Source organism: Allobosea sp. BE125, from assembly GCF_031456075.1.
In the GTDB taxonomy this organism is placed as follows: Bacteria; Pseudomonadota; Alphaproteobacteria; order Rhizobiales; family Beijerinckiaceae; genus Allobosea.
In genome coordinates this window covers 279834-336669 of sequence record NZ_JAVDTY010000002.1, presented here as the reverse complement: position 1 = coordinate 336669, position 56836 = coordinate 279834, and the positions used below count along the sequence as shown (strand labels likewise).

Annotated in this window: 49 protein-coding genes and 1 pseudogene (2 of these 50 only partly in view); 22 read left to right on the top strand and 28 right to left on the bottom strand. The window is 64.2% G+C overall.

Annotation, left to right across the window (positions count from 1 at the left end):
• The 4 genes from J2Y55_RS06915 to J2Y55_RS06900 form a co-directional block, all read right to left on the bottom strand.
• Nucleotides 1-692: the 5' portion of an ABC transporter substrate-binding protein gene (locus tag J2Y55_RS06915; RefSeq protein ID WP_310149682.1), read on the bottom strand. Its footprint begins 385 nt before the window's first position; 692 of the gene's 1077 nt are visible here — the first part of the coding sequence; it begins with the start codon at nucleotides 690-692; the stop codon falls past the left edge of the window.
• The gene (locus J2Y55_RS06910; protein ID WP_310149677.1) at nucleotides 692-2821 is read right to left on the bottom strand and encodes a TonB-dependent siderophore receptor; all 2130 of its coding nucleotides are present in this window, start codon (nucleotides 2819-2821) and stop codon (nucleotides 692-694) included. Before J2Y55_RS06910 ends, J2Y55_RS06915 begins: the two co-directional genes overlap by 1 nt.
• Nucleotides 2822-3158: 337 nt before the next feature.
• Entirely contained in the window at nucleotides 3159-3371 is a 213-nt protein-coding gene (locus tag J2Y55_RS06905; RefSeq protein WP_310149674.1) for a hypothetical protein, read from the bottom strand.
• A 140-nt stretch (nucleotides 3372-3511) separates the two neighbouring features.
• The gene (locus tag J2Y55_RS06900) at nucleotides 3512-3796 is read right to left on the bottom strand and encodes a hypothetical protein (protein WP_310149671.1); all 285 of its coding nucleotides are present in this window, start codon (nucleotides 3794-3796) and stop codon (nucleotides 3512-3514) included.
• Nucleotides 3797-4277: 481 nt separating this feature from the next.
• On the opposite strand from J2Y55_RS06900, the gene J2Y55_RS06895 reads away from it, so the two are divergent.
• Together J2Y55_RS06895 and J2Y55_RS06890 are read left to right on the top strand one after the other, a co-directional pair.
• Nucleotides 4278-5138, top strand: coding sequence for an ATP-binding cassette domain-containing protein (locus J2Y55_RS06895; RefSeq protein WP_310149668.1), 861 nt, complete (start codon nucleotides 4278-4280; stop codon nucleotides 5136-5138).
• A 19-nt stretch (nucleotides 5139-5157) separates the two neighbouring features.
• Nucleotides 5158-5913 carry an invasion associated locus B family protein gene (locus J2Y55_RS06890; protein WP_310149666.1) on the top strand — a complete coding sequence of 252 codons (756 nt, stop codon included), beginning with the start codon at nucleotides 5158-5160 and terminating at the stop codon, nucleotides 5911-5913.
• A 43-nt stretch (nucleotides 5914-5956) separates the two neighbouring features.
• Here the strand turns inward: J2Y55_RS06890 and J2Y55_RS06885 are convergent.
• Nucleotides 5957-6190, bottom strand: a pseudogene (locus J2Y55_RS06885) (ribonucleotide-diphosphate reductase subunit beta); the annotation flags it as partial.
• 73 nt (nucleotides 6191-6263) lie between these two features.
• Between J2Y55_RS06885 and cobF the strand changes: the two are divergent.
• The 4 genes from cobF to J2Y55_RS06865 all read left to right on the top strand — a co-directional run bounded on the left by cobF (nucleotide 6264) and on the right by J2Y55_RS06865 (nucleotide 10588).
• The gene (gene cobF, locus J2Y55_RS06880) at nucleotides 6264-7025 is read left to right on the top strand and encodes a precorrin-6A synthase (deacetylating) (protein WP_310149663.1); all 762 of its coding nucleotides are present in this window, start codon (nucleotides 6264-6266) and stop codon (nucleotides 7023-7025) included.
• 174 nt (nucleotides 7026-7199) lie between these two features.
• Entirely contained in the window at nucleotides 7200-9008 is a 1809-nt protein-coding gene (pabB, locus tag J2Y55_RS06875) for an aminodeoxychorismate synthase component I (RefSeq protein ID WP_310149661.1), read from the top strand.
• A 102-nt stretch (nucleotides 9009-9110) separates the two neighbouring features.
• Nucleotides 9111-9338, top strand: a complete 228-nt coding sequence (locus J2Y55_RS06870; RefSeq protein WP_310149658.1) for a hypothetical protein — start codon at nucleotides 9111-9113, stop codon at nucleotides 9336-9338.
• 185 nt (nucleotides 9339-9523) lie between these two features.
• Entirely contained in the window at nucleotides 9524-10588 is a 1065-nt protein-coding gene (locus tag J2Y55_RS06865) for an NAD(P)-dependent alcohol dehydrogenase (protein ID WP_310149655.1), read from the top strand.
• Between the two features lie 109 nt (nucleotides 10589-10697).
• On the opposite strand, the gene J2Y55_RS06860 is transcribed toward J2Y55_RS06865, so the two are convergent.
• The 3 genes from J2Y55_RS06860 to J2Y55_RS06850 all read right to left on the bottom strand — a co-directional run bounded on the left by J2Y55_RS06860 (nucleotide 10698) and on the right by J2Y55_RS06850 (nucleotide 14166).
• A complete protein-coding gene (locus J2Y55_RS06860; RefSeq protein ID WP_310149652.1) occupies nucleotides 10698-11444 on the bottom strand; it encodes a CBS domain-containing protein in 747 nt (248 codons plus the stop codon).
• A 128-nt stretch (nucleotides 11445-11572) separates the two neighbouring features.
• Nucleotides 11573-12466, bottom strand: coding sequence for a universal stress protein (locus tag J2Y55_RS06855; RefSeq protein WP_310149649.1), 894 nt, complete (start codon nucleotides 12464-12466; stop codon nucleotides 11573-11575).
• Nucleotides 12463-14166, bottom strand: coding sequence for a bifunctional aminoglycoside phosphotransferase/ATP-binding protein (locus J2Y55_RS06850; RefSeq protein ID WP_310149647.1), 1704 nt, complete (start codon nucleotides 14164-14166; stop codon nucleotides 12463-12465). The genes J2Y55_RS06855 and J2Y55_RS06850 overlap by 4 nt, the downstream gene beginning before the upstream one ends.
• 129 nt (nucleotides 14167-14295) lie before the next feature.
• Between J2Y55_RS06850 and J2Y55_RS06845 the strand changes: the two genes are divergently transcribed.
• Entirely contained in the window at nucleotides 14296-15129 is an 834-nt protein-coding gene (locus tag J2Y55_RS06845; RefSeq protein WP_310149643.1) for a hypothetical protein, read from the top strand.
• A 63-nt stretch (nucleotides 15130-15192) separates the two neighbouring features.
• Here the strand turns inward: J2Y55_RS06845 and J2Y55_RS06840 are convergent, their stop codons facing one another.
• Both J2Y55_RS06840 and J2Y55_RS06835 read right to left on the bottom strand, forming a co-directional pair.
• Complete coding sequence (locus J2Y55_RS06840; RefSeq protein ID WP_310149640.1) at nucleotides 15193-17061, bottom strand: heavy metal translocating P-type ATPase; 1869 nt, start codon at nucleotides 17059-17061, stop codon at nucleotides 15193-15195.
• 32 nt (nucleotides 17062-17093) lie between these two features.
• Nucleotides 17094-17423, bottom strand: a complete 330-nt coding sequence (locus J2Y55_RS06835) for a hypothetical protein (protein WP_310149637.1) — start codon at nucleotides 17421-17423, stop codon at nucleotides 17094-17096.
• Nucleotides 17424-17578: 155 nt separating this feature from the next.
• Here J2Y55_RS06835 and J2Y55_RS06830 point away from each other — a divergent pair, with 155 nt between their 5' ends.
• Complete coding sequence (locus tag J2Y55_RS06830; RefSeq protein WP_310149634.1) at nucleotides 17579-17854, top strand: hypothetical protein; 276 nt, start codon at nucleotides 17579-17581, stop codon at nucleotides 17852-17854.
• A gap of 9 nt (nucleotides 17855-17863) precedes the next feature.
• Here J2Y55_RS06830 and J2Y55_RS06825 read toward each other — a convergent pair whose 3' ends face one another.
• The 3 genes from J2Y55_RS06825 to J2Y55_RS06815 form a co-directional block, all read right to left on the bottom strand.
• Nucleotides 17864-19165, bottom strand: coding sequence for an NRAMP family divalent metal transporter (locus J2Y55_RS06825; RefSeq protein WP_310149629.1), 1302 nt, complete (start codon nucleotides 19163-19165; stop codon nucleotides 17864-17866).
• Nucleotides 19166-19255: 90 nt separating this feature from the next.
• Nucleotides 19256-20104 (bottom strand): universal stress protein, encoded by an 849-nt coding sequence (locus tag J2Y55_RS06820; protein WP_310149626.1) that lies wholly within the window; start codon nucleotides 20102-20104, stop codon nucleotides 19256-19258.
• 72 nt (nucleotides 20105-20176) lie between these two features.
• Nucleotides 20177-20587 (bottom strand): hypothetical protein, encoded by a 411-nt coding sequence (locus J2Y55_RS06815; protein ID WP_310149623.1) that lies wholly within the window; start codon nucleotides 20585-20587, stop codon nucleotides 20177-20179.
• Nucleotides 20588-20726: 139 nt separating this feature from the next.
• On the opposite strand from J2Y55_RS06815, the gene J2Y55_RS06810 reads away from it, so the two are divergent.
• Nucleotides 20727-23498: a bifunctional acetate--CoA ligase family protein/GNAT family N-acetyltransferase gene (locus J2Y55_RS06810; protein WP_310149620.1), complete on the top strand. Its 2772-nt coding sequence runs from the start codon at nucleotides 20727-20729 to the stop codon at nucleotides 23496-23498.
• Nucleotides 23499-23734: 236 nt separating this feature from the next.
• On the opposite strand, the gene ccoS is transcribed toward J2Y55_RS06810, so the two are convergent.
• The 9 genes from ccoS to J2Y55_RS06765 form a co-directional block, all read right to left on the bottom strand.
• A complete protein-coding gene (gene ccoS, locus J2Y55_RS06805) occupies nucleotides 23735-23929 on the bottom strand; it encodes a cbb3-type cytochrome oxidase assembly protein CcoS (RefSeq protein WP_310149617.1) in 195 nt (64 codons plus the stop codon).
• Complete coding sequence (locus J2Y55_RS06800; RefSeq protein WP_310149615.1) at nucleotides 23926-26133, bottom strand: heavy metal translocating P-type ATPase; 2208 nt, start codon at nucleotides 26131-26133, stop codon at nucleotides 23926-23928. The genes ccoS and J2Y55_RS06800 overlap by 4 nt, the downstream gene beginning before the upstream one ends.
• Nucleotides 26134-26137: 4 nt before the next feature.
• Nucleotides 26138-26659, bottom strand: a complete 522-nt coding sequence (locus tag J2Y55_RS06795; RefSeq protein ID WP_310149612.1) for a FixH family protein — start codon at nucleotides 26657-26659, stop codon at nucleotides 26138-26140.
• 32 nt (nucleotides 26660-26691) lie between these two features.
• The gene (gene ccoG, locus J2Y55_RS06790) at nucleotides 26692-28128 is read right to left on the bottom strand and encodes a cytochrome c oxidase accessory protein CcoG (protein WP_310149610.1); all 1437 of its coding nucleotides are present in this window, start codon (nucleotides 28126-28128) and stop codon (nucleotides 26692-26694) included.
• Between the two features lies 1 nt (nucleotide 28129).
• Nucleotides 28130-29017, bottom strand: coding sequence for a cytochrome-c oxidase, cbb3-type subunit III (gene ccoP / locus J2Y55_RS06785; RefSeq protein WP_310149606.1), 888 nt, complete (start codon nucleotides 29015-29017; stop codon nucleotides 28130-28132).
• A 3-nt stretch (nucleotides 29018-29020) separates the two neighbouring features.
• Entirely contained in the window at nucleotides 29021-29176 is a 156-nt protein-coding gene (locus J2Y55_RS06780) for a cbb3-type cytochrome oxidase subunit 3 (RefSeq protein ID WP_310149603.1), read from the bottom strand.
• An 11-nt stretch (nucleotides 29177-29187) separates the two neighbouring features.
• Nucleotides 29188-29958, bottom strand: coding sequence for a cytochrome-c oxidase, cbb3-type subunit II (gene ccoO, locus J2Y55_RS06775; protein ID WP_310149600.1), 771 nt, complete (start codon nucleotides 29956-29958; stop codon nucleotides 29188-29190).
• A gap of 11 nt (nucleotides 29959-29969) precedes the next feature.
• The gene (gene ccoN, locus J2Y55_RS06770; RefSeq protein ID WP_310150663.1) at nucleotides 29970-31583 is read right to left on the bottom strand and encodes a cytochrome-c oxidase, cbb3-type subunit I; all 1614 of its coding nucleotides are present in this window, start codon (nucleotides 31581-31583) and stop codon (nucleotides 29970-29972) included.
• A 188-nt stretch (nucleotides 31584-31771) separates the two neighbouring features.
• Nucleotides 31772-32437, bottom strand: a complete 666-nt coding sequence (locus J2Y55_RS06765) for a cyclic nucleotide-binding domain-containing protein (protein ID WP_310149597.1) — start codon at nucleotides 32435-32437, stop codon at nucleotides 31772-31774.
• A gap of 208 nt (nucleotides 32438-32645) precedes the next feature.
• Here J2Y55_RS06765 and J2Y55_RS06760 point away from each other — a divergent pair, with 208 nt between their 5' ends.
• From J2Y55_RS06760 to J2Y55_RS06735, 6 genes are all read left to right on the top strand, one after another.
• Nucleotides 32646-33125, top strand: coding sequence for a hypothetical protein (locus tag J2Y55_RS06760; RefSeq protein WP_310149594.1), 480 nt, complete (start codon nucleotides 32646-32648; stop codon nucleotides 33123-33125).
• Between the two features lie 51 nt (nucleotides 33126-33176).
• On the top strand, nucleotides 33177-34526 hold the full coding sequence (gene hemN, locus J2Y55_RS06755) for an oxygen-independent coproporphyrinogen III oxidase (RefSeq protein ID WP_310149592.1): 1350 nt from the start codon (nucleotides 33177-33179) through the stop codon (nucleotides 34524-34526).
• A gap of 249 nt (nucleotides 34527-34775) precedes the next feature.
• Nucleotides 34776-36317, top strand: a complete 1542-nt coding sequence (locus J2Y55_RS06750) for a PAS domain-containing sensor histidine kinase (protein WP_310149590.1) — start codon at nucleotides 34776-34778, stop codon at nucleotides 36315-36317.
• Nucleotides 36307-36939, top strand: a complete 633-nt coding sequence (fixJ, locus tag J2Y55_RS06745; RefSeq protein ID WP_310149586.1) for a response regulator FixJ — start codon at nucleotides 36307-36309, stop codon at nucleotides 36937-36939. The genes J2Y55_RS06750 and fixJ overlap by 11 nt, the downstream gene beginning before the upstream one ends.
• Before the next feature lie 97 nt (nucleotides 36940-37036).
• The gene (locus tag J2Y55_RS06740) at nucleotides 37037-37435 is read left to right on the top strand and encodes a response regulator transcription factor (protein WP_310149583.1); all 399 of its coding nucleotides are present in this window, start codon (nucleotides 37037-37039) and stop codon (nucleotides 37433-37435) included.
• Nucleotides 37436-37510: 75 nt separating this feature from the next.
• Complete coding sequence (locus J2Y55_RS06735; protein WP_310149580.1) at nucleotides 37511-38194, top strand: helix-turn-helix domain-containing protein; 684 nt, start codon at nucleotides 37511-37513, stop codon at nucleotides 38192-38194.
• A gap of 407 nt (nucleotides 38195-38601) precedes the next feature.
• On the opposite strand, the gene J2Y55_RS06730 is transcribed toward J2Y55_RS06735, so the two are convergent.
• Nucleotides 38602-41139, bottom strand: a complete 2538-nt coding sequence (locus tag J2Y55_RS06730; RefSeq protein WP_310149576.1) for a methyl-accepting chemotaxis protein — start codon at nucleotides 41137-41139, stop codon at nucleotides 38602-38604.
• Between the two features lie 724 nt (nucleotides 41140-41863).
• On the opposite strand from J2Y55_RS06730, the gene J2Y55_RS06725 reads away from it, so the two are divergent.
• The 7 genes from J2Y55_RS06725 (at nucleotide 41864) to J2Y55_RS06695 (ending at nucleotide 50421) form a co-directional block, all read left to right on the top strand.
• Nucleotides 41864-43690, top strand: a complete 1827-nt coding sequence (locus J2Y55_RS06725; RefSeq protein WP_310149572.1) for a methyl-accepting chemotaxis protein — start codon at nucleotides 41864-41866, stop codon at nucleotides 43688-43690.
• A gap of 120 nt (nucleotides 43691-43810) precedes the next feature.
• A complete protein-coding gene (locus tag J2Y55_RS06720; protein WP_310149569.1) occupies nucleotides 43811-44227 on the top strand; it encodes a chemotaxis protein CheW in 417 nt (138 codons plus the stop codon).
• The gene (locus J2Y55_RS06715) at nucleotides 44224-45285 is read left to right on the top strand and encodes a response regulator (RefSeq protein ID WP_310149565.1); all 1062 of its coding nucleotides are present in this window, start codon (nucleotides 44224-44226) and stop codon (nucleotides 45283-45285) included. Before J2Y55_RS06720 ends, J2Y55_RS06715 begins: the two co-directional genes overlap by 4 nt.
• A 36-nt stretch (nucleotides 45286-45321) precedes the next feature.
• Nucleotides 45322-45825, top strand: a complete 504-nt coding sequence (locus J2Y55_RS06710) for a putative pterin-binding protein (RefSeq protein WP_310149563.1) — start codon at nucleotides 45322-45324, stop codon at nucleotides 45823-45825.
• Between the two features lie 26 nt (nucleotides 45826-45851).
• Nucleotides 45852-48089, top strand: coding sequence for an ATP-binding protein (locus tag J2Y55_RS06705; protein WP_310149561.1), 2238 nt, complete (start codon nucleotides 45852-45854; stop codon nucleotides 48087-48089).
• Between the two features lie 591 nt (nucleotides 48090-48680).
• A complete protein-coding gene (locus tag J2Y55_RS06700; protein WP_310149558.1) occupies nucleotides 48681-48935 on the top strand; it encodes a DUF2171 domain-containing protein in 255 nt (84 codons plus the stop codon).
• A 205-nt stretch (nucleotides 48936-49140) separates the two neighbouring features.
• Nucleotides 49141-50421 carry an NAD(P)/FAD-dependent oxidoreductase gene (locus J2Y55_RS06695; protein ID WP_310149554.1) on the top strand — a complete coding sequence of 427 codons (1281 nt, stop codon included), beginning with the start codon at nucleotides 49141-49143 and terminating at the stop codon, nucleotides 50419-50421.
• 99 nt (nucleotides 50422-50520) lie between these two features.
• On the opposite strand, the gene J2Y55_RS06690 is transcribed toward J2Y55_RS06695, so the two are convergent.
• The 5 genes in view from J2Y55_RS06690 to J2Y55_RS06670 are tightly spaced (at most 29 nt apart) and all read right to left on the bottom strand, a layout consistent with a single transcriptional unit that may run on beyond the window.
• On the bottom strand, nucleotides 50521-51615 hold the full coding sequence (locus tag J2Y55_RS06690; protein WP_310149551.1) for a hypothetical protein: 1095 nt from the start codon (nucleotides 51613-51615) through the stop codon (nucleotides 50521-50523).
• 1 nt (nucleotide 51616) lies between these two features.
• Nucleotides 51617-53146 (bottom strand): AMP-binding protein, encoded by a 1530-nt coding sequence (locus J2Y55_RS06685; protein ID WP_310149549.1) that lies wholly within the window; start codon nucleotides 53144-53146, stop codon nucleotides 51617-51619.
• A gap of 29 nt (nucleotides 53147-53175) precedes the next feature.
• Nucleotides 53176-54933: an ABC transporter permease subunit gene (locus tag J2Y55_RS06680; RefSeq protein WP_310149546.1), complete on the bottom strand. Its 1758-nt coding sequence runs from the start codon at nucleotides 54931-54933 to the stop codon at nucleotides 53176-53178.
• On the bottom strand, nucleotides 54930-55997 hold the full coding sequence (locus J2Y55_RS06675) for an ABC transporter ATP-binding protein (RefSeq protein WP_310149543.1): 1068 nt from the start codon (nucleotides 55995-55997) through the stop codon (nucleotides 54930-54932). The genes J2Y55_RS06680 and J2Y55_RS06675 overlap by 4 nt, the downstream gene beginning before the upstream one ends.
• A gap of 14 nt (nucleotides 55998-56011) precedes the next feature.
• Nucleotides 56012-56836 carry the 3' portion of an ABC transporter substrate-binding protein gene (locus J2Y55_RS06670; protein WP_310149540.1) on the bottom strand. It continues 243 nt past the right edge of the window, so only the last 825 of its 1068 coding nucleotides appear in the window; its start codon lies beyond the right edge, outside the window; the stop codon is at nucleotides 56012-56014.

Genomic DNA, 56836 nt, shown 5'->3' with positions numbered 1-56836 from the left:
CCTGTCAGCCCATCGGCAGCATTGCGCCCGCCCGCGAGCGAGATCGCATATCCCATGATGCTCTCCTCGCCGGTGGCGACGAAGCGCCCGGCCGAGCGGGAGAGAAAGAGGATGCGCGGCGCCTTTGCGCGAAGTTCGGGCGTCCGCAAGGGCGCGAGCCGCTCTGCCACCGCCTTGCGCCAGCCGATGATGGCTTCTGCGCGCGCGTCGGCGCCGATCGCTGCGCCCAGCATCGCGATGTTGCGGCGGCTGATCTCCTCGTCGCCATAAATCACCAAGGCGGTGGTCAGGCCGGCATTGATCAAGGGGCCGATGATGTCGGCGCCGCGCTCGCCTCGTTGCAATACGAGGTCCGGCCGGGTTGCCGCGATGGCCTCGACATTCGGCATGAAGGCCGTCGCGCCCGGCATGACGAAGTTGGTCTCGACCTGGGCAATACCGGGGAAGATGCGCGCCAGCAGGCTCTCGCGCGCGATCGAGCGCACGATCGGATGCATGCCGAGCAGCCGCGCGGGCGAACGGTCCAGCGCCATCAGGGTCGGCGCGGCCGGGATCGGCAAGGCGATGATGCGCGAAGCCGGGGCCTTCAGCGAGACTGGCCGGCCGGCGAGATCATCAAACGCGACGGGCTGGGCCTCGGCCAGCCCCGCCCATAACCCGGCGAGCAGCGCCCCGAGGACGAGCCTGCGCATCAGAAGCCGAGCCTTGCCGTCAACACGGCCTGGAAGGGTTCGCCGACCGCGACGTTGAGATTATTGACCGCAGAGGGGTAGTAGACCTTGTCGAACAGGTTCTTGACGTTGAGCTGCAGATCGAGCGGGTGGCCGTTGAGCTTGGTCTCATAGGACACGAAGATATCGGCGACCGTGTATTCCGGCAGGTAGAACGAGTTTGCCGCGTCGCCCGGGCGACGGCCGACATAGCGTGCGCCGGCGCCGGCGCGCAGCCGCCCCGGCCCGATCTGGCCGAAATCATAGGTCAGGAACAGGGCGCCGCTGTTGCGTGCCACATTCGGCAGGCTGGAGCCCGGCGCCAGCGTCGGATCATCCGAGACCTTGAGATCCGTATAGGCGTAGTTGGCGGCGATCGAGAGCTGCTCGGTCAGATTGCCGGCGAGTTCGAACTCGACGCCGCGCGAGCGCACCCGCCCGGCAGTGCGGGCGATTGTCGTGCCTCCCACCGTCTCGGTGTAGAGCACGTTGCGCTTGTCGATGTCGAAGATTGCGGCGGTGGCGGTCAGGCCGAAGGGCAGCTCCGCCTTGGCGCCGACTTCGTAGGACTTGCCCTCCTCGGGCGGCAATGCGCCGATCGCCTGCGAGATCGAGGAGTTCGGCTTGAAGGATTCGGTGTAGCTCGCATAGACCGAGACTGCCGGGGTGAGCTTGTAGAGGATGCCGGCGCGCGGGATCACCTTGTTGCCGCTGATGTCGGTATTGACTAGGAACGGCCGGCCGCGCCCGGCATATTGGTCGAAGGCCTGGATGCGCGCGCCACCGACGAGGCTGAGCTGATCGGTCAGCCAGAGCGTGTCCTGGATATAGGCCGAGGCCGTCTCCAGTCGCTCGGTCTGGTCGCTGTCCGAGGCGGCGACGCTCCGGCTGGACGGCAGCAGCCCGTGTACGGGCCGGTAGATGTTGAAGCCGGTCGCGTTGGCGCTGCGGATCAGGTCGGTGCGAATGACCTTGCTGTAGTCGTAGGAGGCGCCGATCAGGAATTCATTGGTGAAGCCGAACAGCTTCTCGCGCCCGGTCAGATCGACGCGCAGGGCGTGGACGTCGAAATTGGAATCCTGGGTCGCGTCGGCGCGGCGGGTCACAGCCCCCGTCGCGGAATTATAGGCGATCACGCGCGCCTGATTGTCGTTGTACCAGTTGTGGCTGTAGGCGTAATGCGCCTTCAGGGACCAGTTCGTGTTGAAGCGGTGGTCGATCTCGATTCCGGCGAGCTGATTCTCGCCCGCGGTGACGTTATAGCGCTCATCGAAGCGGTGCCGCGACGAAACGCGTACCGGCCGCCCCGTAGCGGGATCGAAGATCGTGCCGCGGTCGAACGGCACCTTGTACTGCGAATATTGCGCATAGACGCGGATCGTCGTGTCGGGCCCGAAATAGGTCAGCGAGGGCGCCAGCATACGGGTGCGGTTCATGCCGTATTCGCGCCAATAGTCGCTGGTCTGCACATCGCCGATCAGGCGATAGGCGAAGCCGCTCTGGCCGATGGGCCCGGTCATGTCGACGGTCGTGCCGCCGCCATTCTTGCCGCCGCCGAAGCTGCTCATCCGCGTCTCGATGGTGTTGCGCGCGGTCAGTTCCGGTTTCTTGGTGATGATGTTGACGATGCCGCCGGGGTCGACGATGCCGAAGAGCAGCGTCGCGGGGCCTTTCAGCACCTCGACGCGCTCGGCCGTGGCGTCGAAGGCGCGCGGGGAGGCGACACGCAGACCGTCGCGCATGATCGAGCCGTCGCGATTATCGCCGAAGCCGCGCCTGGCGAAGGCGTCCTGCGTGCCGCCAAGTGTATTGGCCTGGACGACGCCCGCGACATTGGCGAGCGCGTCGTCGAGGCTGCGCGCCGCCTGATCGCGCAGCACCTGCGGCGACACCACCGTCACGGATTGCGGGATGTCGACGAGCGGCTTCTCTGCGCCACCCGCGACCGAGGAACGTAAGGGTTGGTAGCCGCGCGCTGCGGTCTCGCCCTGAACCCTGATCTCGTCGAGCACGACGGTATCGGCCGCGGCCTGCGTCTGCGCGCCTGCCGCCAGGGGCCAGGCGCAGGCGAGCGAGGTCATCGCAAGGAGGGGGCGACGCAGGCTGGTCATCGTAACACTCGCAGCAGGATTCCCGGCGCGGGCGCCAGTTCAGGCCGCGTGTTAGTCGCAGTGGATGTGCAGCGCAATATTGAGTCGGTAGATTATAATTATACTAATTTGAAGTGTCTGCGAGATACGAATGGAACTATACTCAAAGAGCTCAGTGTCTTTCTCGGAATCAAGGCGAGACAATGATCGATGTGTGCCTCGTCATATGCGCGGCCGAGCCGGGGTCGCTGCTGCTCTAGAGCAATTTCCGATCCAATAGGATCGTCCAATAGCTCTAGATCTTTATTTTAACGCGTTTTCTTCACGCGAACCGGTGTCCACTTCGCTCGAAAACGCTCTAATCGCCAGCCGGCTCCTCAGCCATCGCCTTGTCGAGAATGCTGACGGTTTCCTCCAGGCTTTCCTTCACGCCCAGCATGAAGTCCTTGCGGAACCCGATGATCGTGTCAGGCGGTTGGCCCTTGAAGGTGTAGACGACGCTGACTTGCGCGGGATTGACGTAGACGGGCTTTCCGTCGGTGGGCGAGGTGAACTTGCAGAGCTTTGGCATGGGCTTCTTCCCGGCGCGATTCGGTGGAGCGAGCTATACGACAGGCAGTCCTTGCTATGAAAACGTCCGGAGCTCGCCGGCGACAGGTGGATCTGAAAAGCGCCAGTCAGCCAGGCAGGGACCGACGGCCGCGTTGCCCGTCATGACAGCCGCCGATCGCGAATATCGAGGATGCGCTCACAGATTAGCAAGTGATCGGCGAGCAGCTGCTGGAGGGGGCCTATCGGCCGGAAGGCGCGCATGTCCTGATCTTCCTCCCCCGCCTCGGTCCAGTTCGCGATCGCCTCATCGGCAATTGTGATCTGATTCTCGGACGGATCGCCGCCAGTCTGTTCGCCGGCTTCCTCGGCGATCCGCAGAGCGATCTTTCGCCGCAGTTCCTGCTCCAGGGCCAGGAGCGGCTCGAGTTCGTCAGTGTATGCCATTACACCATCATCCTAACCTCAACGCCTCGTCGGCTGACATCCCATACAGCCGTTCGAAGGCATCGGTGGCGGTCTAGCGCGAGCCAGGCAGTCTCGCGAGCTCTAACAAGCGGCGGCATTCCACTATGTCTGCGACTGTCTGTTGAGGGGCGAAACCGGGCGGCGAGCGCCAGGATATGAAGGTCAGCTTACAGGCAGCAGCCCAAGTTTCGGTTGTGACTGATTCCGGCCGGTAGGAGAGGGCGGTCTTGGCCCGTTGGTGAAGAAACGGGGCAAGCGGAGGCTGAGATACCCAAAATCCGCCGCACGAACCTGCCTTCTCTAGAATCTATCTAAATCATTGTTGTTGTGATGGAATTCCGCATTGTCTAAGCGAAGCGGACTCGTCTCGTGCCATATGCGCGAGATCGTTGTCCAGCCGCCTCGGTGAGCGTAGAGGGGCCGTCGCGATCTCGCTCACCGTTCCGATCAGGTTCAGTCGATGAAGTCGTTGTTCAAGACCGCCTCCAGCCTTGCCGAGACAGCCTTTTCGGATCGCGCAGGGCCCTGGCCGGCCTCCGCCGGCGAGGAGGATCTGTTCGCACTCGATGCGGTCTCCTTCTCGATTCCCGGGCGAGTGCTTCTGGAGCCGCTGACCTTGACACTGCCGGCCCGGCGCGTGGTCGGGCTGATCGGCCATAACGGCTCGGGCAAATCGACCTTGGTCAAGATCCTTGCCCGCCAGCAGCCGGCGAGCAGCGGCACGGTCCGCTTCGAAGGCAAGGCGCTTGGCGACTGGGGCGATAGGTCCTTCGCCCGCAAGGTCGCCTACCTGCCGCAGCAGACGCCGCCGGCCTCCGGGATGCTGGTCAAGGAACTTGTCGCGCTCGGTCGCTATCCCTGGCACGGCGCGCTCGGGCGCTTCGGAGCCGTCGATCGCGAGAAGGTCACTGAGGCCATGGCGCTGACCGATGTCGAGGCTTTTGCCGACCGTCTCGTCGACACGCTGTCAGGCGGCGAGCGCCAGCGCGTCTGGCTTGCGATGCTGGTCGCGCAGGATGCCGAGTGCCTGCTGCTCGACGAGCCGATCTCGGCGCTCGACGTCTCCCATCAGGTCGAGGTGCTCTCGCTGGTGCATCGCCTGTCCAGCGAGCGTGGCCTTGGCGTTGTCGTCGTGCTGCACGACGTCAACATGGCCGCGCGTTTCTGCGACGAGATCATCGCCCTGCATTCGGGAAGGCTGATCGCGCGGGGCGCGCCCGACGACATCCTCACGCCTGGACAACTTGAGTCCATCTACGGCGTGCGCATGGGCGTGATGCCTCATCCCGAGACAGCGCGCCCGCTCGCCTTCGTCTGCTGAACTCAACCCAACGCCCATTTTGAAGAGCCAGACCATGTCCCGCGATCGCCGCCGCCTTCCGCTTCTCCTTTTTGTCGGCCTCGCCGCCATCGCGATCTGCGTCTCCCTGCCCCGTTGGGCATCCGCGCAGGATGCTCCGGTCGGCGACGTAACGGAGGAAGCCCCCGCGGCTAAGCCCGAAGCCGCCAAGCGAGTTGCGCCGCCGAAGCCTGCTCCCAAGCCGGCCGCGATCAAGCCGCCCGTGCGTCCGGCACCGGCAACGACGCAGGCCCAGGCTCAACCCCAAGTGCCGTCCGTGAGCCAGCCCGCGTCCGGGCCGACGACACTCCCGAACGGCGCCAGCGCCATCAATGAAAGCTATGGCGACTGGACGGTCGATTGCCGCATCACCGAGGGCCAGAAGCTCTGTGTGCTCGCCCAATCGCAGGGTAACAGTCAGAACAATCAGCGCCTCTTCGCGATCGAGCTTCGTACGCCGAAGGACGGTCGTGCCGACGGCACGATCCTGATGCCGTTCGGATTGAAGCTGGAAAACGGCGCGATCCTGCGGCTCGACGACAAGGATCTCGGCCAGGGCCTGCGCTTCTCGACCTGCATTCCCGCAGGCTGCCTGCTTCCGGTGTCGTTTCCGACAGTCGCTACGGATGCAATGAAAACCGGCAAGACCCTGACCGCCGCCGCGCTGAATCTCTCCAGCGGCGATCCCGTCGCCTTCAACATCTCACTCAATGGTTTTGCAGCGGCGCTCGCCCGCATCGGACAGCTCGGCGGATAGCCGCGCTGACCGTCCGGAGTTGTCGAGAGCGTTCATCTGCGCCTCACTCCCAGCTCAGCGCGCCGCCGTTCTGGTATTCGATCACGCGGGTCTCGAAGAAGTTTTTCTCCTTTTTGAGATCCATCGCCTCACTCATCCAGGGGAACGGGTTCTCGGTCTCGGCGAAAACTGGAGCGAGCCCGAGCTGGGCGCAGCGGCGGTTGGCGATGAAGTGCATGTACTGCTCGCAGGATGCGGCATTCAGCCCGAGGAAACCGCGCGGCGCGGTGTCCCTGTCGGTGATCGAGGGCACCTCGCATGCTATGGCGGAGAGCCCGGCTTGAGATGAGGGCATGGATCACGAGGACCGCATGCGCAAAATTCTGATCATCGGGATCGGGGCCGGCAATCCCGATTATGTCACGGTCCAGGCGATCAAGGCGCTCAACGAGGTCGATGTCTTCTTCATCCCGGACAAGGGGACGGACAAAACTGCGCTGCAGCAACTGCGCAAGGACATCTGTGAGCGCTTCATCGAGGGCTCGGCTTACCGCATGGTCCCGGTGCCGATTCCAACGCGTGCCGCTGCGGGCGAGAATTACCGCGGAAGCGTCGATCAGTGGCATGCGCAATTGGCGGAGGACTATGAGAGCCTCATCATGGAGGAGCTCGGGGAGGGCGAATGTGGAGGCTTTCTCGTCTGGGGCGACCCGGCGCTCTACGACAGCACGCTGCGGATCATCGACCATATCCAGGCCAAGGGATGTGTGCTGGAATACGATATCATCCCCGGCATCAGCAGCGTGCAGGCACTGGCGGCCCGGCATCGCGTCGCGCTCAATCGCATCGGACAACCGGTGCTGATTACGACCGGGCGCAAACTCTCTGAGGGATTTCCCGACAATCTCGACAGCGTGGTCGTCATGCTCGACGGCGACCAGGCCTTCAAGCGTATTGAGGCGGATGATCTCGATATCTATTGGGGCGCCTATCTCGGCACCGAGGACGAGATCCTGGTGGCTGGAAAGCTCTCTGAGGTGGCGGGCGATATCGAGCGGATTCGACGGCAGGCCCGCGAGGAGAAGGGCTGGATCATGGATACCTATCTACTCCGCAAGGGCGGCAGAACCTGATCGGGTCAGCCTCGTATGAATCCGATGTCGCTGCCGCGACATCGGATTGCCGGACACGGGGTGGAAGGGCCAGGCTCAGATGCCCCTCGGCATGTCGCACATTGCCTTCTATCTGGAACGCGCGGGCCCGATTCGGGCGTTGCGCCGCCTATCCAATCAGAAGCTACATTGCAGATGCCGCTTTCGATCCAGACCATGCTGAGCTCGCGGCAGCCATTCGTGCTGCTGGAGGACCGCCTTGCCGGATCGGTCCCGGCGCGGCTCTATCGCGATCCGGTCGAGATCGTCTCCTGTGTTCATGGCGACGATGTTCCGGCCGCGTTGCGCAGGATTGAAGACGGCCTGGCGCGTGGGCTGCATGCCGCCGGCTTCCTGGGTTACGAGCTGGGGTATGCCTTCGAGCCTCGGCTCGTGGCGTCGATGCCCTCGAAGCGCGCATTGCCCCTGCTGTGGTTCGGGCTGTTCCGGGAGCCGTTGGAGGTCGCGCCGGTTGAACTCGACCGGCATTTCGCAGCTCTGGCTCCGCCGCGGCCGCTCGGGCTGGTTCAGCCGCGGCTCGACGCTTCCGCGCATGCCGCCAAGGTTGGCCGCGTGCTCGACTATCTGCATGCCGGCGACGCCTATCAGATCAACCTGACCTTCCCGGTCGACTTCCGCTACGATGGCGATCCGCTCGCGCTCTATGCCGCATTACGGGCGAGCCAGCCGGTGTCGCATGGTGGGATCGTTGCCTTCGAGGACGCCACGATCCTGTCGGTCTCGCCGGAGCTCTTCCTCGAGGTCGAAGCCGGTCGGGCGACGACGCGCCCGATGAAGGGAACAGCGTCGCGTCTCGACGATCCCGAAGCCGATCGAACAGCCATGGCGGCGCTGCAGACCGACCCGAAACAGCGCGCCGAAAATCTCATGATCGTCGACCTGTTGCGCAACGATCTGGGGCGGATCAGCGTGCTGGGCTCGGTCGAGGTGCCGAGCCTCTTCAGGGTCGAGACCTATCCCACATTCCACACGCTGACATCGACCGTGACATCCAATTTGCAGCCCGGGCTTTCGCTCGAAGAGCTTCTGCAGGCGACCTTCCCATGTGGCTCGATCACCGGTGCGCCCAAGCTGCGGGCGATGCAGATCATCCGTGAGATCGAGGACGAGCCGCGGGATGTCTATACCGGAGCGATCGGCGCAATCGCTCCCAATGGCGACCTGCGTTTCAACGTTGCCATTCGCTCCGCGGCGATCTTTCCCGATGGGGCAGGGCGCTATGGTATCGGCGGTGGCATCGTGGCGGATTCAGAGGCCGCGAGCGAATACACTGAGGCCTTGCTCAAGGCCCGCGTTCTGACCGATCTCGCCGAGGATTACGGCTTGATCGAAACATTACGCTGGTCAGCGGAAACGGGCTTCGTGCACCTGCCACTGCATCTCGACCGCCTCGACCGCTCGGCAAGCGCGCTTGGCTTCAGTTTCTGCCGTCGCGATGCGCAAGCCAGACTCGACAGCCTGGCGGCAAGCTTCGACAGGCGAGACGACCGGCGCATCCGCCTCGAACTGCGCCGCGACGGGGCTCTCGATGTCGCCGCACCGGTGTTGGCGGAGGAGCCGGAGCGACGGCTCGGCGTCATCGTGGCAGCCGACAGGACCGATGCTGCCGATCCATTCCTGCGGCACAAGACGACGCGCCGCCGGCTCTATGAGACCGCCTATGCGGCGGCGCTCATGCAGGGCGCCGATGAGGCCATCTTCCTGAACCGCGCCGGTTTCGTGACGGAATCGGCGCGCAGCACCATCTTCGTCGAGCGGGACGGGATACTGCTGACGCCGCCGCTGAGCGATGGCGTCTTGCCGGGCGTGCTACGCCAAAGCCTGATCGGGAGCGGCGAAGCCATTGAGCGACAACTCGTGCTTGACGATGTCGCGCGCGCGGAGCGCTGGTTCCTGGGCAACAGCCTGCGCGGACTGAGACGTGCTCAGTTCGGAAACCTATAGCGATGCTTTGGGAATATTCCTGATTGATCCAGGTCAATCCCGATGGGCTCATTCCCAGTAAAGTTCGCAAGACCGGTTGGAAACTGGCCATGCGGTGATGCAATGACCATCAAATCAGTATCAGGATTGGCTGCTCGGGTTCGCCGTCTTTTCAAGGGGCGCCGTAGTTCCTGCCAAGACAGTTCATCGATCAGTGACGATCTTGACGAGCGTTCGCCCATTGCCGCCTGGCTCCGGTTTCGCGGCGGGCTTGCCCTGCTCCGCGAGATCGTCTTCGCGAAGGGCGGACAAGCAGGAAAAAGCCGCCTCGCCACGAAGAAGAAAGAATAGGCGGATTTTGTTTTTAACGTCTCGCCCGATTGCGCCAGATCAAGGAGTGAAGCCGGTTTCGAGCAAAGATGGCGCCTTGCCATACTCCCGTTCCGACACAAGGCGCAGATATGAGCCACATCGCAGTCGATCCTCGAGCAGCCCGATCCCCGATTGAAACGCGATCTCGGTCACGGCCAGCGAAAATGCGCGCTGCTGTCTTTGTTGAGCCCGGCAGGATTGTGCTTGAAGACAAGCCGGTGCCTGATATCGGTCCGCTCGACGCGCTGCTGCGCATTACGACGACGACGATCTGCGGTACTGACGTCCATATCCTCAAGGGCGAGTACCCGGTCGCGCGGGGCCTGACGATCGGCCATGAACCCGTCGGCATCATCGAGAAGCTGGGATCCTCTGTGAGGGGCTTCAAGGAGGGGCAGCGCGTCATCGCAGGCGCGATCACGCCGTCGGGCCACAGCATGGCCTGCCTCTGCGGCTGCCACTCGCAGGATGGGACAGACGAGCGGCACGGCTTCAAGGCCATGGGCGGCTGGCGCTTTGGCAACACGATCGACGGGGCTCAGGCCGATTTTCTGCTCGTGCCCGATGCGATGACCAATCTCGCGCCGGTGCCTTCGGGCCTGAGCGACGAGCAGGTTCTGATGTGTCCCGACATCATGTCGACAGGCTTCTCGGGCGCAGAGAAGGGTGGCGTCAGCATCGGCGACTGCGTCGCTGTGTTCGCGCAGGGGCCGATCGGACTCTGTGCGACTGCGGGCGCGCGACTGATGGGGGCGACGCGCATCATCGCCGTTGAAAGTATCCCCGCACGGCAGGATATGGCGCGCCGCCTTGGCGCCGACGAGGTCGTCGACTTTTCCAAAGGCGATCCCGTCGCTGAGATCATGCGCCTGACCGATGGGCGCGGCGTCGATGTCGCGATCGAGGCGCTCGGACGGCAGGAGACGTTCGAGGCCGCCTTGCGCGTGCTGCGCCCGGGCGGAACCCTGTCTTCGCTTGGTGTCTATTCGACCGATCTCACCATTCCTCTCGGAGCTTTCGCGGCCGGCCTCGGCGATCACCGGATCGTCACGACCCTGTGTCCGGGCGGTAAGGAACGGATGCGGCGCCTGATGGACGTGGTTGCCTCGGAACGGGTCGATCTCGGCGGGCTCGTAACCCACCGATTTCCGCTGGAGCGGATCGTCGAGGCCTATGAGCTCTTCGCCGGACAGCGCGATGGCGTCCTCAAGGTCGCGATCACGCCTTGAGGGGGGACTCCTGCCCCGACACGGATCAGTAATTCGCCCGCTCCCGGATAGGGATCGGGCCGTGTTTCGCAGGTCAGACGCTCGCCGATCCTGCGCAGCACAGTCGCTTTCACGCGGGAGGCCGTGGGGACGCGACAGTCTTAACTTCGTTCATCTCCGAAGGCGTGATCACGACGCCTGACATCGGCTCTATCCATGCCAGTTGATCCGATATGGATCGCACGCCGGAGACATTCTCCGCGACGACATGAGCGGCCTGGCGCTCGCGCTCGTCGAAGATCGCGCCGCTGAGCTCGACGGCGCCGTGGTCGACATGGACATGGATCATCCGGCCGCCCCAACTCTGCCTGGCGAGCTCGCTCAGGATGTCCGCGCGGATGCGTTCATCGTCGACGACGGCCGCATCGGCGGTGGGCAGCGCGTCGGCCATCGCGCGCAGCAGGTCGGAGCGCGTCACGATCCCGACCAGCTTGCCGTTCTCGACGACGGGGAGCCGCTTGATCCGGTGGCGGCTCATGGTCTCGACGACCTCGTCGAGCGTCGCATCCCGGCGGGTCGTCTCGACATTACTCGACATGACCTCGCCGACCTTGCGGCCATGCGCATGCACATAGTCGTCCGCGACCGTGCCGGGCCCGACCAGGAATTCGAGCCACCAGGAGCGCTTGCGCTGTGTTCCGAGCTCGCCGCGCCGCAGGAAATCTCCTTCGCTGACCATGCCGACCAGCGCCCCGTCGCCGGCGACGACGGGCAGGCCGCTGATCCGATGGGCCAGCATCAGGCGGGCGGCGTCACGGATCGGGGTTGAGGGGGCGACGCTGATCACGGGGGTGGTCATGATGGATTCGACGAGCATGGCGGCAATCTCCCGCAGGGTTGCGGCACGCGGACTCGCGCACCGGCGATGTCTTTATTGCCGGTGATTCTGGCACAGGAGCCGCGATGGCGATTTGATCGGAGTCAACCGCCGGCCACCGGCACGCTTCAATGCGCCATCAGGATCGGCAGGTTCGAACTCTGGAGCAGATCATAGGTCGCCCCGCCGAGGATCCATTCGCGCAGCCGCGTATGGCCGTAAGCTCCCGCGACGATCAGGTCGGCCGAAACCCGATGGGCCTCGGCGAGGAGCATCGCAGCTGCCGTATCATTGTCTGGCAGAAGACTTGCCGTCGTCGCGATGCCGTGCCGGGCGAGATGGCTCGCGATGTCGGCCAGTGCCTCGGCGCCGCCGAGCTTACCCTTGCCGGCCTCCTGGACGCTTGCGAGATGGACCTGCGTCGCCAGTCCGAGCAGGGGCAGGGCCTCGGAGACGGCGCGGGCGGCCTCGCGCGTATCGACCCAGCCGATCAGCACGGTGCGGATCGCCTGTCGCGGCTTGAAGCCGGGCGGTACGAGATAGAGCCCATGCCCGCTGTTGAACATGATCGTTTCGATCAGGTTGCCCCAGCGCTCGCAATCGAATGTTCCATGCGGGCAGGAGGCGACAATGAGATCAGCCCAGCGCGTTTCGGTGGCTACGCCCTTCTCCAATAGGCCGGGGAAGCTCTCCAACCGTCGCACCTCGTTTGCGACACCGAGACGGGCGAAACGTTGCGTCAGCCGAGCATGGTTTGCATCTCCCGCCCTGCGTGCGGCATCGCAGGCGTCGACGATGGCTGCAGTTCCGAATTCTCCGGCATAGAGGGCGGCATCGGGGAGTGCGTTTGTATAGAGGCCGGTCAGACGGGCCTCGAACTGGGCGGCGATCGCTTCGGCATGGGCGATGCGAAGCTCGTCCTCCACGGAGCCGTCGAGGTGGACCATCACATCCTTGTAGCCGGCCTTCAGAATCGGCTTGGCAATACCGATGGTCGAAGACGTCATTGCGATCTGGTTCATGGTTTCCTCCATGGGATGATTGTTTGAGAGCGTGGCGGGACGCGCGCAGCCGAAGTGGTGCAAATCGCGCGGGGCGGGTTGCGCGAGAGGAGTGCTGGCTGGTCGAGTGACCGGAGAGGCTCCGGCGAGGCGGACGCGATGCGTAGTCCCGAGCAAGCCGCCGCGTGACGTTCGATTGCCGATGGCGGGCGCACGGCGAGACGCGCCGCATTGCTGACGACCTCAATATCTCCGGCCGCGTCCAGCATCAGCCAGTCGGTCGGCGCGGACCGACGGACAAGCTGATCCATCACCACGGCGGGTGTCGCGTCGGAAGGGTCATTCTTGCGAGCCGCGACGCGACGCATCAGCAGGTCCGCTGGGGCATCGAGCCATAGTCCGTGAAACGGTACATTGCAGCCTGCGGCAGCCGCCGCCAGCCGATCGCGTCGGGAGGCAAGATCGAACACGGCGTCGGCCACCACGCCGTGGCCCGCCGCCACGAGCGCGCTCGCCCGGTCGGTGATCGCCGCGTAGACCTGTTCCGAGATCTCGTCAGCATAAGCCTCCGGGCCGAGCCGCGTTTGCGGCGCGACGCCGAACAGTTTCTTCCTGATGCGGTCGCTGGAGAGTATGCGCGCGCCAGGCGCAGGTCCGATCTCTGGCGCGATCCGGATCGCAACGGTCGATTTGCCCGAACCGGAATAGCCTCCCACTGCCACCAGAACGGCCGGACTCTCGGCAAGGAGATCCCGTGCCAGATCGAGATAGGATCTCGCCTCGGCCTCCTTCCAGGCGCAGGCCACCTCGGTCTCCGCGACTTCCATGGCGGTGACATGCGCGCGAATGACGGCGCGCACGGCCATGAACAGCGGCAGCAGCGCCACGCCATCCTCGTCATCCGTCAGATCGAGGTAGCGATTGAACAGGATGTTGGCGTGAAGCGGCAGCTTGCGATGCCAGAGATCCATCAGCACGAAGGCGAGATCGTAGAGGACATCCGTCGTGGCAAGCTCTTCGCTGAATTCCAGGCAATCGAACAGTGTCGGTTGTCCGTCGATCATGCAGATGTTGCGCAGGTGCAGGTCGCCATGACAGCGCCTCACGCGACCGGAGCGAGCCCGCTGATCGAGGAGTGCTGTCTTCTGCCGAAAATGGAGCTGGCAGGCGCCGGTCACATCGGCGACCTCTGAAGGCAGGAAGATCGGACAATCCGCCAGGGCGCGCTCGTTGCCACGGATGATGCGCTCGAACCGCGCGGCGCCTTCGCCCGAGACGACCTCGGCGGTTTCGTGAAGCCGGGCGATCTGCGCCGCCAACTGCTCCATCTGATCGACCGTCAGGCGGTCAGCGCACGCCAGCCTGTCGAAGAGCTGGTCGTCATCGAAACGCGTCATTTCGATTGCGGCGTCGACCAGCTGACCCGCTCCGTTCAGCGCGAGCCGGCCGTCGTCTTCGCGGGTGATGCGATGTACGGCCCGATAAATGGCCGGGGCAGTGCGCCGGTTCAATCGCAATTCGTCATAGCATGCGGCCAGGCGACGTTCGGGCGTCGAAAAGTCGAGATAGGGAAACTGGACGGCCTTCTTGAGTTTAACGGCTTTGTCGCCGAGCAGGAGGACGGTCGAGATATGGGTTGCGACGATTTGGCAGTCTTGGCTGTTATCTGCCAAGCCATCCGCGGAGGACAGGAACGCGACGGTCTCCGTCTGATTGTCCATGAACCCAATCCTCGGTCTCATTTCTGATGTGAGGTTAGGGGCGCCAGGATCGCGGGCATTGATCGACATCAATGGATCCCGCAGCGAGTTGCTCTTCATTGCCGCAGCGGTGGCCTCAAGGAGCGCGCGATGTCCTATGCCAGCATTTTGGTCGACGTTTCCGACGATCAGCCCGGAGCGGGGCGGATCGACCACGCGATCTGGTTGGCTGGGCAGCTGGATGCCCGCCTCGTAGGTTTGATGGCGCAGGAGCCGGCTACGCCTGAGGTTTCGCCGCATGACACGATTGGAATGGTCCGCGAACTGATACGCGAGCAGAGCACCGCGACACAGCATCAACTCGACGAGGCCAGGCGGCGGTTCATCGCCCTGGCCGGGCGGCAAGGGTGTCGAGGCGAGTGGGTCGCAGAGTGTGGGCAGCGCGTGCCCGCCTTGATCCGGCATGGCCGCGCTTCGGATCTTCTGGTCATCGGAAGAGACACAGTTTTCGACGGCGAGGGCGGAGGCTCCGATCTCGACAAATTGCTGCTCAACAGCGGGCGGCCGCTCCTGTTCGTGCCTCATTCTGCGGGGCAACCGTTCTTACGTCGGAATGCCATTGTGCTCTGGCATGATGATCGTGCCAGCAGGCGCGCGGTCCGTGATGCCTTGCCTGTGCTGCGGTTGATGAAGCAGGTGGTCGTGGTTCAGCTGCTGGACCGGGAGAACAGTGCCTCACAGCCTGTATCGGGGACCTCGGACGTCGCCGCGTTCCTGCAATGCCACGGCATTGCCGCGCGAGCGGTTGCCCTGGAAAAGATGGGAATGCCGACAATGGAGCGGCTTCGCATCTTCGCCTTGGATGAGGAGGCGGATTTGATCGTCGGCGGTGGCTATATGCACCGTGAACTGCTGCATTCTGACCTGGCGGCCGACATGGACGCAATGATCGAGCTGTCGATCCCCTGCCTCTTCAGTCAGTAAGGGGCAGGTTCGCGGAAACGGCCTGAGCCGCCGCGTGGGGCCTTCGCCGCCGCAGACGATGGCCTAGCCTACGTCATCCGTTTGAGGACGAAGCGGGCGGCCAAGGACGTGCCGGTCGCCGAGCGCGCGTAGCGCATTGAGAATGACTGCGACGTCGATGGCCTCTTGCAGCAGGGCGCCCTCGACCGGGGACAGCCCTCCGAAGGCTGCGGCAATCATGCCGAGCGTCGACAGGCCGATGCCAACCACCACGCTCTGTATCGCGATGGCGCGCGATCGCTTGGCGATCTGCAGGGCGGTGACAAGTCGATCGAGCCGGTCGACGAGCAGAACCACGTCCGCAGTCTCGATCGAGGCCGCCGAGCCGCTTAAACCCATGGCGACGCCCACATCAGCCGCTGCGAGCGCAGGCGAGTCGTTGACCCCGTCACCGACCATCATGACGGGGCCATAACGCTGTGCCGCCGCGACGACCCCGGTCTTCTGCGCCGGGGTGAGATCGGCTTCGATGGCGTCGAGGTCGAGCCCTGCGGCGAGCGTCTCCGCGACGGCGCGATGGTCTCCGGTTGCAAGGATAAGCCGGACGATGCCGTTCTCGCGCAACGCATGCAGCAGGTCGGGCGTGCCGTGGCGAAGCCGGTCGGACATCACAATACGGCCGGCATAGCGTTGCCCGATGGCGACGGCGATCTGGAGCAATCCGGATGGCTCCTCGCCGCCAACTTGCTCCAGCCTGAGTTGCTTCAACACGAAACCGAACTTGCCGATGATCATCCGCTTGCCTCCGACGAAGCCCGTCACGCCTTCGCCGGCCGCTTCGGAGACGTCCGTCGGGATAACCAGCTCGATTCCGCGCTGCCGGGCCTCCGAGACGAGCTGATGTGAAACGATGTGGTTCGATATCTGGCCGAGCGATGCAGCGACGCGAAGGAGCTCGTTAGCCGAAAAGCCGGCCGCGGGTGTGATCTCGACGACCTCGGCCGAGCCCGATGTCAATGTGCCGGTTTTGTCGAAGACGATCGCACGCAGCAGCGCCAGCTTCTCCAGCGCAGCGCCGCTCTTGATCAGGATCCCAGCTTTCGCCGCTCGCGACATGCCGGCGACCAGGGCGATCGGAACAGCCAATAGCAGGGGGCAGGGCGTTGCGACGACGAGCACGGCGACTGCGCGGCTGGCATCGCCGGACAGCCACCAGGCGCCGCCGGCCATGACAAGCGTGACCACCAGGAAGGCAAGAGCGTACCGGTCGGCCAGACGCGCCATCGGCGCCTTGCTCTTCTGGGCAGCATCGACGAGGCGGACAATGCCGGCATAGACGCTGTCGCGCGCGAGCCTGAGCGCGGTCAGATCGAAGGCGTCGCCGCGATTGAGCGCACCGCTGGCGATTACGGCGCCTTCTCCCATTCGTTGCGGAAGCGCTTCTCCGGTCAGTGCGGACATATCCAGGACCGCGGTGCCGTGTGCGACGCGACCATCCACGGGAATGATATCGCCGCTACGGATCAGCAGGGCGTCACCGGGAAGGACGAGTTCCGTCGCGACCGTGCACAGCTGGCCGTTCTCGTACCGCATCACCGAGCGCGGCGCGCGATCGAGCAGGGCAGTCATATCGCTGCGGGCGCGACGCTCGGCGAAGTCCTCGAGATGCTGGCCCCCGGCATACATCAAAGCGACGACGATGGCGGCAAGAGGTTCGCCGAAGACGAGCGCCGCCGACATCGACAAGGCCGCGACGATGTCCAGGCCGAACTCGCCGCGGCGAAGCGCAATGACGATCTCGACGCACAGCACTGCCAGCACGGGCAAGGTTGCCCATGCCCAGGCCGATCGGGCGAGTTCATCCTCACCGAACTGATGCAGGCAGAAGCCGATCAGCAGGCCAGCCAACGGGCAGGCGACGATGCTTCGCTTGACCGTGGGGATGAAAGCCATCGTGCGTCCGTTTCGGGTTCGGAACCCCGAACTCAGGCTGCGAGCTTGGCCGCCTTGCTGGCCTCGGTGACAGCTTCGCTGGCCGCGTCCGTAACGCTTGTGAGCTCGTTGCGCAGCATCGTCGCGATCTGGCCGAATTCCTCAGAGTAGTCGCTGGTGACGCGTTCGCCGAATTTGCGCTGCGCCTGGACGGCGTCCGAGAGTTCGCGGCATTGGCTGAGCTCATGACAGAGTTCGGCTTGGGCCTTCATCCGCCGCCCCATGAAGCCGAAGAGCTCCGACCCCATGGTCAGTTGGGCTTCGAGCATGGCGCGCGGGATAGCCGCGATCGCTGCGAACTGCCCCTGCATCGACTTGGACATGTTCTCAAAGGAACCAAATGGCTGCATACCGCTTGTGCTCGTTCCATTGTGGCCCTGAGGGCTGCGTGGGTTGGTCATGGCTTGCCTCCTGGCTGGCCGCACACCCTGCGCGGCCTCTGGAAGGCGGTAGCATCGACGATCCCGCGGATGCTGCCTTGATCCGCATCAAAGGCGCACACAACCAGGGCATCGTCTCGCCGCCCGGCCGGGCCGACAGTCATGTCCGCATCGCCACCGCCAAACCACGCGAACGCCATCTCGCCCCCGATCGCTGGCTGCAGAGCGCAGCCTATCACGAGGGCTCCTGGTGGCCTCACTGGTTCGAGTGGCTGGCGCAGCATTCGGGTGCCCGGACCAGGCCACCGATACGCAGCGGCCGATCCGGGGCACACGCGCTTGGTGCCGCCCCGGGGCCGTTCGTGTTCGGCTGAGTGGCGTCGTTACAGCAGAAAGAAGCCTGCTGTCGCAGTGGCCATCACCACGGTCGCGAGCCATCCCACAACCGCCAGCGACCGTGGCAGGATCAGCCGCCCCATCACGCGCCGGTTCGTGGCGACCAGCATGATCACCACCATGAGCGGTGCTGCAAGGACGCCGTTGAGCACGGCGCTCCAATACAGTGCCTTGATCTCATCGATGCCGACGAAGTTGAGCGCCAGCCCCGCGAGCGTCGCCATCGCGATTGCCGCATAGAAAGCTTTTGCCTCATGGGGACGGTGATCAAGTCCCTCAGGCCACCTGAAGGTCTCGCTCACGGCATAGGCGACGGAGCCCGCGAGGACAGGGATGGCGAGCATGCCCGTGGCGACAATGCCGATGGTGAAGAGCGCGAAGGTGCAGGGGCCGGCAATGGGGCGCAGCGCTTCCGCCGCCTGGCCCGAGGTCTGGATGTCCGTGACGCCATGGGCGTTGAGCGTCGCGGCCGTCGCCAGAATGATGAAGAGCGCGATCAGATTGGAGAAGCCCATGCCGACGATCGTGTCGAGGCGGATACGTGCAAGTTCCCCGCTCGCAGCCTTTGGCGCCACAAACAGCGGCTTGAGATGACGCCGGTGCAGCTCCTCGACCTCCTGCCCCGCCTGCCAGAAAAAGAGATAAGGGCTGATCGTGGTTCCCAGGATAGCGACCAGCGCCATGGCATGCGTACTGTCCAAGGTCAGTTGCGGAATCAGTGCGCCGTGAAGCGCCGTTCCCAGGGGCACCTGAGCGGCGAACACGACCGCGACATAGGAGAAGAGTGACAGCGTCGCCCACTTCAGCATGGCGGCATAGCGCTCATAGCTCACATAGGTCTGTATCAGCACGGAGATGACACCGAATGCCACGGTGTAGAGATGCTGCGATCCGCCGAGCAACAGTTTAAGTGCGGCGCCCATCGCACCTAAATCGGCGCCGAGGTTGAAGACATTGGCGACGATGAGAAGCAGCAAGACGGTGCGCAAGAGCCAGGGCGAATAGTGTCGCCGCAGATTGCTGGCGATGCCGCGCCCCGTGACGGAGCCGATCCGTGCGCTGATCGCCTGGATGGCGGCCATCAAGGGAAAACTGAACAGCATCGTCCAGGCCAGCCCATAGCCGAACTGCGCGCCGACCTGGCTGTAGGTCGCGATCCCGCTGGGATCGTCATCGGCTGCGCCCGTCACGAGCCCGGGGCCGAGGGTTTGGAAGAAGCCCGGTGGCGGCGGTGACAATAGTTCGTCGCTCGAAGCGCCTGTCGTCAGGACCGCTGCGCCGTTGTCCATGGTCAGGAAATTCCCGGTTGATTCAAGGCTTGCCAATCGCCGGGGCGCACCCTCGGGATCATGTCGCTCCATTCCGGCCGCCTGCTTGGCCTAGTGGGCTATCAGGCAGCACAGCGGTGTGGTGTCCAGCAGCTCGCTGGTCATTCCACCGAACAGCCATTCGCGCATGCGGCTATGCCCATAGGCTCCAGCGACGATCAGATCGGCGCCTTGCTGTTGCGCGATGTCGATGATTTCGCGGGTTTCGGACACGATGTCGCCGCTGCGCGACATGGGGCGCGCCGCAACATTGTGCTCCAACAAGTAGCTGCAAACATCCGCAATGCCCTGCTGGTTCGCCTCTGAGCCGACTGAAGCGACACAGACCAGTTCGGCTCGCACCAGGAAGGGCAGTGCGTCCCATACGGCACGCCTTGCTTCGCGTGTATCCTTCCAGGCGACCACGACATGCCTGGCCGAAAGATACTCGACCTGTGGCGGAACCAGCAGGATCGGCCGCCCGAGATCCATGACAAGCTCGTTCGCCGAGACAGCCATCTGGCCCTGGTCGGCGTCGTCGGTCCCTTGCCGGCCGAGTACCAGCAGATCCGCCGCGCGCGACTGGGACAGGATGAAGCCGCGCGGCTCGGAGAGGCTAGAGCGCCATTCGATGGCGGAGCTGTTGCCGGCTGTCCGCCGGAACAGCGCTTCGGCCCTAGCGACCTCCTCACCGGCAGTCTGCTCTGCCTTTCGGAGCAGCAGAGCGTCGGCGGCGGATATGCTGTCGCCATAGTAGGGGACCACGATCTCCGCGGCTGCCACGCCGATCAGCCGGCTCGTGAAACGGTCGGCGAGCGAGGCGGCCAGTTTGATCGGCCCTTCTGCGTTGCCGCCGAGATGGACCGGCACCATCAGGCTTGCATAGGAGGAAAGGCCGGCAGTCTGGTTCAGCGCCGCCATCATATCTCTCCTGTCAGGGTTGTGTTTGCGCAGCGCGCGAACAATGCGGTTTCCGGGGATCTGCCGTCAGGACTAGGACCGGCCCGACAATGCCAGCGAGACGGTGCCGATCTTGCGGATGGACGCCACCCTGAAGGGGACGAAGTCACCGTCGTCGCCACGTACCGAGATGTATTCGCCGACCGCGATGCGATGCCGGTCGAGCTTGAAGGTGCCTTCGTCGTCGTCGCGCCTGCTATTGTCGTAGTCGATCAGCCAAGTCGCGCCGCCGTCGCCGCCGGCGCGGTGGAGCAGCCAGCCATGGCGGTCGGGTTTGCCGGGCCGGAACCGCCGGACACGGCAGCGGTCACGCTCGAGGCGCCATTGCTCGGCATCGAGCCGGCCGTCATCGGTCAGCGGAGCGGCAATCTCGTAGCCGTCCCGGCTGTCGCCCTCCGTATGAGAAGGGGTCCGCGCCAGATGAAGTGTAATTCGCTGAAGCATGGCAATCGTCCCGAGTGGAGCGTTCACTTGGCCGATCATTTCACCGAATGGCGGCCGATGATTTGATCCAGAGCAAGGTTGCTGGAGCAGGGATCGGCAATCTCGCGGCGGGCACGGAGCCCGGAGGGGCATCACCGCCATGAGCATCCGCAATTTCGACGCGCTTTTCAGTCCACGGTCGATCGCCCTGATCGGGGCCAGCAATACCCCAGGCTCCGTCGGGCAGGTCATCGCCGCCAATCTGCTCGGCGCCGGCTTCGAGGGGCCGATTCTGTGCGTCAATCCTCATGCGCGCGCGGTTGCCTCGACCCATGCCTATCATTCCATCGCGGATCTGCCGGTCGTGCCCGATCTGGCGGTGATCGCGACACCGGCGGCGAGCGTTCCCGGCATCGTCGCGGAACTCGGCCGGCGCGGTTGCCGGGCGGCCGTGGTCGTCAGCGCCGGCTTCGAAGGCAAGGGCGCCGAGAGCGATCTGCGCCAGCGGCTGCTGGACGCGGCGCGCCCGCACCTGATGCGCATCGTCGGCCCCAATTGCCTGGGCTTGATCTCGACCCCACGGGCGATCAATGCGAGCTTCGCCCAGGTCACGCCGCGGCCGGGCGGTATCGCCCTCGTCAGCCAGTCCGGCGCCATCATCACCGCTATGCTGGGCTGGGCGCAGCAGCGGCAGATCGGCTTCTCTCATGTCATGTCGCTCGGCGACATGAGCGACGTCGATTTCGGCGATGCGCTCGACTATCTCGCCTCGGATGCCGCGACGCGGGCGATCCTGCTCTATGTCGAAAACATCACCCATGCGCGCAAGTTCATGTCGGCGGCGCGTGCCGCGGCGCGGACGAAGCCGGTCCTCGTCGTCAAGTCGGGGCGCAGCAGCGCCGGAGCAAAGGCTGCCCTGTCGCATACCGGTGCGCTCGCAGGCTCGGATGCGGTCTATGACGCGGCTTTTCGCCGGGCCGGCCTCCTGCGGGTTCATGAGCTCGACGAATTGTTCGCTGCCGCCGCGATCCTGGCGAGCGGCGTCCGGGTCTCCGGCGATCGGCTTACGATCCTGACCAATGGTGGCGGAGCCGGTGTGCTGGCGGTCGATGCGCTGGCGGAGCGCGGATTGCAGGTCGCGGAACTCGGTGCCGAGAGCCGCACGGCGCTCGATCTGGTGCTGCCGCAGAGCTGGTCGCATGGCAATCCGGTCGACATCCTCGGCGACGCGACAGCGGAGCGATATGGTGCGGCGCTGGCGATCCTGATGCGGGAGCCGGACAGCGACGCCATTCTCGCCATCAACTGTCCGACGGCACTGGCCGATGGCGCGCAAGCGGCGTGTGCTGTTGCGACGGCGGCGGCGGCCGGGCGCAACGTCCCGGTCCTGGCCAACTGGCTCGGCAGCGAGGCTTCCGCGGAGTCGCATCGCGTGCTCCGTGAGGGGCGGGTGCCGAGCTTCGACAGTCCCGAGCAGGCCGTGCGCGCCTTCGGCCATCTCGTCGAATTCCGGCGCAATCAGACCCTGCTCCTGGAGACCCCCTCCGCCGGAATGATGCTGGCGCCGGCGGCCGTCGCCGCCGCCGGCGAACTGATCGCCGCGGTTCGGCACGATGGCAGGCTCCTGCTCAACGAGCAGGAAGCGAAACATCTGCTCGCCCTGCTGGGCATTCCGACGGTGGAGACCCGCATCGCCGGAACGCCGGCCGAGGCTGGGCGCATCGCGCAGGACATCGGCGGTCCTGTGGCCCTGAAGATCCTGTCCCCGGACATCTCGCATAAATCCGATGTCGGCGGCGTCGCGCTCGGCCTGGTGTCCGGCGCGGAGGTGCAGCGGGAGGCTGAAGCAATGCTTGGGCGCGTGCGCCAGACCCGCCCCGAGGCGCGGGTGTTGCGCTTCACAGTCCAGGACATGATTTCGCGCCCTCATGCGCAGGAACTGATCGTCGGCATCGCGCACGACGCCACCTTCGGCCCGGTCATCCTGTTCGGACAGGGCGGTACGGCGGCCGAGGTCATGGCCGATCGCAGCATCGGACTACCGCCGCTGAATTCCGTCCTCGCCGGTGACATGGTCGCGCATACGCGCGTCGCCCGGTTGCTCGGCGGTTTCCGGAATGTGCCGCCGGTCCGCTCGGGCGCCATTGAGGACGTGTTGTTGCGACTCTCGGAGATCACGGTGCACCTGCCCGATGTGTTGGAGCTCGACATCAATCCCCTGCTGGTGGATGCGAGCGGCGTGATCGCCCTGGATGCGCGGATCGTGATCGCTGCCGAGCCGGTATCGGCCGGCGGCCATACGATCACGCCTTATCCGCGGACGCTGGAGAGAGCGATCGTCCTTACCGACGGCACGCCTCTCGAGCTGCGCCCGATCCGGCCCGAAGACGAGGTCGCAATCACTGCAATGGTCGAGCAATGCACGGCCCAGGATCTGCGCATGCGCTTCCTCGGTTCTGTGAAGCGTTTCGAGCACGACCTGGCGGCTCGCCTCTCGCAGATCGATTACGACCGGGAGATGGCCTTCGTCGCCATCGAGCCGGGCTCGCGTTTCGGGGAGGGGCCGATCTATGGCGTCGTACGCATCGCAGGCGATCCGGAGCGCAGCTCTGCCGAGTTCGCGATCCTCGTCCGCTCGGACATGAAGGGCAGGGGGCTGGGATTCCAGCTCCTGTCCGCGATCGTCGGCTATGCCCGGCAAGCGGGATACAGGACCGTCTATGGCGATGTGCTGAGCGAAAATACCGCGATGTTGCACATGGCTGGAGAGCTGGGTTTCGCAGTTGAGTCCGGCGGACTCGAATCCGACACCAGGCGAGTGACGCTTTCCATCGAGGCCGGAGCGCCCTCGACGGATGTTTTCCTTCACGGCCCGTCCGAGACCGGGATTTCACCGGAAACGGTGTCCCCCTACGCGACAAGCGAGGGCTGAGGTGATGGGCAATTTCTAGAGCGGTTTCCGATCCGGTTGGATCGTCCAATCGCTCTAGATCTTTGTTCTAACGCGTTTTCTCCGCGCAAACGCTTCGCGTTTGCCGCGGGGGAACCGGTATCCACTTCGCGCGAAAACGCTCTCGCCCGAGGATCAGGTCACGCCGAGCGTGCGAGTCAGGGAGCCGGTCAAGGGCTGCCGTTGGTTGTGATGCCAGGCTGGCGCCTCGCTTTTCCTCAGGCTCGCTCCGGTTGTCTTATCGTATTGGCTTGCGGCGACTGATCATCGGCCAGATCGTCGTCCTGCAGGACGCGCCAGCCCGATCCTTCCAGGTCGTTGTACTGGCCCGTGCGCATGCACCAGAAAAAGCCTGCCAGGCCTGCAAGGCCGAGCCCCAGCGCAAGGGGAAACAGAATGACGAGAATGTTCATGAGGCTGTCCTCTCCGTCGCCGCGGATGCTGCTCTGCGTCCGGCGCGCAGGGCGTTGAGCGTGACGATCAGCGAGGAACCTGACATCGCCGCGGCCGCGACCAGCGGCGTCGCGAGGCCCGCGATTGCGATTGGAACCGCGACTGCATTGTAGAGCACGGCGAACCAGAGGTTTTGTATCATCAGCCGGCGCGCTTTGCGGGCGATGAGGATGCTGGCGGCGACGGGAGCCAGGCTGTCGCCGAGGAAGACGATGTCGGCGGCGGCCTGCGCCAGATGCGCCGCGCTGACAGGTGAGATCGAGACATGCGCTTTCGCCAGCGCTGGGGCGTCGTTGAGGCCATCTCCGACCATCAGGATCTTGCAGCCTCCGGCCGCGAGATCGGCGAGCGCGAGGAGCTTCTCGTCCGGGCGCATGGCGGCGCGGTATGTCGCGATGCCAAGCTCCTGCGCGACGGAGGCGACGGCAGCCTCCCGGTCGCCCGACAGGATCATCACGCCAAGCCCGAGCTGGCGCAGCGCTGCAATGCAGGCGTGAGCGTCCGGGCGCAGGCGCTGACCAATCGCGAAGACTGCGCAGGCATCGCCATGGCGCCACGCGATCAGCGAGGCGGTGGGGAAGGCCGCCGCGACAAGCTCCGCCTCTGCCTGCGCCTCGCAGAAGGAGACGCTGCCCAGGCGCATCTCGCTGCCATCGACCATGGCGACAAGGCCGAGCCCCTGATGTTCATGCGCCGCGCGAACGGGCGCGGGATTGCCTGCGGCGCGGCTGATCGCTTGCGCCAACGGGTGGCGGCTCGCCGCCGCCAGCGCCGCTGCCTGCCGCACGATGTCCACATCGAGGCTGTCTGCATTGAGCAGTTCGGGTTCGGGCAAGGTCAGCGTGCCGGTCTTGTCGAAGACGACCATGTCGGCTTCGGCCAACCTCTCAAGCGCATCCCCCTCCTTCAGCATGACCTTGCCACGGAACAGCGCCGAGGCCGCGACGACCTGGACGGCAGGAATCGCGAGCCCGAGCGCGCAGGGGCAAGTGATGATCAGCACGGTGATGGCGATGATCAATGCCTGCTGCCAGGGCAGGCCGAAGGCCATCCAGCCGAGAAGTGTGGCGAGAGCGGTGGCATGCACCAGCGGCGCGTAGAGCCGGGCCGCGCGGTCGGATAGATGAACATAGCGCGAGCGGCTTTCGACGGCCTGGGCCATCAGCCGGTCGATCTCGTCGAGCAATGTGCCGCTGCCTGCCGCCTCGACGCGCACGGTCAAGGCGCCGGAGAGGTTCGTCGTGCCGGCATGGACGCGTCCACCCGGCGCAACCAGCATCGGCATCGTCTCGCCAGTGACCAGGCTCTGGTCGATCTCGGACTGGCCGGTCTCGACGAGGCCGTCGATGGCGACGCACTCTCCCGGCTGGACCAGAATGAGATCGCCGGGCGAGACCGCCGCGATCGGAACCACGATGGTCGTGCCGTCGCGCGCGAAGCGGGTTGCCGTCTCAGCCTTGAGGGCAGCGAGATTGCCAGCGAGGTCGCGCGTGCGGCGACGCATCAACTGGTCGAGATAGCGCCCGATCAGCAGGAAGAAGAGCAGCATCACCGCGCCGTCGAAATAGGCGTGCTCGGCGTGATTCCAGGTCTCGACCACCGACATGCCGAGCGCGAGCACGACGCCGAGCGTGATCGGCACGTCCATGTTGACCGCGCCCGCCTTCAGCGCCCGCAACGCGCTCTCAAAGAAGGGGCGGCCGGCATAGGCCGCGGTCGGCAATGCGATCAAGGCCGAGAGCCAATGGAAGAGATCACGCGTCACCGGATTGATGTCGCTGGCATTGCCGGACCAGACCGAGACAGAGAGCAGCATGATGTTCATGGCGGCGAAGCCGGCGACGCCGAGATAGCGCAGCAGCCGCGCCTCCTCGCGTGTAACGCTGTCCTGCTGCTCGGAGGGCAGGAAGGGGTAGGCCTTGAAGCCGAGGCGCGCGAGCCGCTCGATCACCGCCTCGGGCCGCAGCACGCCCTCGCACCATTCGACCGTGACGCGCTTCAGCGCGAGATTGACGCGCGCACTGAGGATCCCTGAGTCCCGCTTCAGCCCCTTCTCGATCGCATGCATGCAGCCGGCGCAGCGGATGCCGTCGACAGCCAGCTCCATGCCATCGATGCCGTCGTGATGGCGGACGAAGACGGAGAGATCCTGTTGCGTGGCCATGGTCTTACTCTGCCAACTGGATGCGGCTGCGCGAGATGAAGAGAGCCTCGTTGTCACGCCTGGCCTCGACCGCGAGTGTCCAGGCGCCGCGATGGATCGCCGGTATCGTTGCCGAGTAGAGGCCGGGCGCGGTCTCGACGAGGCGCGCCTCTCGGTCCTCCTGGCGGGAAGCCGGATGCTGCAGTTTTGCCTCGACAGCCAAGCCGGTGAGGGCCGTGCCGGAATGGTCGCGCAGATTCAGGGTCACTGTCGCGCCGCCGCCGTTGCGGGTGATCTGCGCCTGTGCCTGCCAGGCGCGCTCGGCCTGGGCGTGCATGCGCGCGATCTCGCCATTGAAGCGCTGGCTGGTCTCATAGGCGCTCTTGACGTCGACGCCGGGCATGGTTCGGATCGCGGCCGTCATCATGATCGCGTTGACGCCTGCGACAACGCCGAAGAAGGCGACCATCGCGAACAGCACCATGCGGCCGCTGAGCTCGAAGGGGCGGCGTTGTGGTGCCGGCTGGGCTGGCAAGTCGATCGGCATGGCGAAAGCTCCGCAACAGGACATGGCGTCCCCTAAGGTGCGATGAAGTGATCCTGGGCCCGCACGATCTCGCCGGCGAACAGGTCCGAGGCCGTGAAGGTGATGCTCTGGGAGGCGTCGAGATGAGTATCGGGCGGCACCGTGACGAGCACCCGGATCTCGCGCGACGTATCGGCCTCGACTGTCATGATCGGGCGCAGATCGGCCGTCGCCTGCGCGCCGACGGCCTCGATTCGGATGCCGGGAATACCGGCGACCGTCAGGGCAAAGGGGCGCGCCTCCGGACGCTTGTTGAGCAGGCGCAGGGCGTAGGCGTTGCGGATCGAACCATCGCTGAGCTTGACGAAGAGAGGAGCTCGGTCGTGCAGAACGGAAATCTCGGCGGTGCGCCGGGTCGCAAGCTGATAGAGCATCGTGCCGCCGACCAGCACAATCAGCGCGGCATAGATCAGCGTTCGCGCCCGTATCGGGCGATAGACGGTCTTCTCGCCGGCCAATCTGCGCTGGACGTTGGCCTCGGTGTCATAGCCGATGAGGCGATTGGGTCGGCCGATCTTCGCCATCACATTGTCGCAGGCGTCGATGCACAGGCCGCACTGGATGCAGTCGATCTGAGCACCGTCACGGATGTCGATTCCCGTGGGGCAGACGGCGACGCATTGATGGCAGTCGATGCAGTCGCCAGCCGGCGCGCCCTGATCCCGCAGCCGCTGTGCCTGTTTCACCGAGACGCGCGGTTCGCCGCGGTCGTATCGATAGGTGACGTTGAGCGCGTCATCGTCGGTCAGGGCCGCCTGGATGCGCGGCCAGGGACACATGAAGTTGCAGACCTGCTCGCGCATGATGCCGGCGAGGGCATAGGTCGTGAAGGTCAGGATCGCGATCGAGACATAGGCAGCCAGTGGCGCCGTAAAGGTTGCGAGCTGCTGCACGAGCGTCGGTGCGTCGGCGAAATAGAGCACCCATGCACCACCGGTCCACCAGGCGATCGTGAGCCAGACGGCATGCTTGCCTGTCTTGCGCAGCAGCGTCCCGGCGGTCCAGGGCGCTTCGTCGCGCTTCATGCGCTCGCGCCGGTCCCCCTCGAAGGCGCGTTCGACGGCGAGGAAAAGGTCAGTCCAGACCGTCTGCGGGCAGAGATAGCCACACCATAGCCGGCCCGCGACGGCATTCATCAGGAACAGGATGAAGGCTGCCAGGATCAGCAGGCCGGTGAAGTAGTAGACCTCCTGCGGCCAGATCTCGATGAAGAAGAAGTAGAAGCGGTTATGGGCGATGTCGGCCAGGACGGCCTGGTTAGGCAGGTTCGGCCCGCGATCCCAGCGCAGGAAGGGCAGGAGGTAGTAGACGCCGAGGCAGAGGATGAGGATCGTCCACTTGGCGCGGCGGAACGGGCCCGACACGCTTTGCGGGTAGACCTTCTTCGAGGCTGCGAAAAGCGGCAGCCCATCGGCCTCGGCGATATTCATCTCACTGCCCTCCGCCGAGCGAGTGGACATAGACCGTCAGCGCCTTGATCGTCGTGGCGTCGAGCCGCGCGCCCCAGGCCGGCATCACGCCGCCGCGGCTGTTGGTGATGGTCTCGGTCAGCGAGGCCATGTCCATGCCATAGAGCGTGATCGCATCGGTCAGATTCGGTGCGCCGAGTTCCTGGTTGCCCTTGCCGGCGGGACCATGGCAGGCGGCACAGTTCTGCTCGAAGATCGTCCGGCCCTTGGCGAGATCGGCCTTCGGCTGCGTCGGCAGGCCCGCCAGCATGCGGACATGGTTGGCGACCGCGTTGATCTCGTCGCGCTTGAGCACACCGTCGCGGCCGAAGGCCGGCATCGGGCTGACGCGTGTCTCGTTGTCGGTCGCGACGCGAATGCCGTGCTGCAACGTCGTCTGGATCGCGGCGAGCGAGCCGCCCCAGAGCCAGTCATCGTCGTTCAGGTTGGGATAGCCCTTCGAACCCGCTCCGCCGACGCCGTGGCAGGCCGCGCAATTGTCGCCGAAGGCGGCCTTGCCCTGAGCCATGGCGATGCGAAACAGCGCAGGATCGGCCTTGATCTGCTCCAGGGAGGCCTCGGCGAGCCCCTGCGTCTGGGTGGCGCGAAACGCCCGCAAAGCGGACAGGTCGGTCTCGACATCCAGTCGCGTCGCATAGCCGATGACGCCCTTGGTCGTCGTGCTGATCAGCGGCCAGGCGGGATAGACGACCCAGTAACCGAATGACCAGATGATGGTGGCGTAGAAGATGTTGAGCCACCAGCGCGGCAGCGGCGTGTTGAGTTCGCGGATGCCATCCCATTCATGCCCGGTCGTCGCGGTGCCAGTGACGTGATCGACCTCGTGGTCGCCCTTGTGAGCCTGATCCATCGCTCAGTCCTCCCGCAGCGGGGTGAACGCCGCCTGCTCGAAGCGGGCCCGGTTCTTGGGCCAGAGAGCGTAGGCGCAGACACCGATGAAGATGCTGACGAAGTAGAGCAGCCCGGCCGATTGGGCGAAGTTCGCGAGCCATTGATAGGTCGTGTCCATGATGCCCTCGATCAGCGAATGTTGGCTTTGTCGTCGTAGAGCTTGAAGTCGACGAGCGTGCCGAGCACCTGGAGGTAGGCGATCAGGGCGTCGGCCTCGCTGATGCGGGCCGGATTGCCGTCGAAATCGCGGGCCTGGACCTTGGGATAACGGGCCTCGAGCGCGCTTTGCCCGGGATGGTCCGGTGTCGCCTGCGCCTTCAGGTCGGTCATCGCCTGGGCGATCATCTCGTCGGTATAGGGCACACCGCCGCCGCGATTGGCGCGCAGTTCGGCAGCGATGTCGGCAAAGGCCAGTTCGGTCCTGGCCAGGAACGGATAGCCCGGCATGATCGACTGCGGCACCAGCGAACGGGGATCGGCAAGGTGGCCGGCATGCCATTCGTCGGAATACTTGCCACCGACGCGGGCGAGGTCCGGCCCGGTACGCTTGGAGCCCCATTGGAAGGGCTTGTCATACATGCTCTCGGCGGCGAGCGAGTAGTGCCCGTAGCGCTCGATCTCGTCGCGCAGCGGCCGGATCATCTGGCTGTGGCAGAGATAGCAGCCCTCGCGCACATAGATCGCGCGACCGGCGAGCTCGAGCGGCGTGTAGGGCCGCATGCCCTCGACCTTCTCGATGGTATTCTTGAGGTAGAACAGCGGTGCGATCTCGACGAGACCGCCGATCGAGATCACCAGCAGCACGCCGATGATCAGGACGATCGAGTTCGTCTCGAAGATCTTGTGCTTCGACCAGCGGGACTGGCGCGGCAGGGGCGCGCGGGCGTCAATGCTCGACATGGCTGCTGTCCTCACTGGGCGGGGGCGAGTTGGGGGACGAGGCCGCGGTCGTAGTCGGCCTGCGGGGCGTCAACCGTCTCGCTCTTCACCGTCATCCAGAGGTTGAAGACCATGATCAGCGCCCCCGCCAGGAAGAGTGCGCCACCGAGCGCGCGGATGACGTAGAAGGGATGCATCGCCTCGACCGTCTCGATGAAGGAGTATTCGAGGAAGCCGAGCGAGGTGTAGGCGCGCCACATCAGGCCCTGGAGGATGCCCGAGACCCACATCGCCGAGATGTAGAAGACGATGCCGAGCGTCGAGATCCAGAAGTGCCAGTTGACCAGCCTGAGCGAGTAGAGTTCACGCCGGTTCCACAACCAGGGAACGAGGCAGTAGACTGCGCCGAAGGAAATGTAGGCGACCCAGCCGAGCGCACCGGAATGGACGTGGCCGATGGTCCAGTCGGTGTAGTGCGAGAGTGAGTTCACCGCCTTGATCGACATCAGCGGCCCCTCGAAGGTCGACATGCCGTAGAAGGCGAGCGAGACCACCATCATCCGCAGCACGGGGTCGGTGCGCAGCTTGTCCCAGGCGCCAGACAGCGTCATCAGCCCGTTGATCATGCCGCCCCAGGAGGGCATCCAGAGCATGATCGAGAAGGTCATGCCCAGCGTCTGTGCCCAGTCGGGCAGGGCGGTGTAGTGCAGATGGTGAGGGCCAGCCCAGATATAGAGGAAGATCAGCGCCCAGAAATGGATGATCGAGAGCCGGTAGCTGTAGACCGGCCGGTTCGCGCGCTTGGGCACGAAGTAATACATGATTGCCAGGAAGCCGGCGGTGAGGAAGAAACCGACCGCGTTGTGGCCGTACCACCACTGGAACATAGCATCCTGCACGCCCGACCAGACGATGTAGGACTTCGGCGAGAGCACCGAGACCGGCAAGGCGAGATTGTTGCCGAGATGCAGGACGGCGATCGTCAGGATGAAGGCAAGATAGAACCAGTTGGCGACATAGATGTGCGGCTCCTTGCGCTTGGCGAGCGTCATCAGGAAGACCAGGAGATAGGTGACCCAGACGATGGTCAGCCAGAGATCGGCATACCATTCCGGCTCGGCGTATTCCTTGCCCTGGGTGATGCCGAGCAGATAGCCGGTGCCTGCGATGACGATGAAGAAGTTATAGCCGAGCACCACGAACCAGGGCGAAAGATCGCCGGCGAGCCGAGCGCGCGACGTGCGCTGTACAACGTAGAACGAGGTCGCGATCAGGACATTGCCGCCGAAGGCGAAGATCACGGCCGAGGTGTGCAGGGGGCGCAGGCGGCCGAAGCTTGTCCATGCCAAGTCGAGGTTCAGCGCCGGGAAGGCGAGCTGCAACGCAATGATCAGGCCGACCGTAAAGCCGGCGATGCCCCAGAACATCGAGGCCACGGTAGCGAACTTCACCGGACCCATATTGTAGTTCGGCTTGCCGTCTATCTCCTGTGGCGCGGGCACCTGGCCTGGCCGGAAGCAGCGATTGCCGATCAGGAAGACCGAGGCCAACGACGCGAACATCGCCAATGTGGCGTGGAAGGCATAACCGCTATGGTCGGTCAGCGCCGCGACCATCAGGAAGGGCATGACGGCGGCAGCGGCCATCAGCATGCCGGCGATTTCACCGGTCGTCGCGCGCCTGATCGAGTGTTCCGTCGCTGACATACACTGCCCCCATGTCATGGTCAGCGCATCTCTGCGCTGTTCGGTGGGAGGCTTAGCCGGGTTGCGGCGAGCGAACGTTGATCCAAGTCAAGCGAGGAGGAGGGAAGGCCGTGTGCCGCGGGCGAGACTCAAGCGGCGACGTGGGCCATGTGATCGAGGTTCATCAGCCGCACGCCATCGGGCACGATCAGGATCGTCTTGTCCTTGGCGAGCTTGGTGAAGGTCCGGCTCACGGTTTCGATCGTCAGGCCCAGGAAATCGGCGATGTCCTGGCGGCTCATCGGCAGGGGCACAGTCACCGAGGGTTTTCCAAGCTTGGCCCAGCGCTCCTGCATGGCGAGCAGGAAGCAGATCAGCTTCTCTTCGGCGGTGCGGCGTCCGAGCAGCATCATCTGCTCCTGCGCAAGGGTCAGCTCATGCGTCGCGAATTGGTGCAGGCGCCGCAGCAGATGGGGCTTCTCATCGACCAGTGCCGAATAGGCCGAACGCGAGAAGGCGCAAGCCGTGACGGTGTCGATCGCGTCGGCCGAAAAACCGAAGGCATCGCGCATGGCAAGTCCGAGGAAATCGCCCGGCAAAGCAAAACCGACGATCTGACGGCGGCCGTCCGGCAGCAGCTTGTAAAGCCGCACCACGCCGGCTGTGATGTTGTAGACGGAATGCGCCGGCTGTCCCTGCGTGAACAGCGTTTCCCTGGCGGGAAAGACGGTTTCGTGAGCCAGCGCGTCGAGCAGCTCCAGTTCGTCGACCGACAGTGACGCGCACACGCTGACAAGGCGAACCTTGCACGCCATGCAACCGCTCTCGACGTGAGGCGCGGCACTGCAGGCAGATGGCTGACAATCCACGATTGCGTATCCCCCGAGACCACGCATGAGTATTACTACGGTTCGACTATCGGCAGAAGCGTAAGCGATCCATGGGCGCGCGGTTTTGATCTAGATCAATGCGGGGCGCACTGCCGGGCAGCCAGTCTGCACCAGATTGCTCGGGAGCAGTGCGGTGGTTGACCAGGACATCTTCGAGGCGGTCCGGGTCACTCCGGCCCAGGCGCGCAGCGCCTATAGCCTCGTTGCGATGTCGCATCCGAAAGTAGATTTCGACGATTGGAAGCGGTTCCTGCGCGGGGCGATGAGAGCCGGGCGTAAGGATGACGGCATAGTCGGCTTGCGTGATCGCAGGGGCTGCATCCACGCTCTCTTCGCCTTTCGCGTTGTCCAGGCGCTGGGGCGGGACGCCACGCTGCAGGTGACGGAACTCGCTTTGCTGCGCTTGCCAGGCACCGTGCTGGTCAAATCGCTCGTCAGCTTCGCCCATGATCTGGCTGCGGAGCTGGGTCTGCCGTCGATCTCTATCGACATGCAGCCCTCCGATATCTGGAGCCAGGACCAGCATGCCCTCGAACAGCGCGGCTTTGCCGTCGACCGTGTCCAGATGCGCGGTCAGGCGCGGGCATCGATGATGACGCAGGGTAAGTTCTGAGATTTGCTGCACATCAAGGCGCGCTCCGGCTGGCATGCGCAGAGTGCCGCAATGACCAGCCAAGCCTCTTCCTATGCCGCGCGGCAGGTGCCGCGCTACACCAGCTATCCGACCGCGCCGCATTTCACCGGTGGGGTCGATGCCGCGCTCTACCGGCGTTGGCTCTCCGAACTCGACGGCGACGAACCGGTCTCGGTCTATGTCCATGTGCCGTTCTGCGCCGAGCTTTGCCTCTATTGCGGCTGCCAGACTACGGTGACGCGCAGCCCAGCCCCTGTCCTGGCTTATGTCGATCTGCTGTTGCGCGAGCTGGAACTGGTCGGCAAAGCCCTGCCGGGGCGAAAGCGGCTCAGCCATCTTCATTTCGGCGGCGGCACGCCCACGATCCTCGACATGTCCGACTTTCGGCGGCTGATGGCGGCGATCCGTGCGAACTTTGACATCGAGGCTGATGCCGAACTCGCAATCGAGGTCGATCCGCGCACGATATCGCCGGCCCATGCGGCTACGCTGGTCGAGGCAGGGATCAACCGCGTCAGCCTCGGCGTGCAGAGTTTCGATCCGCTTGTGCAGAAGACGATCCGGCGACGGCAATCCTTCGAGCTGACGTCGCGTGTCGCGGAGTGGTTCCGTTTTGCCGGCGTCGAGGGGCTCAATCTCGACCTGATGTACGGCCTTCCGCATCAGAACGTCGCGAATGTGCTGAGCACGGTGCATCAGGCCCTGTCGCTCGATCCCGACCGAATCGCGCTGTTCGGCTACGCCCATGTGCCGTGGATGAAGCGGCATCAGGCCCTGCTGCCGGAAGCCGCATTGCCCGGTAGTGAGGAACGCGCGGCTCAGTTCGAGGCCGCCGCGGCTCGCATCCTCGCGGCGGGCTATGTCCGACTCGGGCTCGATCACTTCGCCAAGCCGGACGATGCCCTCTGCCTGAGCGCGCGAGCAGGCGAGCTCAGGCGCAATTTCCAGGGCTACACGACAGATGGCGCAAAGGCTCTCATCGGCCTCGGCAGCTCTGCGATTTCGCGGCTGCCTCAAGGCTATGCGCAGAATGCCGCGACCGTTGCGCCTTACCGTTCGGCCCTGTCGAGCAACGGTCTTGCAACGGCACGCGGTGTCCCGCTTACGCCGCAGGACAATTTGCGTGCTGGCATCATCGAGCGGCTGACATGTGACTTCAGCGTCGATCTCGCGGCTCTTTGCCGGCAGCATGGCTTCGAGATCGGCGAACTCGATGATGATTTGGGGCGGCTACAGCCGATGGTCCGGGATGGCCTTGCAATACGGGACGGCGCCAGGATCAATGTTGCCCCTGCAGCCCAAGATCTCGTCAGGGTGATCAGCACGGCGTTCGATCAACGCTTCGTCGCTCAGCTGTCCCGGCATTCGCCGGCAGTCTAGAGGTTGTTATGGGCGCAAGTTCAGCTCACGCCGGATTCGCCGGTGAAAGTCCGCTATTTCGCTGACGCCGAAGCCATCTGCGTCGAGGAACTCACAGCTGTGCCGGGAAACGGAATGCGCTTTGTCCGCTTACCGAGCTTGCGATCTTGCCGGAGAAGGGTCAACGCTTGACGGATGCCGCCTGACGGATTCCACTCGGGCATCCGGGTTTAGTCGGACACAGTTTTCCTCCGGGCATTGGAGACTTGTTTGGCCAGCGATACCGAGGCGGGATCCGAGGCTCAGACGCTCACTTCTTCCGCAAAGCTTCTGGTAGAGGCGGTCTCCGATATCGGTTTGCTCATGATCGATGCGGATGGCCTGGTTGCGAGCTGGAACGCGGGTGCGGAGCACATCAGCGGGTGGCGCGAAAATGAAATGCTTGGCCGGCATTTCTCGGCCTTTTTTACGCCTGATGATATCTTGGCAGGCAAGCCGGAGGCCGAGCTCGGACAGGCGAGGCAATCCGGGCGGACCGAGGAATATGGCCTGCGTGTCCGCAAGGACGGATCGCACTTTCCCGCGCATGTGACCATCACGCCCTTGCGCGACCGCTCTGGCGCCATCTACGGCTTCGCCAAGGTGATGCGTGACATCACTGAGCAGATGGCTGCCGAGGGCAGGCTCAAAGCGCGAGAAGCGCATCTGCGCTCCATTCTGGAGACCATTCCTGACGCCATGATCGTCATCGACGAACAGGGCACAATCCAGTCCTTCAGCACGGCAGCGGTTCGCCAGTTCAGTTACGAGCCGGCAGAGGTCGTGGGGAAGAACATCAAGATTTTGATGCCGGGACCTTATCGTGAGCAGCATGATGGGTACCTGCATCGCTATCTGACCACAGGCGAACGCAGGATCATCGGTACAGGCCGCGTCGTCGTCGGCCAGCGCAAGGACGGTTCGACCTTTCCGATGGAGTTGTCGGTCGGCGAAATGCACTCAGGCGGCAGCCGCTACTTCACCGGGTTCATTCGGGATCTGACGGAACGGCAGCAGACTGAGACGCGCCTCCAGGAGCTTCAGGCCGAACTCGTTCATGTGTCCCGTTTCACGGCGCTTGGAGAGATGGCATCGACGCTCGCCCACGAGATCAACCAGCCGCTCACCGCGATCGCAAACTACCTGAAGGGGTGCCATCGCATTTTGCAGCGCATGGAGGGAGACCAGGTTGCGCTCCTGCGCGATGGCGTCAACCAGGCTGCCGATCAGGCTCTTCGGGCCGGTCACATCATCCGGCACTTGCGGGAGTTCGTGGCGCGGGGCGAAAGCGAGCGGCATGTCGAGGCGCTTCCCAAGCTGATCGAGGAAGCCAGCGCACTCGCCCTGGTGGGGGCCAAGGAGAAGGGTGTTCGGATCATATATCGCTTCGACCAGAACGCGCCCCTCGTGCTCGTCGATCGAATCCAGATCCAACAGGTTCTCCTGAATCTGATCCGCAATGCTATTGAAGCGATGCAGGACCGACCGCGCCGAGAACTCGTTGTCGCAACACGAGCCGATCTTTCGGAGAAGCTCGTCGAGGTTTCCGTATCCGATACCGGACCCGGCATTTCCCCCGATATCGCCGACCAGCTGTTTCAGCCCTTCGTGACGACAAAGAAGCAGGGTATGGGTGTTGGCCTCTCGATCTGCCGGACCATTGTCGAGTCGCATGGTGGCCGCATCTGGGTCGCATCCATTCCAGGCACTGGCACGACATTCAGCTTCACCCTGCGATCTGTAGATCCCGAGGAAATGGCCGATGGGAAATGAAGCGATCGTCCATGTCGTCGATGACGATCTGGCCGTACGGCAATCCCTGTCTTTCCTTCTGGCGTCGGATGGACTGCCCGTCAGGCTTCATCAATCGGCCTCCGCGTTTCTCGACACGGTCGAAGATGGATTGACCGGGTGTATCCTGACCGACGTCCGGATGCCGGGCGTCGACGGGATCGAGTTCCTGCGCCGGCTGAAAGCCCGTGGCTTCACAATGCCCGTGATCGTCATGACGGGGCACGCAGATGTGCCACTTGCGGTCGAGGCGATGAAGCAGGGCGCCATCGACTTCATCGAGAAGCCCTTCAATGACGATCTGTTGCTGACGGCGGTGCGCATAGGGCTCGATAGGCACCAGCGCGAAACGCAACATCAAGCTCAATCGGTCGAGATAGCGGGGCGGCTCAAATCCCTATCCGAACGGGAGAAGCAGGTTCTCGATCGGCTTGTCGCGGGCAAGGCCAACAAGGTCATCGCCTTCGAACTCGACATCAGCCCACGGACGGTCGAGATCTATCGTGCCAACGTCATGACGAAGATGCGCGCGGGCAGCCTCTCCGAATTGGTGCGGTTCGCCCTATTGGTCGAAAATGGCGGCGAAACTGCCGCAAGACCATAAGGGGTTTCCCTGAATTGGAAATCTCGCTGCTTCTGGTCCAATCCGGCATGACTATCTGGCACTTCCTGTGTCCGATGGCATTGGTTGGGGCCATACGATGTCAACCGACACAGGGCCGGTCATCGTCGTCGACGACGACGATGCGGTTCGGCAGTCACTGATATTCGTTCTCGAGATCGAGGGCTTGCAGGTGCGCGCCTATTGCGACGGCGCTCAGCTTCTCGCCGAGCCGAATATGCCGACTAGGGGCTGCCTGATTGTTGACTACAACATGCCCGGGATGAACGGCATCGAGCTCGTCGAGCATCTGCGCAATCGCCATGTCGAGCTGCCTGCGATCCTGATGACAGGCAGGATATCGGATCACATTCGCCGAAAGGCGGGCAAGGCCGGCTTCAATCGCGTGATCGAAAAACCCCTGCAGGATGATTCTCTTGTCGAGACCATCCGCGCCGCCCTTGCCTCCAAGCAACCGGCCCTCAGGACTATCCCTTAGGACAGCATCTGAATTTCGCCGGAAAGCGCGAAACGGTAGCCCTTCTGCAAGTCACAACCATCTGCAGAGGGCGCCATGCAAACAATTTCCGCACCCCATGTCATGCAATTTCCGGCGTGGATGGCTCGAGGCGCTACGCTGCAATCCGACGCCCGCCCTGCATCGGTGCACAACGAGGCTCGGCGCAGCTTCGCGAAGGAAGCGGGCATCTTTACCCAGGGGGACCAAGCGCAGTCCTATTATCGCGTCATGGCGGGGACCGTCCGAACTTACCGCGTCCTCAGCGATGGTCGCCGCCAGATCGACGCCTTCCACGTGCCTGGGGACATCTTCGGGATTGAAGCAGGCGAGGTGCGGAGCATGAGCGCTGATGCCGTCGAGCCCGTAGTCCTGTTGCAGTATCGCAATCAGCAGCTGGCCGAACTTGCAACTGATGATCCTGACTTCATCCAACAGGTTATGGGGGCGATGCTGCAGTCATTGGAGCGCGCGCAGGCTCATATCATGCTCCTGGGGCGCAAGAGCGCCGTCGAAAAACTGGCGACCTTCCTCCTCGGCATCTCGGATCGGCTCTCGGGACTTGGGCGTGTCGACTTGCCGATGTCGCGCATCGATATCGCGGACCATCTCGGCCTGACGATTGAGACGGTCTCACGCTCGCTGACGCAATTGGAGCGAGCTCGCTACATCGAGCTGCCCGCGCATCGTCGCTCGATCATCCTGAAGAACATCTCCGCGCTCAGGCGCCTGGACTCATGAAAGCCAAGTCGATGTCGATGTCGATGGCCCGACACGCGACCAGCAAGGCGCAGCCAACTGACCAAGCGCAATATTCGGCGTGCGGCGAGGAGCCCAATATCTCCAGTTGGCCGGCGCCGCCGCGCGCGATCCAATCAGTGCCGCCGAGCGCCAAAATCCCGACAGAAGGGAAGGGGGCAGATGGTGGTGATACGTATCTCCCGGTTACCGGCTGGATGGCCTTGTGCATTCTTGCCGGGGCTACGAGCAAGAGGCAGGCGAGGTCGCTTTCACACATCTCGAGTCGTTATGGACACTTATCCGAGCCATAGGATCCCAGGCTGCTGCGAGATTGCGTCAGAGCCTAATTTGCAGGCCGAAACACACATCACGAGCCGGGGACGCTGATCAGTGTATCGCGCCAAGTCTTAGAATTCGCTCCAACCCACTGCCGCGCGCGTCTTCGTCTGCCTGAGGGCTGGCGGCGCAACGCGATCCGACATGACCCTGGCGACATCCCTGAGATGGGTCGCTTGCCGGGCTGGATCGTGACATGCCACGTCCTGCGGCTTGTTCCTCGTCTTGAAGCGCGCAAGGCTCGCCCGCAGTTCCGTGATCCTTTCCGTGAGGACCGTCGCGGAGGCGGCACTTTCTTCGGCTAACGACGAGTTCTGCTGGGTCATGCCGTCGAGATGCGCCACGGTCTGGCTCATCTCCTCGATGCCATGCGCCTGCTCGGCGCTGGCCGTCGAGATCTCGCCGATGGTCGCGGACACGCGCGACGATGCCTCGTTGATCTGTGTCAGGGCCGTTCCGGCGGCACGCACCAGCTTCACGCCCTCGCTGACCTGCGCGTTCGAGGATGAGATCAGCGCCGAGATGTCCTTGGCCGCCGCGGCCGAGCGCTGCGCCAGCGTGCGCACTTCGCTTGCCACCACCGCAAAGCCCTTGCCGGCATCACCCGCACGCGCGGCTTCCACCGCGGCATTCAGCGCCAGCAGATTGGTCTGGAAAGCGATGTCGTCGATCACCCGGATGATGGCGGAGATCTTCTGCGAGGCGCTCTCGATGCGCGCCATCGCATCGACCGCCTCGCCGACGACGGCAGCGCCGCTGCCGGCCGCCTCCTTCGCCTGATCCGCCATCTGCGCCGCCTGGCGGGCCGCCTGCGCGGAGGCCTTCACGGAAGCCGCGAGTTCCTCGGTCGTCGCGGCGGTTTCCTCGAGGTTCGAGGCCTGCTCTTCGGTGCGCTGGGACAGGTCGTTGGCGCCGGCGGTGATCTCGCGCGCGGTCAAGGTGACCTCGTTCGACGTCGCCTGGATGGTATGGAGCGTCTCCGACAGGCGCTCGATGGTTCCGTTGATCGCCTCCTTCAGCTGGGCGAAGCGGCCCTGATAGCTCGCCGTCACCATTTGCGTGAGATCGGCATCGGCCAGCGCCGCCAGTACCGCGCCGGTTTCGCCGAGGCCGCGATCGACGGTCTCGACCAGCGTATTCACATTGTTGGCCAGCTTGTTCAATTCGATATCGGCGAACTGCACGGTGACGCGCTTGGAGAAGTCGCCAGCCACCGCCGAAGTGATGACGTCTCCAAAGGCCCGCTGCAGATCCTGGCGCATGCGGGCCCTCTCGATGCGCGTCAGGTTGCGGCGGCCGAAATAATTCGCGAATTTGGCGTACAGAACCGGGAAGCTGTCGATCAGCGGGTCCTCGTAATCCTCGCCGACATCGGAAAAGAACACGATCGCCGACAGCGTCTGGTTTACGTTGATCCCGAACAGCTCGCCGAAGGTCGAGAAGCCGGCGGCGGGAACCGGCCACAGGTTCCGGGCTCCCGCCAGGGCGCCGGGATTCGACAGCCGGCGCAGGATGCAATCATTCATCAGCACGGCGGACGGCTTCGGCTTGCCCTGCAGATAGGCGGCGATGTCCTTGCGCGTCTGCTCGACGAAATCGGTCTCCTCGAGCATCACCAGCCGGTCGCCGACCGAGATATCGCAGTAGAAGGTGATCTTCCCATCGGTGAAATCGAGGCTGGCGACGGAGCGGACGAAGATCTCCCCGTCGAGCTCGATGCCGAAGGCCTTGTTCGCCAAGGCGGCCTTGAGCCCGTCGGGGCGGCAATCGAAGCTCTTGCAGAGAGCGTCGATGAAGGCGTGGACCGTGCCGGTCGAGGCATCGAAGACCGATTGCACCGAGCGCTGATTGACGTCGGCCTCGACGACGACGAAGGAGCGATCGAGCTGGCGGAAATTCTGGCTCTTGAACAGGCCGTAACGCTGGCGGGGCGCGAGCTTCACGAAGGCGATCACGGCATGGTCTTCGAGAATGCGCTCGCCGTCATACAGGCAGGTCTTGACGAAATCGAGCTTGCCGCCGGCCGAGCCGCCGGTGAACATGCAGGGGAATTTGGCGGCGCGATAAACCGCCTCCATGAAGTAGTTCTCGGATTTCGACAGCCCGTCGATGAAGGTCAGCGCGAAGCTGTCGCGCGCATCCAGGCGAAAGGACGGGGTGACGCCGGCCAATTCGGCCGTGATCCTGTCGACGCGCGCTTCATGTTCGAGCGCGACCGTGGATTTGCCGCGAATGTCCTGGCAATGCAGCGGAACCGCGAAGATCTCGGCCCGTTCGACCAGCGCCGGCGAAAAGACCTGGACCACGATCGTGCGCCAGTCACCCGGCGTTTCCAGATAAAGGCGCCCATCCGGCTGCGAACAGAGCTCGCCGGCCGTCGTCATGGCGATGACCGGCGTGCCCCCCGCCAAAGCCGTCAGCCTGCGCGAAACCTCGGCGAAATCGACATTGGGAGAGATGAAGGCCAGCGCCAGCGGCGAGCTGCGCCCGGCAAATCGGAACAGCTTCGGATCGATCCCGTCAAGCTGCTCGTTGGTCACGGCCTGGCGAACCACATCCTTGCACAAACTGGCGCTGGCGCTGCGCAGAGCGCTCTCGAACAAACCCATCATCGTCTCCCAGGTAGAACGGACGCGTTTTTGCCTTCGTCGCAGCGGAAGTTTTTCTCAGTACCACGAAGTATGTTTTCACAATAAAGCCAACATAATCTCTTATTACATCAATAAGTATCGGAAATTGTACTAAATACTTAGATTTTATCCTCATTAAACTCATAGAAAATTGAGTCGTAATGAACTTATATTTTTATATATTAATTATCTATTGATGTTTCCGCGCATTTATCGAGTATTGATCTAGATCAATATTTCAACGCCTCGGCCGACAATGCCGTTGGATCTCAAATCGGCAAACAATGGCGGACGATGACGGCGATACAGGCCGCGAGGAGGATGGCGGGGCGGTTCATCCCGCCATCCGGTCCTTCCGGACCATGTCGTCGGGTAGAACAGAGGACGAGGAGGCGGAAGACGCGCCAGGAGGCGCAAGCCGACACGCTGATCTTGCAAGAGCAATCCGTTGCTGATGCGTTTCGTTCGATCGGCGTGGCCGAGGCGATTCAGGAGATTGGTGCCACCCGGTTGTTTCCACGAGGAACGCCTGACCAAGCTGTCACTCTAGTTGATCCATATCAAACATAAGGACTGATTCAGATCAATTTACAGCATGAATCGCTCTTTTTAGAATCTATTTCAGATATTTTTAACATCGCACTCTCTCAGCTGTGCCTAACAGCAATAAATAGAGCCATGTTGGCTCGCCTGAGGGGGCGCCATGTCGTTTTCGCTTTTTGAGTCATCCGCCGAACGTGAAGCTGCCGCTATCCGTCGAACGCAGGCCGTTATCGAATTCACGATGGACGGCCGCATCATCGCGGCGAATGCGAACTTCCTCGACGTGGTCGGCTATCGGGCGGAAGAAGTGCTGGGACAGCATCATTCGATGTTCGTCGAACCCGGCTGTGCCGGTTCGGACGATTACCGGTCGTTCTGGGCAAAGCTTGGCCGTGGCGAGGCGATGGAAGCGGAATTTCTTCGGATCGCCAAGGGTGGAGCCCAGGTCTGGCTGCAGGCGATCTACACGCCGATTCTGGGACGTTCGGGAAAGCCGGAAAAGGTCGTCAAATTCGCCACGGACATCACTGCGCGGAAGGGCGTCATGGCGAATTACGAGGGGCAGGTCGCCGCAATCCGGAAGTCGCAGGCGGTCATCGAGTTCGATCTGGCGGGCACCGTGCTCGACGCCAACGAGAATTTCCTGACCGTGCTCGGTTACTCCCTGGCGGACATCAAGGGCAAGCATCATTCGATGTTCGTCGATCCCGAGGCGCGTAGCAGCGACGCCTATGCCCGCTTCTGGCAAAAGCTCGGCCGCGGCGAATATGATGACGGCCAGTATCTGCGCATCGGCAAGGGCGGCAGGCAGGTCTGGATCCAGGCCAGCTACAACCCGATCCTCGATGCGCTCGGCAAGCCCTATAAGGTGGTCAAATACGCGACCGATATCACCGCCAACAAGCAGGCCCAGGACATGCTCAGCCGGGCTGTCGAGGAGACGCAGAGCGTCGTCCAGGCCGCCAAGTCCCGGGACCTGACCCAGCGTGTCTCACTTCAGGGCAAGTGCGGCGCCATCGGCGAGCTCTGCGGCGGCGTCAACGAGCTTCTGGAATCCGTCGCCGACATCGTTCGGACCGTCAGCGACATCTCGTCGAACATCTCGGCAGGTGCCACGCGCATCGGCAATGACAGCCGCGAGCTTGCCCAGCGCACCGAAGAGCAGGCGGCGAGCCTGGAAGAAACCGCCGCGACCACGGAAGAACTCGCCGCATCGGTCAAGCAGAGCTCCGAGCGGACCCGCGACGCCACGGCTCTCGGCGCGGGAGCTAATGAAGAAGCAAGCCGAGGCGGCACCATCGTCGCCGAAGCGGTCGTCGCGATGGCGCGCATCGAGAAAGCCTCCAGCGACATTTCGGACATCATCCGGGTGATCGACGACATCGCCTTCCAGACCAATCTGCTGGCGCTGAACGCAGCGGTGGAAGCCGCCCGCGCCGGCGATGCCGGCAAGGGCTTTGCCGTGGTTGCAAGCGAGGTCAGAACGCTGGCGCAACGCTCGGGCGAAGCCGCCAAGAACATCTCGACGCTCATCTCCAATTCGACGCAGCAGGTCGCCAACGGCGTCAAGCTGGTCAAGGACGCCGGCGCCGCGCTGGCTGGCATCGTCGACTCCTCGACGAATGTCGCCTCGGCACTCGGCGATATCTCCAGCGCTTCGCACGAGCAGGCCAACGGCATCGAGGAAGTCGCCAAGGTCGTGGCGCATATGGACGAGATGACCCAGCGCAATTCGCTGATGGCCGAGCAGAGCGCGACGATCGCCAAGCAATTGGAGCAGGCGACTGGCGAGCTCCAGACGATGGTTCAGGACTTCAGGATCGATGAGCGGCCAAAACCCGACCTCGCCTCAAGACCCGACCTCGCCTCCGGCCAGGTCACCCAGCTGCGTCAGGTCTCGGCGCCTCCTGCCAGGCCGGCTGCCACTGCCCCGCGTCCGCAGCGCCGTGCGGCTGGCGGGTCGGCTGGAGGCTGGTCCGAGTTCTGACCGGCCGACATATCCCGGATGTAAAATCTCACGAGCCCAGGACGGGCGAGGAGCAAACCCGTGCACAATCAAATCGGATCCCATGAGCAGGCCGCTCGTCCGGCCTCTCGGATCGAGAAAATGGTCGTCTTCCGTCTGGCGGGACGTGCCTTCGGCATCGATGTCGACCGTGTCCGCGAGATTCGCGGATGGCAGCCGACGACGGAGTTGCCCCAGTCGGCGGACCATATGCTCGGCGTGATCAATCTGCGCGGGGCCATCGTGCCGGTGTTCGACCTGCAGGCCAGGCTCGGCTTCGGCCGGAACGCGATCGGTCTCGCCAGCGTCGTCGTCGTCGCGGATTTCGGCGATCGCATGATCGGCATTCTGGCCGATGCCGTCTCCGACATCGTCGAAATTCTGCCCGGCGAGCTTCTCCCGACACCCGCCGATTGCTGCGACGCTGCCCTGCTGCACGGCTTGATCGCCCGGGACAACGAGATCATCGGCCTGCTCGACCTGGCCGCGATCGGCGGTGCCGAAGGCGACCGCGCATGAAGATCATGATCGTCGACGACAACCGCACCTATCTGATGGTGCTGCGCGGCGTCGTGAACAATATCGGCCCGCACGAGATTTCCGTCTTCGCCAATCCGCTGGAGGCGCTGGCTGCGGCAGCGACCACTGAATTCGACCTGATCCTCGTCGATTATCTGATGCCGGAAATGGATGGCGTGGCGTTCATTCGCGCCTTGCGACAGCTGCCCAACCATCATCACCAGCCCATCGTCATGGTCACCACGGCCGAACAGCGCGAAACCCGGATCGCCGCGCTGGATGCGGGGGCGACCGATTTCCTGCGCAAGCCGGTCGAGCCTGTCGAGCTGCGCGTGCGCGTTCACAACCTGCTTCAGCTGCGCGAGGCGCAAACGCTGATGCGTGATCGCGCGGTCTGGCTCGCCAGGGAGGTTCGGCAGGCAACCCAGGAGCTCGTCGAAAGCCAGCGCGACATGGCACGGCGTCTCGCGCGCGCGATCGACTGCCGCGACGGCCATACCGGAGACCATGTCGCGCGCATGGCGGGGCTGTGCCGCCTCATCGCCCAGGGGCTCGGCCTGGACGATGAGCAGTGCGAGACGATCTTCGCGGCTGCCCCGATGCACGATGTCGGCAAGATCGGCATCCCTGATTCCATTCTGCAGAAGCCGGGCCGCCTCACCGAGGAGGAGATGGCGCTGATGCGCTCGCATGTCTCGATCGGCGAGGCGATCCTGGCCGATGGACAGTCGAGCCTGATGCGCTGCGCCGAACGGATCGCGAGCTCGCATCACGAGCGTTGGGACGGCAAGGGCTATCCGCGCGGCCTTGCCGGCGAGGCGATCCCGATCGAGGGGCGGATCGCAGCCGTGGCCGATGTCTTCGAGGCGCTTTGCGCCGACCGCGTCTACCGGCCCGGCTGGCCGCTCGGCGATGCGCGCGACTTCATCAGATCCGGCTGCGGCAGTCATTTCGACCCGGCCTGCGTGGCGGCGTTCGAAGCGCGCTGGAGCGAGATCACCGCCTTGATGCGGGCGTCGCAAGCCCCCGCACCGTCCGCTGTCGCGCGAGCGGGCTGAGCTCACAGAACCATGTCAACGAAGGGGAGCGAAGCCATGCTCAAGCGTCTGTCGATCGTCTGCCTCGTCATGTTCTGTGTCACCAGCCTTGCTGTGGCCGAGACCATGCCGGCGCCCAAGGATCCGGTCATCCTGACCGTTACCGGCAAGATCACGAACCGCAACAGCGCGCAGGGCGCAGCGTTCGATGCCGCGATGCTGCAGGCTTTGCCGAGCCGCGTCACCGTCACCAACACGCCTTGGTATCCCGAGAAGACCGCATTCGAGGGCCCGGTGGGCGCTGCCATGCTCGATCTGGTCGGTGCGAACGGGACTATGCTGCGGGTCACGGCGCTCAATGACTATGTCGTCGAGATTCCGGTCGCCGATTTCCGGAAATGGCCGGTCATCCTGGCGACGAAGATCGATGGCAAGCTGATCTCCGTTCGTGAGAAGGGCCCGATCTTCGTGATCTATCCCTTCGATCAGGAGCCGTCCCTCTATAACGAGCTCTATTTCGGACGTTCCGCCTGGCAGGTGAGAACGATCGAGGTGCGGTGACGGCCCTCTGGGCGGAGCCGCATCCGATGCAGACACGCAAGACGCGACTGTTCGACTATGGCGTGATGGCGCTGGTGGGCGTCAGCATATTGCTCGGCTGCGTCGTCGTGGCGACGTTCTCGGCCATCGGGGCGCGCCAGCGCGCTACCGAGGAGAGCGTGCGCGAGGATGCCGTCTGGGCGGCCTACCAGCTCGATAGCGAGGTCAAGAAGCTCATTGGGGCCGTTCACGACCTGGAGACCGTGTTCATCGCTCCCCGGCGCGCGGATGTGACCTTGCGCTACGACATCCTCTACAGCCGCGCGAGCGTGCTCACGAACGGCCATTACGCCGTGAAATTCGGCGGTGAGACCGAGCTCATCACGCTGGCGCAGGAGGCGCGACAGCGCATCCTGGCACTGGCCCCGCTGATCGATGCGCTCGATCTCGCCGGTGAGCCGGTGCTGCAAGTCTCGCCGCTGCTGCTCGAACTCGAGACGATGGCCCATCTCTCCGAGCGCCTGCTCAACGTCTCCAATCTCGCCCATTCCCGCATCAGGGTTCAGGACCGCGCCGAATTGAGATCGGTTTATGCCCAGCTGGCGAGCGCGATGGCGGCATTGATCGTGTCGCTGGCGGCGATCGTGATCTATCTCGGCATACAGCTGCGCCATATCCGCATCGCCAGACGGCGCTCCGAGCTCCTCAGCATCGAAAATGCGGAGGCCGCCAAACGCGCGGAAGCCGGCGCGCGCGCCAAGTCGATATTCCTGGCCACCATGAGCCATGAGATCAGAACACCGTTGAACGGCATCATCGGCATGGTCGACATCATGCGCGATTCCGCCATGAGCGCAGGCCAGCGCGACAGGCTTGCCGTCATCGGCGACTGCAGCGACACGCTTCTGGCGCTGATCGACGACATCCTCGACTTCTCGAAATTGGAATCGGGGGCGGTGGAATTCGAGCTCGCCCCCTTCGAACTCGGCGAGGTCTGTGCCGCCGTCAGCAATGTGATGGGGCAGCGCGCCTGCGAGAAGGGCATCGTGCTGCATGTCGACAATCCCCAGGCTCTCGTCACGACGGATGCGACGCGGCTTCGGCAGATCCTGTTCAATCTCGTCGGCAACGCCGTGAAGTTCACCGATAGCGGCTGGGTCAGACTGGCCTGCAGCCTGGACCAGCGCGACTGCCTGCGCGTCGAGGTCGAGGATACCGGCATCGGCATCCCGGCCGAGGCCCGCGACCGGCTGTTCCAGGACTTCAGCCAGCTCGACATCACGATCAACCGCCGCTTCGGCGGCACCGGGCTCGGCCTGGCGATCTGCCGCCGGCTGATCGGCGCGCTGGGCGGCGAGATCGGCGTCAGCCCGCGCGAGGGCGGAGGCAGCCGCTTCTGGTTCACATTGCCCGTCAGCCCGGTCGCGGCATCGCAAGCCGCAACGGCTTCAGTGCCCGCCCAGGATTCTGCCCAGGAACCGGCCCGTGACCTGACCTTCTCAGGCCGAATTCTGGTGGCGGAAGACAACCTGATCAATTTCATCGTCGTCAGCGAATTGCTGCAGCGCCTCGGCCTTCAGGTCGACCATGCGCCCAATGGCGAGATCGCCGTTCACCTGGCCGGCGCCACGCACTACGACCTCGTCCTGATGGACATGCAGATGCCGGTGATGGATGGGCTCGAGGCAACGCGAACGATCCGTCGACGGGGGCTGGCAACCCTGCCGATCATCGCGCTCACGGCAAACGCGTTCTCGAGCGATCGCGAGGATTGCCTGGCGGCCGGCATGAGCGACTTCGTCGCCAAGCCGATCAACCGCGCCAAGATGACGGCCATTCTGGCGAAATGGCTTCCGGAATACGCTTCGGCCATCGAGTCCGCCTCCGATGCGGCGAAGGCCGACGCTCTCGATGACGACGTCGGGCCGGGGCTGATCGACCACGCTGCGAGGGACGAATTGCGGCGCGAGATCGGTGGCGATCTCATGGACGAGCTGACCCGGGATTTCTGGCCCGACGCGACACGCATGGTCTCAGCCGCGGGCAAGGCCTTCGCCTCGGGCGAGATCGGCCTCGCGATCCGCGAACTGCACACGCTCAAGGGCGTGGCTGGCACGCTCGGCCTCGCCGCCGTCGCGGCCGCCGCGGAGGTCGCCGAGCACGCGTTCAAGGCGAGCGGAGCCGCGGACATGGCCGTGCTTCAGGCAACGCTGCTGCGCACAATCCTGACGATGGATGCCAACGAAGCCTCGCGGGAAACAGCGGCGATCGCGGCTTCCGCATAATGCGCCTCGGTGGCCGACATCAGAGCCTGTGAGACCATCCGGGAGTTTCGAGGAAGCGACTGTCCTCGAACTTCAGCCGGCTGATCCCTGATTTGAGTGGGAGACGGTTATGTCAGCAGCGCCACATCAGCCTTGATGCAGGTTTCATCGATGAAGACGACGCGCCGGGATCAAACAGGCCCTGATAGGTTCTCCAACGCTTGCGTTCGTGGGTGATGGCCATGATCGATCCACCGGCGCCCCATCAAAGTTTGCACGTCGAAAGATGGTCGACGGTCGTACCCTTTTCATGCGGCCGGATCGGGGAGGGGCGATTGTGGTTTCCCAAAGGCGCCGAGAGCTTGCGCTGGATGGTGCTCCTCATGGCGCCTAGCGGAAAAGCTCAGGCCGACGACCTTCGCAGGCGATGTGCGTGACGGTTCGACTTTCCACGGAAAGAAGTCGGAGATCGCGGACGAGGATGAGTTGGAACTGGCCTGACCGGTTGGGGGTTACAGCCTTGCTCGCGCCGATCGACGCGTTTCCTGCCGCGGCTGCACCTGTCAGGCGCGACTTCATGAACGACTAAAACTCAGCAAGGAGAAGCTCGCGATGAAAGACAGCGTCAAGGAGAACATGGAGGTCATCGGGGCCGACGGTGTGCATGTCGGGACGGTCGATCGCTTCGATGGCGACCGTATCAAGCTCAAGATGAGCGATAGCTATGGGAAGCATGAGGGCCATCATCACTATATCGAGGCCGGCTTCGTGGCTGGCGTCGAGGGGAACAAGGTTCGCCTTTCCGCGAATGCTGACATCGCCGTGACCCTGGAGGAGGAAAAGTCCGGGGGTCCGGTCGATCTCTGATGCCTCTCGAGGCGGTCGTGTCGGCTGCCTCGATACGGCTTCGTGCAGGCGACCTGCAGCGGCGATTTCGAACCCGATATCGGTCAGGACATCTCGATTGGCTATCCGGGCCGCTCCAGCGCGATGGTTGAGCTCTATCTGTAGGAATCGTATAGGTTCCCGATGCTGACGGCGAAGACCGCTGTCGCCACGGCGCTTGTGAGCCATGACCACTCCTTCCGCACATCATGTCGTCATCGTCGGGGCCGGTTTCGGCGGTCTTGAAGCGGCGCGTGATCTAGCGGGCGCGCCGGTGCGCATGACCGTCATCGATCGGCGCAACCATCACCTGTTCCAGCCTTTGCTCTACCAGGTGGCGGTTGCATCGCTCGCGACATCGGAGATCGCCTGGCCGATCCGCTCTCTGCTGCACAGGCACAAGAACGTCACGACGCTACTTGGGAGCGTCACCGGCGTGAATATCCCGGAGAAAGAGGTTTTGCTGGACGGCGAGCCGCCGATTGCTTTCGACACGTTGATTCTGGCGACCGGCGCGCGCCATGCCTATTTCGGCCACGATGAATGGGAACCCTATGCGCCCGGCCTGAAAACCCTCGAGGACGCAACCAAGATCAGGCGTCGCATCCTGTCGGCCTTCGAGCAGGCCGAGTGGGAAATGGATGAGGCCCGGCGCGCCACGTTCCTGACCTTCGTGATCATCGGCGCAGGCCCGACCGGCGTGGAACTCGCCGGCACGATCGCCGAGCTTGCCCGGGATACGTTGCACGGCGATTTCCGCAATTTCGACACGCATAGTGCACGCGTCGTTCTCATCGAAGCAGGCCCGCGCATCCTCTCCGGCTTCAGCGAGGACCTGTCGGCTTATGCCCACCAGGCGCTGACGCGTCTCGGGGTCGAGATCAAGCTCGGGCACGCTGTTTCTAAATGCGGCGAAGACGGTGTCGAGCTCGGCGAGGAGTTTCTCCCGGCACGGACGATTTTGTGGGCTGCGGGCGTTGCGGCTTCGCCGGCGGCCGATTGGCTGAATGCGCCCGCCGACCGGGCAGGGCGGGTTCTCGTAGAGGGCGACCTCACCCTTCCCGGACATCCGAACATCTTTGTGATCGGCGATACCGCCCATGTCGCCGCGGCGGATGGAAAGCTTGTTCCCGGCGTTGCGCCGGCGGCCAAACAGGAGGGCGTTTATGTCGCCGCGGTGATCAAGGCCCGGTTGAGCGATCGAGCCGCGCCGCAGCCATTCACATACAAGAACGCCGGCAATCTCGCGACGATCGGCAAGCGCGCGGCCATCGTCGATTTCGGCTGGATCAAGCTGAAAGGGCGCCTGGCCTGGTGGATGTGGGGCATTGCCCACATCTTCTTCCTGATCGGACTGCGCAATCGTCTCACCGTCGCTTTGAGCTGGCTGTGGATCTATCTCAGCGGGCAGCGCAGTGCCCGCCTCATCACGCAAGGCGAAGTGAAAAACAGCGGGGCGCCGAATTAGAGCGTTTTCGAGCGAAGTGGTTACCGGTTCGCGTGAAGAAAGCGCTTTAAAACAATGACCTAGAGCATTTGAACCGATTCAGTCGGGTCGGACATCGCTCTAGCGATCACCCGCAGCCATATTCATAAGCCGATCCCTGACGCCAAGCAGGGTGTGGCACAGGCTTTCCAGCTCGCTGACCGAAAAGCCGGCTGCGAGTTCGGGTAGCTGCGCCGTGAGCTGCTCGCGCAGCACGCCGTTGAAGCGGGCCTCGCCTGCGGGTGACACCACCAGGCCGTTCTCCTGCTCGAACGCCACGTTCCAGGCCACCGCCTCCTCCTGGGTAAGTCCCACCGGCAGATCGAGTTTCAGCGTTCCCTCGCTCAATCGCACGGGATAACCGCCCGGCAAGCCGTTCGGTCCCGGGACATGGCCGCGCCATTCCCGGCCTGCCGCCATGGCGAGCAGCATCGGCACGCCACTGGCGCCGGAAATCTCGATCACCGGCTCCGGCGTCAATTGGATATCCGCGAAGCGCGCGAAGACATCATCGACCTCGCGACCGTCGATCCAGACGCGCGGCGGCTTTCCACTCCGTTGCGCCGGCGGGCGTCGCCAGGCCGCGAGGTTTTGATAATGGGCAAGAACCTTGATTTCCGCGCCGGCCGGAACCGAAGCCGAGCCGGCGAAGACATTGGACAGGATGGCGACATTGCCCATGCCGCAGGCGACGTCATGGCCGAGCGCCGTGATGATGCCGTTGACGACATCGGGAAAGCTGCAGTTCACGAGCGTGACCGGCTTGCCAGAGCGGCTGATCGCTGCCGCGACACGGGCGCTGATCAGGGCCTGGAAGATGGCGGTCGCGCTTAGGCCGCCCTCAGCGACAAGCTGCGTCCAGGCATTGCCGCGCTGGGCTATGACCTGCGAGGTCTGGGTCGAGGCGGCCTGCACTAGGATGCGCGGGCCGGTCGCTGCGAGCAATGCGTCGGCAGCGTCGGGCGCCAGCAGGTCGATCGCATGCGTGTCGAAGCGCGCCGGTTTGCCGAACAGGGCGGCGCGGGCGTTGGCGGCGGTGCGCAGCCAGCGCAGCCGCTCCTGATTGCGGCCGGCGATGGTGACATGCACCGGCTCTTCCGCGGTTGCGGCGATGTCGAAGGCGATACGCGCGGCAAAGCCGCCCGTGCCGGAAATCAGGATGTCGCAGGCGGCCATCTCAGCGCTCCGCCAATGCCGCACGGTCCCAGCAATCATCGAGCCGGGGCGAGAGCTTGTGTTTCATTATGCGCTGGCTTGCCGTGCGCTCGAACTCGTCGACCAGCGCGATGTAGCGCGGGTTCTGATAGGGGGCGAGCCGACGGCCGAGCCAGTCCGACAGGGTCGCGGGGTCGAGGAGCGCGCCGTCGCGCGGCTTGACGAACAGTTTGATGTCCTGCTCGCCGATATCGGCTGCGACGCCGATCATGGCGCAATCCTCCACCGCCTCATGCTCGGCGGCGACATGTTCGACCTCCCAGGCCGAGACGTTCTCGCCGCGACACCGCACGCTGTCGGTCATGCGGCCGTGGAAATAGAGGTTCCCATCGGCGTCGAAGGAGCCGAGATCGCCGGTGTGCAGCCTGCCGTTGCGCAGCGCCTTTGCAGTGGCCTCGGGATTGTCGAGATAGCCGGGGAAGATCGCGCCCGGCAGCGTGGTCTCGACAATGATCTCGCCGCGCTCGCCGGTGGGGACGGGGTCGCCGTCAGGGCCAAGCAGCGCCACGCCGAACCACGGCATGCAACGACCGACTGAGCCCACCACGCCGCTGTCGTTGCAGGTGGTGATGCTGGAGGCCTCCGTCATGCCGTAGCATTCGCGAATCTCGACGCCGAAGCGTTGCTGGAATTGCGGCCAGATATCGGGCGGGCAGCCGCCGCCCCAGGCGATGCGGACGCCATGATCGCGATCGAGCGGGCCTGGCGGCTGCTTCAGCAGAATCTGCAGGATGCCGCCGAGATAGTGGATATGGCTCGCGCCCTCGGCCTTGACCTGCGCCCAGAAGCGGCTGGCGCTGAAGCGCTCGACCATGGCGAGGGTGACGTCGCGGATCATCGGCAGGGCCAGGAGCTGTGCCCCGCCGATATGATAGAGCGGCTCCCAGACGAACAGCACTTCTCCAGGTTTTGCGGCCGAGACGCGCCCGACGCCCTCGGCCGCCAGCCGCAGCATGCGATGCGAGACGATGACGCCCTTGGGGCGCCCCGTGGTGCCCGATGTGTACATGATCGCGAACACCGCATCTGGGGACGGCGGGGCTTGGTCGAACGCGCCGGCCTCGGCCAGGATGGCGTCGAGACCGCCATCTGACCCGTGGACGAGGATCGTGGGCGCATCGCGCGAGGGCAGGGCTTGGGCCACGAGCGCGGCGAGCTCGTCATCGACGATGACGAGCCGCGGGCCGGAATGGCTCAGCAGATAGCGCAGCCCGTCGCCGCGCTGTTGCGCATTGACGGGAACCCAGGCGACGCCGGCCTTGGCCAGACCGAAAACGCAGGCGATCGCGGCGATGCTGTTCTTCATCATCACCGCGACGCGCTCGCCGGGCGCTATGCCGCTTGCATGCAGATGGGCGGCGAAGGCGCGGGCCTGCCGGTCGAGCGCGCCATAGCTCACCGGCTCACCGTTGAAGCGGGCATAGATCCCGTCGGGATCGCGCAGGGCGCGCTCGTTCAGCAGACCGACAAAGCCGTCATCATCGAAAGGCATGGGATTCTCTGGATCGTCGCAAATCGGGTTCAAGGCGCGCGGCGGAAGCGTTCTGCGGTCACGAGCATCACCGTGACCACCACGAAGACGACCACGGATACGGCCGCCAGGGTCGGGTTCAATTGCAGGATCATGTCGTCCCACATCTGCTTCGGCAGGGTCGTCTTGATGCCGCCGCTGACGAAGATCGCAATCGTCAGCTCGTCGAAGGAGGTGATGAAGGCGAAGAGGAAGGCGGCCACCAGGCCACCTTTCACCAGGGGAATCGTCACGCCGACCAGGGTGCGCAGGCGATTGGCACCGAGCGTTGCGGCGGCCTGGTCGAGGCGCTGGTCGTAGCTCTTGAGCACGGCGGCGATGGTGACGAGCGTGAACGGGATCGCCAGCACGGTATGGCCGATGATGAGGCCCAGATCCGTCGCGATCAGGCCCATCCGGGCAAATAGATAGAACAGTCCGACAGCGATCACGATGCGCGGCACGATCATCGGCGCCAGGAAAAAAGCGAAGATGAGCCCGCCCCAGCGCGTGCGGCTGTTGGCCAGCGCCAGCGCCGTGAAGCCGCCGACCGTCGTCGCGGCGATCGCGGTGGCGAAGGCGACGAGGAAGGAGCGGATCGTCGCCTGGATCCAGAGCGGCGAGGCGAAATAGGTCTCGAACCAGGTCAGGCTATAGCCCGGCGGTGGAAATTCGAGGAATTGCGAGGAGGTGAAGGCGAGCGGAATCACGAGCAGCGTCGGCACCACGAGGAAGGCGATCGTGACCCAGGCGAAGAGCGGCAGGATCAGACCGCTGCCGCGCTTGCCGAGAACCATGCGGGTCAGCGCGGCGAGCTTGCCCGCCAGCGCCGCGATCCAGCCGAGGATGACGAGGCCGAGATCGCGGATACGTCCCGTGCTGACCTGTGCGGAGCCGCCCGCAATGGTCGAGAGGCCAAAGAGCCGGTCATAGAGCCAGCACGAGATCAGCGCGGTTGCGAGCATCATGGCTGCGAGCGCTCCCGCGAAGGGCCAGTTCAGCAGCTCCTGGATCTGGGTGATGATGAGCTGCGCCAGCATGGTCTCGCGGCGACCGCCGAGGAAGGCCGGCACGATGAAGAAGCCGAGCGAGGAGATGAAGACGAGCAGCCCCGCGGCGGCGACGCCAGGTAGCGAGAGCTTGAAATAGACCAGCCAGAAGGCATGAGCCGGCGAGGCCCCGAGCGTCTGCGCCGCCTGGACGAGGCGCCGGTCGATGCCGCCCATGACCGGCAGAAGCGTCATCACCGCCAGCGGCACCATGGCGTGAACCATGCCGACCATGACGCCGAACTCATTGTGGAGCAGCGCCAGCGGCTGATCGACGATTCCTGAACCCGTCGCCAGCGCGTTGATGATGCCGCTGCGGCCGAGCACGATCATCCAGGCGAAGGTCTTGACGAGATAGCTCGTCCAGAACGGCACCATGACGAAGAGCAGCATGCGGCCGCGGAAAATGTCCGGCAGGCGCGCCAGCCAATAGGCCAGGGGATAGCCGATCAGCAGCGAATACAAGGCCGTGTAGCCGGCGATGCGGAAGGTGATGCCGAGGACGCGCAGATAGACATCCGTGCCGGCGATGCGCTGATAAGTCGCCGTCGAGAAGGCACCGGTCGCGGGATCGACCAGGCTCAGGCCCAGGAGCTGCGCGACCGGATAGGCGAAGAAGATGCCGAGGAAGATGACGCCGGGCAGCGCGAGCCAGAGCGGGCCCAGCCGCGGCAGCCGCCAGCCCGTCCGATGCTGCCTGGCTGCGACCGCGCCGCTCATGACACCAGCACTGCCTTGTCGCGTTGCCAGCCGGCGACGATGCGCTCGTCGAGGCCGGGAACCGTTTCGCCGGGGCCCAGACGCAGCACGAGCGCGGCGCCGTCATCGAGCCTGGCGATGATCCGTGTCTCCGAGCCGGCATAGACGATCTCGCTGACCGTCCCGGCGACGCTGTTGCCGGCCTCGGTGCCGAGATGCAGATGCTCGGGACGGATCACCAGGGCGCCCTTGCCATCGTCGCAGCGTGCGCCATCGGGCAGGGCGAAAAGGCCATGCGCGGTTTCGAGCGAGCCATTGGCGGTCGCCGTGCCCCGGAAGATGTTCGAAATGCCGATGAAGTCGGCCGCGAAGGCGGTGCGCGGCCGCTCATAGATCTCGCGCGGCGTGCCGAGCTGCTCGATCCTGGCATGGTTCATCAGGCAGATCCGGTCGGAGAGCGCCAGGGCCTCCTCCTGATCATGCGTGACATAGACGATGGTCGCGCCGCTTTCGCGATGCAGCCGCTTGATCTCGATCTGCATATGCTCGCGCAGCTTCTTGTCGAGCGCGCCAAGCGGCTCATCCATCAGGATGATCGAGGGCTGGTAGACGAAGCAGCGGGCGAGCGCGACGCGCTGCTGCTGTCCGCCCGACAATTCGCGCGGAAAGCGCTGGGCGAGATGGCCGAGATGGACCATCTCGAGCGCGTCAGTGACGCGCCTGGCGATGTCGGCTGCCGCCCGGCCGCGCATCTTGAGCGGAAAGGCGATGTTCTCGGCAACCGTGAGATGGGGGAACAGCGCGTAGTGCTGGAACACCAGCCCGATGTCGCGCTGATGCACCGGCGTGCGCGACTGGTCGCGTCCGTCGATGATCACGCGACCTTCGCTGGCCTCCACGAGGCCGCAGATCAACTGCAATAGCGTCGTCTTGCCGGAGCCCGAAGGGCCCAGCAGCGTGAGGAACTCGCCTTCACCGACGCTGAGCGAGCTCGCTTCGAGGGCTGTGGTCGCGCCATAGCGCTTGCACAGCCCCTCGACGACGAGCTTGGACGGCCTCTCGCCGCCGTGAGGCTGGATCGCCACCACAGTCACCGATCTCAGGTCAGCAGCCAGGCGTTGAAGCGCTCGGTCACGGCAGCGCGGTTGGCGCTCCACCAGCCCTCATTGGCGATCGCCATCAGCTTGAGGTTGTCCGGTGCGGTCGGCAGCGACTTGGCGCGCTCGGGGGGAATCGTCTTGTAAGCGTCGAGATTGGTCGGCCCATAGGCCAGGATCTCGGTGTAGACAGCCTGTGCCTGCGGCGAAGAGCAGAACTTGATGAACTGCCGCGCTGCCTCGGCGCGCGGACCGCCCTTCGGCATGGCCCAGCCCTCGATCGAGTAGAGGCCCTGGTTCCAGACGATCTTGGCTGGCGTGCCGCCATCGATCGCGGCCTGGAAACGCGCATTCCAGCCGGGGATCATGTCGACCTCGCCGCTCTGCAGCAATTGCGTCGACTGGGCGCCGCCGGTCCACCAGACCGCGATATGCGGCTTGATCTTGTCGAGCACCTTGAAGGCGCGCTCGATATCGAGCGGGTAGAGCTTGTCGAGCGGCACGCCGTCGGCGAGCAGCGCCTGCTCGATCGAGTCGATCGGGTTCTTGCGCAGGGCGCGGCGGCCCGGAAACTTCTCGACGTTGAAGAAGTCGCTCCAGCTCGCCGGCGCGTTCTTCACCCGGTCGGTGCGATAGGCCAGAACGGTCGAATAGACGTCCGTGCCCATGAAGTTGTCCGAAATCGCCTCCGGCATCAATTGCGGCACGTCGGCATGGGAGAAGCCGATCGGATCGAGCAGATTCTGTGAGGCCAGGATGTCGCGCGCCGACAGCGTCAGCGTGCAGACGTCCCAGGTGTAGGATTTGGTCTCGACCATCGCCTTGAA

What these genes read in the sequence shown, in the direction of transcription:
- J2Y55_RS06910 (WP_310149677.1), bottom strand. Translation starts at nt 2,821, where the DNA reads ATGACCAGCCTGCGTCGCCCCCTCCTTGCGATGACCTCGCTCGCCTGC.
- J2Y55_RS06905 (WP_310149674.1), bottom strand. Translation starts at nt 3,371, where the DNA reads ATGCCAAAGCTCTGCAAGTTCACCTCGCCCACCGACGGAAAGCCCGTC.
- J2Y55_RS06900 (WP_310149671.1), bottom strand. Translation starts at nt 3,796, where the DNA reads ATGGCATACACTGACGAACTCGAGCCGCTCCTGGCCCTGGAGCAGGAA.
- J2Y55_RS06895 (WP_310149668.1), top strand. Translation starts at nt 4,278, where the DNA reads ATGAAGTCGTTGTTCAAGACCGCCTCCAGCCTTGCCGAGACAGCCTTT.
- cobF (WP_310149663.1), top strand. Translation starts at nt 6,264, where the DNA reads ATGCGCAAAATTCTGATCATCGGGATCGGGGCCGGCAATCCCGATTAT.
- pabB (WP_310149661.1), top strand. Translation starts at nt 7,200, where the DNA reads ATGCCGCTTTCGATCCAGACCATGCTGAGCTCGCGGCAGCCATTCGTG.
- J2Y55_RS06870 (WP_310149658.1), top strand. Translation starts at nt 9,111, where the DNA reads ATGACCATCAAATCAGTATCAGGATTGGCTGCTCGGGTTCGCCGTCTT.
- J2Y55_RS06865 (WP_310149655.1), top strand. Translation starts at nt 9,524, where the DNA reads ATGCGCGCTGCTGTCTTTGTTGAGCCCGGCAGGATTGTGCTTGAAGAC.
- J2Y55_RS06860 (WP_310149652.1), bottom strand. Translation starts at nt 11,444, where the DNA reads ATGCTCGTCGAATCCATCATGACCACCCCCGTGATCAGCGTCGCCCCC.
- J2Y55_RS06855 (WP_310149649.1), bottom strand. Translation starts at nt 12,466, where the DNA reads ATGAACCAGATCGCAATGACGTCTTCGACCATCGGTATTGCCAAGCCG.
- J2Y55_RS06850 (WP_310149647.1), bottom strand. Translation starts at nt 14,166, where the DNA reads ATGGACAATCAGACGGAGACCGTCGCGTTCCTGTCCTCCGCGGATGGC.
- J2Y55_RS06845 (WP_310149643.1), top strand. Translation starts at nt 14,296, where the DNA reads ATGTCCTATGCCAGCATTTTGGTCGACGTTTCCGACGATCAGCCCGGA.
- J2Y55_RS06840 (WP_310149640.1), bottom strand. Translation starts at nt 17,061, where the DNA reads ATGGCTTTCATCCCCACGGTCAAGCGAAGCATCGTCGCCTGCCCGTTG.
- J2Y55_RS06835 (WP_310149637.1), bottom strand. Translation starts at nt 17,423, where the DNA reads ATGTCCAAGTCGATGCAGGGGCAGTTCGCAGCGATCGCGGCTATCCCG.
- J2Y55_RS06825 (WP_310149629.1), bottom strand. Translation starts at nt 19,165, where the DNA reads ATGGACAACGGCGCAGCGGTCCTGACGACAGGCGCTTCGAGCGACGAA.
- J2Y55_RS06820 (WP_310149626.1), bottom strand. Translation starts at nt 20,104, where the DNA reads ATGGCGGCGCTGAACCAGACTGCCGGCCTTTCCTCCTATGCAAGCCTG.
- J2Y55_RS06815 (WP_310149623.1), bottom strand. Translation starts at nt 20,587, where the DNA reads ATGCTTCAGCGAATTACACTTCATCTGGCGCGGACCCCTTCTCATACG.
- J2Y55_RS06810 (WP_310149620.1), top strand. Translation starts at nt 20,727, where the DNA reads ATGAGCATCCGCAATTTCGACGCGCTTTTCAGTCCACGGTCGATCGCC.
- ccoS (WP_310149617.1), bottom strand. Translation starts at nt 23,929, where the DNA reads ATGAACATTCTCGTCATTCTGTTTCCCCTTGCGCTGGGGCTCGGCCTT.
- J2Y55_RS06800 (WP_310149615.1), bottom strand. Translation starts at nt 26,133, where the DNA reads ATGGCCACGCAACAGGATCTCTCCGTCTTCGTCCGCCATCACGACGGC.
- J2Y55_RS06795 (WP_310149612.1), bottom strand. Translation starts at nt 26,659, where the DNA reads ATGCCGATCGACTTGCCAGCCCAGCCGGCACCACAACGCCGCCCCTTC.
- ccoG (WP_310149610.1), bottom strand. Translation starts at nt 28,128, where the DNA reads ATGAATATCGCCGAGGCCGATGGGCTGCCGCTTTTCGCAGCCTCGAAG.
- ccoP (WP_310149606.1), bottom strand. Translation starts at nt 29,017, where the DNA reads ATGGATCAGGCTCACAAGGGCGACCACGAGGTCGATCACGTCACTGGC.
- J2Y55_RS06780 (WP_310149603.1), bottom strand. Translation starts at nt 29,176, where the DNA reads ATGGACACGACCTATCAATGGCTCGCGAACTTCGCCCAATCGGCCGGG.
- ccoO (WP_310149600.1), bottom strand. Translation starts at nt 29,958, where the DNA reads ATGTCGAGCATTGACGCCCGCGCGCCCCTGCCGCGCCAGTCCCGCTGG.
- ccoN (WP_310150663.1), bottom strand. Translation starts at nt 31,583, where the DNA reads ATGGCCGCTGCCGCCGTCATGCCCTTCCTGATGGTCGCGGCGCTGACC.
- J2Y55_RS06765 (WP_310149597.1), bottom strand. Translation starts at nt 32,437, where the DNA reads ATGGCGTGCAAGGTTCGCCTTGTCAGCGTGTGCGCGTCACTGTCGGTC.
- hemN (WP_310149592.1), top strand. Translation starts at nt 33,177, where the DNA reads ATGACCAGCCAAGCCTCTTCCTATGCCGCGCGGCAGGTGCCGCGCTAC.
- fixJ (WP_310149586.1), top strand. Translation starts at nt 36,307, where the DNA reads ATGGGAAATGAAGCGATCGTCCATGTCGTCGATGACGATCTGGCCGTA.
- J2Y55_RS06740 (WP_310149583.1), top strand. Translation starts at nt 37,037, where the DNA reads ATGTCAACCGACACAGGGCCGGTCATCGTCGTCGACGACGACGATGCG.
- J2Y55_RS06735 (WP_310149580.1), top strand. Translation starts at nt 37,511, where the DNA reads ATGCAAACAATTTCCGCACCCCATGTCATGCAATTTCCGGCGTGGATG.
- J2Y55_RS06730 (WP_310149576.1), bottom strand. Translation starts at nt 41,139, where the DNA reads ATGGGTTTGTTCGAGAGCGCTCTGCGCAGCGCCAGCGCCAGTTTGTGC.
- J2Y55_RS06725 (WP_310149572.1), top strand. Translation starts at nt 41,864, where the DNA reads ATGTCGTTTTCGCTTTTTGAGTCATCCGCCGAACGTGAAGCTGCCGCT.
- J2Y55_RS06720 (WP_310149569.1), top strand. Translation starts at nt 43,811, where the DNA reads ATGGTCGTCTTCCGTCTGGCGGGACGTGCCTTCGGCATCGATGTCGAC.
- J2Y55_RS06715 (WP_310149565.1), top strand. Translation starts at nt 44,224, where the DNA reads ATGAAGATCATGATCGTCGACGACAACCGCACCTATCTGATGGTGCTG.
- J2Y55_RS06710 (WP_310149563.1), top strand. Translation starts at nt 45,322, where the DNA reads ATGCTCAAGCGTCTGTCGATCGTCTGCCTCGTCATGTTCTGTGTCACC.
- J2Y55_RS06705 (WP_310149561.1), top strand. Translation starts at nt 45,852, where the DNA reads ATGCAGACACGCAAGACGCGACTGTTCGACTATGGCGTGATGGCGCTG.
- J2Y55_RS06700 (WP_310149558.1), top strand. Translation starts at nt 48,681, where the DNA reads ATGAAAGACAGCGTCAAGGAGAACATGGAGGTCATCGGGGCCGACGGT.
- J2Y55_RS06695 (WP_310149554.1), top strand. Translation starts at nt 49,141, where the DNA reads ATGACCACTCCTTCCGCACATCATGTCGTCATCGTCGGGGCCGGTTTC.
- J2Y55_RS06690 (WP_310149551.1), bottom strand. Translation starts at nt 51,615, where the DNA reads ATGGCCGCCTGCGACATCCTGATTTCCGGCACGGGCGGCTTTGCCGCG.
- J2Y55_RS06685 (WP_310149549.1), bottom strand. Translation starts at nt 53,146, where the DNA reads ATGCCTTTCGATGATGACGGCTTTGTCGGTCTGCTGAACGAGCGCGCC.
- J2Y55_RS06680 (WP_310149546.1), bottom strand. Translation starts at nt 54,933, where the DNA reads ATGAGCGGCGCGGTCGCAGCCAGGCAGCATCGGACGGGCTGGCGGCTG.